At 66.2% G+C, this 55,346-nt stretch carries 53 protein-coding genes and 1 pseudogene (2 of these 54 running past the window's edge); 30 read left to right on the top strand and 24 right to left on the bottom strand.

Translation table 11 applies throughout. From position 1 onward, the window contains the following. From ACW5IY_RS14825 to ACW5IY_RS14815, 3 genes are all read left to right on the top strand, one after another. Nucleotides 1-625: the 3' portion of a pyridoxal phosphate-dependent aminotransferase gene (locus ACW5IY_RS14825; protein WP_043401496.1), read on the top strand. It extends 524 nt beyond the left edge of the window; only the last 625 of its 1,149 coding nucleotides appear in the window; the start codon falls outside the window, past its left edge; it ends in the stop codon at nucleotides 623-625. Nucleotides 626-639: 14 nt separating this feature from the next. Continuing rightward, nucleotides 640-1,446 (top strand): amidohydrolase, encoded by an 807-nt coding sequence (locus ACW5IY_RS14820; RefSeq protein ID WP_049433682.1) that lies wholly within the window; start codon nucleotides 640-642, stop codon nucleotides 1,444-1,446. A gap of 103 nt (nucleotides 1,447-1,549) precedes the next feature. Next, nucleotides 1,550-1,984 (top strand): hypothetical protein, encoded by a 435-nt coding sequence (locus tag ACW5IY_RS14815; RefSeq protein WP_032129781.1) that lies wholly within the window; start codon nucleotides 1,550-1,552, stop codon nucleotides 1,982-1,984. On the opposite strand, the gene ACW5IY_RS14810 is transcribed toward ACW5IY_RS14815, so the two are convergent. Continuing rightward, entirely contained in the window at nucleotides 1,971-2,264 is a 294-nt protein-coding gene (locus ACW5IY_RS14810) for a hypothetical protein (protein ID WP_049433683.1), read from the bottom strand. The genes ACW5IY_RS14815 and ACW5IY_RS14810 overlap by 14 nt on opposite strands. Nucleotides 2,265-2,620: 356 nt before the next feature. Here ACW5IY_RS14810 and ACW5IY_RS14805 point away from each other — a divergent pair, with 356 nt between their 5' ends. After that, a complete protein-coding gene (locus tag ACW5IY_RS14805) occupies nucleotides 2,621-3,028 on the top strand; it encodes a hypothetical protein (protein ID WP_010486702.1) in 408 nt (135 codons plus the stop codon). A gap of 111 nt (nucleotides 3,029-3,139) precedes the next feature. Here the strand turns inward: ACW5IY_RS14805 and ACW5IY_RS14800 are convergent, their stop codons facing one another. Then, nucleotides 3,140-4,267, bottom strand: a complete 1,128-nt coding sequence (locus tag ACW5IY_RS14800; RefSeq protein WP_049433684.1) for an MFS transporter — start codon at nucleotides 4,265-4,267, stop codon at nucleotides 3,140-3,142. Between the two features lie 90 nt (nucleotides 4,268-4,357). Here ACW5IY_RS14800 and ACW5IY_RS14795 point away from each other — a divergent pair, with 90 nt between their 5' ends. After that, the gene (locus ACW5IY_RS14795) at nucleotides 4,358-5,146 is read left to right on the top strand and encodes an AraC family transcriptional regulator (RefSeq protein WP_457326784.1); all 789 of its coding nucleotides are present in this window, start codon (nucleotides 4,358-4,360) and stop codon (nucleotides 5,144-5,146) included. Between the two features lie 116 nt (nucleotides 5,147-5,262). Here the strand turns inward: ACW5IY_RS14795 and ACW5IY_RS14790 are convergent, their stop codons facing one another. Genes ACW5IY_RS14790 through ACW5IY_RS14780 form a run of 3 tightly spaced genes read right to left on the bottom strand, consistent with a single transcriptional unit; the run spans nucleotide 5,263 to nucleotide 8,693 of the window. Next, complete coding sequence (locus tag ACW5IY_RS14790) at nucleotides 5,263-6,897, bottom strand: pseudouridine synthase (protein WP_049433686.1); 1,635 nt, start codon at nucleotides 6,895-6,897, stop codon at nucleotides 5,263-5,265. Next, nucleotides 6,890-7,765: an SMC-Scp complex subunit ScpB gene (scpB, locus tag ACW5IY_RS14785; RefSeq protein ID WP_049433687.1), complete on the bottom strand. Its 876-nt coding sequence runs from the start codon at nucleotides 7,763-7,765 to the stop codon at nucleotides 6,890-6,892. Before scpB ends, ACW5IY_RS14790 begins: the two co-directional genes overlap by 8 nt. 13 nt (nucleotides 7,766-7,778) lie before the next feature. After that, entirely contained in the window at nucleotides 7,779-8,693 is a 915-nt protein-coding gene (locus tag ACW5IY_RS14780) for a segregation and condensation protein A (RefSeq protein ID WP_049433688.1), read from the bottom strand. 375 nt (nucleotides 8,694-9,068) lie between these two features. On the opposite strand from ACW5IY_RS14780, the gene ACW5IY_RS14775 reads away from it, so the two are divergent. From ACW5IY_RS14775 to ACW5IY_RS14730, 10 genes are all read left to right on the top strand, one after another. After that, entirely contained in the window at nucleotides 9,069-9,368 is a 300-nt protein-coding gene (locus ACW5IY_RS14775; protein ID WP_049433697.1) for a YciI family protein, read from the top strand. Then, nucleotides 9,365-9,640: a BolA family protein gene (locus tag ACW5IY_RS14770; RefSeq protein ID WP_434060509.1), complete on the top strand. Its 276-nt coding sequence runs from the start codon at nucleotides 9,365-9,367 to the stop codon at nucleotides 9,638-9,640. Before ACW5IY_RS14775 ends, ACW5IY_RS14770 begins: the two co-directional genes overlap by 4 nt. 149 nt (nucleotides 9,641-9,789) lie before the next feature. Further along, nucleotides 9,790-10,827, top strand: coding sequence for a LacI family DNA-binding transcriptional regulator (locus ACW5IY_RS14765; protein WP_032129774.1), 1,038 nt, complete (start codon nucleotides 9,790-9,792; stop codon nucleotides 10,825-10,827). A gap of 76 nt (nucleotides 10,828-10,903) precedes the next feature. After that, a complete protein-coding gene (locus ACW5IY_RS14760; protein WP_049433689.1) occupies nucleotides 10,904-13,984 on the top strand; it encodes a TonB-dependent receptor in 3,081 nt (1,026 codons plus the stop codon). 250 nt (nucleotides 13,985-14,234) lie between these two features. Beyond that, a complete protein-coding gene (locus tag ACW5IY_RS14755; RefSeq protein WP_049433690.1) occupies nucleotides 14,235-15,839 on the top strand; it encodes a glucoamylase family protein in 1,605 nt (534 codons plus the stop codon). Between the two features lie 4 nt (nucleotides 15,840-15,843). Next, the gene (locus ACW5IY_RS14750) at nucleotides 15,844-17,184 is read left to right on the top strand and encodes a sugar ABC transporter substrate-binding protein (protein ID WP_049433691.1); all 1,341 of its coding nucleotides are present in this window, start codon (nucleotides 15,844-15,846) and stop codon (nucleotides 17,182-17,184) included. Further along, on the top strand, nucleotides 17,181-18,062 hold the full coding sequence (locus tag ACW5IY_RS14745) for a carbohydrate ABC transporter permease (RefSeq protein ID WP_049433692.1): 882 nt from the start codon (nucleotides 17,181-17,183) through the stop codon (nucleotides 18,060-18,062). Before ACW5IY_RS14750 ends, ACW5IY_RS14745 begins: the two co-directional genes overlap by 4 nt. Next, entirely contained in the window at nucleotides 18,059-18,895 is an 837-nt protein-coding gene (locus ACW5IY_RS14740) for a carbohydrate ABC transporter permease (RefSeq protein WP_006378064.1), read from the top strand. Before ACW5IY_RS14745 ends, ACW5IY_RS14740 begins: the two co-directional genes overlap by 4 nt. Further along, nucleotides 18,892-22,059, top strand: a complete 3,168-nt coding sequence (locus tag ACW5IY_RS14735) for a discoidin domain-containing protein (protein ID WP_049433693.1) — start codon at nucleotides 18,892-18,894, stop codon at nucleotides 22,057-22,059. The genes ACW5IY_RS14740 and ACW5IY_RS14735 overlap by 4 nt, the downstream gene beginning before the upstream one ends. 2 nt (nucleotides 22,060-22,061) lie before the next feature. Further along, complete coding sequence (locus tag ACW5IY_RS14730) at nucleotides 22,062-22,949, top strand: endonuclease/exonuclease/phosphatase family protein (RefSeq protein ID WP_049433694.1); 888 nt, start codon at nucleotides 22,062-22,064, stop codon at nucleotides 22,947-22,949. Nucleotides 22,950-23,215: 266 nt separating this feature from the next. Here the strand turns inward: ACW5IY_RS14730 and rne are convergent, their stop codons facing one another. Next, a complete protein-coding gene (gene rne / locus ACW5IY_RS14725) occupies nucleotides 23,216-26,488 on the bottom strand; it encodes a ribonuclease E (RefSeq protein WP_049433695.1) in 3,273 nt (1,090 codons plus the stop codon). A gap of 407 nt (nucleotides 26,489-26,895) precedes the next feature. Between rne and ACW5IY_RS14720 the strand changes: the two genes are divergently transcribed. Beyond that, nucleotides 26,896-27,870, top strand: coding sequence for an RluA family pseudouridine synthase (locus tag ACW5IY_RS14720; RefSeq protein ID WP_049433696.1), 975 nt, complete (start codon nucleotides 26,896-26,898; stop codon nucleotides 27,868-27,870). A gap of 406 nt (nucleotides 27,871-28,276) precedes the next feature. On the opposite strand, the gene zupT is transcribed toward ACW5IY_RS14720, so the two are convergent. The 3 genes from zupT to ACW5IY_RS14705 all read right to left on the bottom strand — a co-directional run bounded on the left by zupT (nucleotide 28,277) and on the right by ACW5IY_RS14705 (nucleotide 29,948). Continuing rightward, nucleotides 28,277-29,086, bottom strand: a complete 810-nt coding sequence (gene zupT, locus ACW5IY_RS14715; RefSeq protein WP_010486740.1) for a zinc transporter ZupT — start codon at nucleotides 29,084-29,086, stop codon at nucleotides 28,277-28,279. A 98-nt stretch (nucleotides 29,087-29,184) separates the two neighbouring features. Further along, nucleotides 29,185-29,601 (bottom strand): energy transducer TonB, encoded by a 417-nt coding sequence (locus ACW5IY_RS14710; RefSeq protein ID WP_049434827.1) that lies wholly within the window; start codon nucleotides 29,599-29,601, stop codon nucleotides 29,185-29,187. Beyond that, nucleotides 29,598-29,948, bottom strand: coding sequence for a 4a-hydroxytetrahydrobiopterin dehydratase (locus tag ACW5IY_RS14705; RefSeq protein ID WP_005417612.1), 351 nt, complete (start codon nucleotides 29,946-29,948; stop codon nucleotides 29,598-29,600). Before ACW5IY_RS14705 ends, ACW5IY_RS14710 begins: the two co-directional genes overlap by 4 nt. A gap of 90 nt (nucleotides 29,949-30,038) precedes the next feature. Here ACW5IY_RS14705 and ACW5IY_RS14700 point away from each other — a divergent pair, with 90 nt between their 5' ends. Next, complete coding sequence (locus ACW5IY_RS14700) at nucleotides 30,039-30,638, top strand: NfuA family Fe-S biogenesis protein (RefSeq protein WP_010486746.1); 600 nt, start codon at nucleotides 30,039-30,041, stop codon at nucleotides 30,636-30,638. A 10-nt stretch (nucleotides 30,639-30,648) separates the two neighbouring features. Next, entirely contained in the window at nucleotides 30,649-32,415 is a 1,767-nt protein-coding gene (locus ACW5IY_RS14695; RefSeq protein WP_049486930.1) for a hypothetical protein, read from the top strand. 105 nt (nucleotides 32,416-32,520) lie between these two features. On the opposite strand, the gene ACW5IY_RS14690 is transcribed toward ACW5IY_RS14695, so the two are convergent. Then, nucleotides 32,521-32,934 carry a barstar family protein gene (locus ACW5IY_RS14690; protein ID WP_049434829.1) on the bottom strand — a complete coding sequence of 138 codons (414 nt, stop codon included), beginning with the start codon at nucleotides 32,932-32,934 and terminating at the stop codon, nucleotides 32,521-32,523. Further along, nucleotides 32,934-33,386, bottom strand: coding sequence for a guanyl-specific ribonuclease (locus tag ACW5IY_RS14685; RefSeq protein WP_043401539.1), 453 nt, complete (start codon nucleotides 33,384-33,386; stop codon nucleotides 32,934-32,936). Before ACW5IY_RS14685 ends, ACW5IY_RS14690 begins: the two co-directional genes overlap by 1 nt. Before the next feature lie 220 nt (nucleotides 33,387-33,606). On the opposite strand from ACW5IY_RS14685, the gene ACW5IY_RS14680 reads away from it, so the two are divergent. Continuing rightward, nucleotides 33,607-34,218, top strand: a complete 612-nt coding sequence (locus ACW5IY_RS14680) for a superoxide dismutase (RefSeq protein ID WP_005410310.1) — start codon at nucleotides 33,607-33,609, stop codon at nucleotides 34,216-34,218. A 101-nt stretch (nucleotides 34,219-34,319) separates the two neighbouring features. Here the strand turns inward: ACW5IY_RS14680 and ACW5IY_RS14675 are convergent, their stop codons facing one another. Continuing rightward, nucleotides 34,320-35,168 carry an endonuclease/exonuclease/phosphatase family protein gene (locus ACW5IY_RS14675; RefSeq protein WP_019336734.1) on the bottom strand — a complete coding sequence of 283 codons (849 nt, stop codon included), beginning with the start codon at nucleotides 35,166-35,168 and terminating at the stop codon, nucleotides 34,320-34,322. 162 nt (nucleotides 35,169-35,330) lie between these two features. On the opposite strand from ACW5IY_RS14675, the gene ACW5IY_RS14670 reads away from it, so the two are divergent. Together ACW5IY_RS14670 and ACW5IY_RS14665 are read left to right on the top strand one after the other, a co-directional pair. Further along, nucleotides 35,331-36,896, top strand: coding sequence for a POT-type proton-dependent oligopeptide transporter (locus ACW5IY_RS14670; RefSeq protein ID WP_049434831.1), 1,566 nt, complete (start codon nucleotides 35,331-35,333; stop codon nucleotides 36,894-36,896). A 7-nt stretch (nucleotides 36,897-36,903) separates the two neighbouring features. Further along, nucleotides 36,904-37,530: a rhomboid family intramembrane serine protease gene (locus ACW5IY_RS14665; RefSeq protein WP_010486760.1), complete on the top strand. Its 627-nt coding sequence runs from the start codon at nucleotides 36,904-36,906 to the stop codon at nucleotides 37,528-37,530. A 42-nt stretch (nucleotides 37,531-37,572) separates the two neighbouring features. Here the strand turns inward: ACW5IY_RS14665 and ACW5IY_RS14660 are convergent, their stop codons facing one another. Then, nucleotides 37,573-37,758 carry a hypothetical protein gene (locus tag ACW5IY_RS14660; protein WP_032952776.1) on the bottom strand — a complete coding sequence of 62 codons (186 nt, stop codon included), beginning with the start codon at nucleotides 37,756-37,758 and terminating at the stop codon, nucleotides 37,573-37,575. Between the two features lie 185 nt (nucleotides 37,759-37,943). On the opposite strand from ACW5IY_RS14660, the gene ACW5IY_RS14655 reads away from it, so the two are divergent. From ACW5IY_RS14655 to cfa, 3 genes are read left to right on the top strand one after another with little or no spacing between them, the layout of a single operon-like run. Beyond that, nucleotides 37,944-38,246, top strand: coding sequence for a GNAT family N-acetyltransferase (locus tag ACW5IY_RS14655; protein ID WP_049434834.1), 303 nt, complete (start codon nucleotides 37,944-37,946; stop codon nucleotides 38,244-38,246). 37 nt (nucleotides 38,247-38,283) lie between these two features. Beyond that, on the top strand, nucleotides 38,284-39,165 hold the full coding sequence (locus tag ACW5IY_RS14650; RefSeq protein ID WP_049434893.1) for a DUF3298 and DUF4163 domain-containing protein: 882 nt from the start codon (nucleotides 38,284-38,286) through the stop codon (nucleotides 39,163-39,165). Between the two features lie 19 nt (nucleotides 39,166-39,184). Continuing rightward, nucleotides 39,185-40,300: a cyclopropane fatty acyl phospholipid synthase gene (gene cfa, locus ACW5IY_RS14645; RefSeq protein WP_049434835.1), complete on the top strand. Its 1,116-nt coding sequence runs from the start codon at nucleotides 39,185-39,187 to the stop codon at nucleotides 40,298-40,300. Between the two features lie 92 nt (nucleotides 40,301-40,392). On the opposite strand, the gene ACW5IY_RS14640 is transcribed toward cfa, so the two are convergent. Then, nucleotides 40,393-42,561 carry a M3 family metallopeptidase gene (locus tag ACW5IY_RS14640; RefSeq protein WP_049434838.1) on the bottom strand — a complete coding sequence of 723 codons (2,169 nt, stop codon included), beginning with the start codon at nucleotides 42,559-42,561 and terminating at the stop codon, nucleotides 40,393-40,395. A gap of 130 nt (nucleotides 42,562-42,691) precedes the next feature. Here ACW5IY_RS14640 and ACW5IY_RS14635 point away from each other — a divergent pair, with 130 nt between their 5' ends. Next, nucleotides 42,692-43,171 (top strand): glutathione peroxidase, encoded by a 480-nt coding sequence (locus ACW5IY_RS14635; RefSeq protein ID WP_049434839.1) that lies wholly within the window; start codon nucleotides 42,692-42,694, stop codon nucleotides 43,169-43,171. A 35-nt stretch (nucleotides 43,172-43,206) separates the two neighbouring features. On the opposite strand, the gene ACW5IY_RS14630 is transcribed toward ACW5IY_RS14635, so the two are convergent. From ACW5IY_RS14630 to ACW5IY_RS14610, 5 genes and pseudogenes are all read right to left on the bottom strand, one after another. Further along, nucleotides 43,207-43,764, bottom strand: coding sequence for a TlpA disulfide reductase family protein (locus ACW5IY_RS14630; RefSeq protein ID WP_230080607.1), 558 nt, complete (start codon nucleotides 43,762-43,764; stop codon nucleotides 43,207-43,209). A gap of 110 nt (nucleotides 43,765-43,874) precedes the next feature. Next, the gene (locus ACW5IY_RS14625; RefSeq protein ID WP_049434844.1) at nucleotides 43,875-44,654 is read right to left on the bottom strand and encodes a ferredoxin--NADP reductase; all 780 of its coding nucleotides are present in this window, start codon (nucleotides 44,652-44,654) and stop codon (nucleotides 43,875-43,877) included. 80 nt (nucleotides 44,655-44,734) lie between these two features. After that, nucleotides 44,735-46,606: pseudogene (locus ACW5IY_RS14620) on the bottom strand (ABC transporter ATP-binding protein). A 368-nt stretch (nucleotides 46,607-46,974) separates the two neighbouring features. After that, complete coding sequence (locus ACW5IY_RS14615; RefSeq protein ID WP_049434847.1) at nucleotides 46,975-47,424, bottom strand: carboxymuconolactone decarboxylase family protein; 450 nt, start codon at nucleotides 47,422-47,424, stop codon at nucleotides 46,975-46,977. Between the two features lie 36 nt (nucleotides 47,425-47,460). Next, nucleotides 47,461-48,357 carry an RNA polymerase sigma-70 factor gene (locus ACW5IY_RS14610; RefSeq protein WP_049434849.1) on the bottom strand — a complete coding sequence of 299 codons (897 nt, stop codon included), beginning with the start codon at nucleotides 48,355-48,357 and terminating at the stop codon, nucleotides 47,461-47,463. Nucleotides 48,358-48,504: 147 nt separating this feature from the next. Here ACW5IY_RS14610 and ACW5IY_RS14605 point away from each other — a divergent pair, with 147 nt between their 5' ends. From ACW5IY_RS14605 to ACW5IY_RS14590, 4 genes are all read left to right on the top strand, one after another. Next, complete coding sequence (locus ACW5IY_RS14605; RefSeq protein ID WP_049434851.1) at nucleotides 48,505-50,022, top strand: fumarate hydratase; 1,518 nt, start codon at nucleotides 48,505-48,507, stop codon at nucleotides 50,020-50,022. 117 nt (nucleotides 50,023-50,139) lie between these two features. Next, nucleotides 50,140-50,535, top strand: a complete 396-nt coding sequence (locus ACW5IY_RS14600) for a hypothetical protein (protein WP_010486790.1) — start codon at nucleotides 50,140-50,142, stop codon at nucleotides 50,533-50,535. A gap of 75 nt (nucleotides 50,536-50,610) precedes the next feature. After that, nucleotides 50,611-50,946 carry a hypothetical protein gene (locus tag ACW5IY_RS14595; protein ID WP_049434852.1) on the top strand — a complete coding sequence of 112 codons (336 nt, stop codon included), beginning with the start codon at nucleotides 50,611-50,613 and terminating at the stop codon, nucleotides 50,944-50,946. Between the two features lie 58 nt (nucleotides 50,947-51,004). Next, the gene (locus ACW5IY_RS14590; RefSeq protein ID WP_049434853.1) at nucleotides 51,005-51,640 is read left to right on the top strand and encodes a glutathione S-transferase family protein; all 636 of its coding nucleotides are present in this window, start codon (nucleotides 51,005-51,007) and stop codon (nucleotides 51,638-51,640) included. Between the two features lie 73 nt (nucleotides 51,641-51,713). Here ACW5IY_RS14590 and arsC read toward each other — a convergent pair whose 3' ends face one another. The 3 genes from arsC to ACW5IY_RS14575 all read right to left on the bottom strand — a co-directional run bounded on the left by arsC (nucleotide 51,714) and on the right by ACW5IY_RS14575 (nucleotide 53,814). Next, the gene (arsC, locus tag ACW5IY_RS14585; RefSeq protein ID WP_043401582.1) at nucleotides 51,714-52,055 is read right to left on the bottom strand and encodes an arsenate reductase (glutaredoxin); all 342 of its coding nucleotides are present in this window, start codon (nucleotides 52,053-52,055) and stop codon (nucleotides 51,714-51,716) included. After that, nucleotides 52,055-53,209 carry a phospholipase A gene (locus tag ACW5IY_RS14580; protein ID WP_049434855.1) on the bottom strand — a complete coding sequence of 385 codons (1,155 nt, stop codon included), beginning with the start codon at nucleotides 53,207-53,209 and terminating at the stop codon, nucleotides 52,055-52,057. Before ACW5IY_RS14580 ends, arsC begins: the two co-directional genes overlap by 1 nt. 119 nt (nucleotides 53,210-53,328) lie before the next feature. Continuing rightward, the gene (locus ACW5IY_RS14575; RefSeq protein WP_010486801.1) at nucleotides 53,329-53,814 is read right to left on the bottom strand and encodes a DUF456 domain-containing protein; all 486 of its coding nucleotides are present in this window, start codon (nucleotides 53,812-53,814) and stop codon (nucleotides 53,329-53,331) included. Nucleotides 53,815-54,049: 235 nt separating this feature from the next. On the opposite strand from ACW5IY_RS14575, the gene ACW5IY_RS14570 reads away from it, so the two are divergent. After that, nucleotides 54,050-54,259, top strand: coding sequence for a cold-shock protein (locus tag ACW5IY_RS14570; RefSeq protein WP_010486802.1), 210 nt, complete (start codon nucleotides 54,050-54,052; stop codon nucleotides 54,257-54,259). A gap of 72 nt (nucleotides 54,260-54,331) precedes the next feature. On the opposite strand, the gene ACW5IY_RS14565 is transcribed toward ACW5IY_RS14570, so the two are convergent. Next, a complete protein-coding gene (locus tag ACW5IY_RS14565) occupies nucleotides 54,332-54,826 on the bottom strand; it encodes a glycine zipper 2TM domain-containing protein (RefSeq protein ID WP_049434857.1) in 495 nt (164 codons plus the stop codon). A gap of 136 nt (nucleotides 54,827-54,962) precedes the next feature. Next, nucleotides 54,963-55,346, bottom strand: the 3' portion of a protein-coding gene (locus tag ACW5IY_RS14560; protein WP_049434859.1) for a cytochrome c. It continues 51 nt past the right edge of the window; only the last 384 of its 435 coding nucleotides appear in the window; its start codon lies off the right edge, out of view; its stop codon occupies nucleotides 54,963-54,965.

Raw genomic sequence — 55,346 nt, 5'->3', positions numbered from 1 at the left:
GTCGGCGCAGGACATGCAGGCGCTGGCCGAGCTGCTGCGCGGCACGCAGATCTACCTGATCTCCGATGAGGTGTATGAGCACATCATCTATGACGGCCGTCGCCATGAATCGGCGCTGCGCTACCCGGAGCTGCGCGAGCGCGCGTTCGTCATCTCCAGCTTCGGCAAGACCTACCACTGCACCGGCTGGAAGATCGGATACGCAATCGCGCCGCCGGCGCTGACCGCCGAGTTCCGCAAGGTGCACCAGTACAACACTTTCACCAGCTTCGGCCCGGCACAGTACGGCTTCGCTGCGATGATCCGCGATGAGCCCGAACACCACCTCGAGCTGGGCGCGTTCTACCAGGCCAAGCGCGACCGTTTCCGCGAGCAGCTGGCCAGCACCCGCCTGAAGGCGCTGCCGGTCCCGGGTGGCTACTTCCAGCTGGTCGATTACTCGGCCATCAGCGACCTGCCGGACCACGAGTTCGTGAAGTGGCTGACCATCGAGAAGGGCGTCACTGCCATCCCGCTGTCGCCGTTCTACGAGAACCCGCCGGCTGGCCAGCGCCTGGTGCGCCTGTGCTTCGCCAAGAATGAAGCGACCATGGACGCGGCGATCGAACGCCTGCGCCTGCTCTGAGCGGAGGCGTGGACATGCAGGACCTGCGTATTTCCCTCATCCAGGGCGACACCCGCTGGCATGACCCGGCGGGCAACCGTGAATACTACGGCGGGCTGCTGGCACCGCTGGCCGGCACCACCGATCTGGTGATCCTGCCGGAGACCTTCACCAGTGGCTTCTCCAACGAAGCCATTGCCCAGGCCGAAGGCATGGACGGGCCGACCGTGGCCTGGGTGCGCGAACAGGCCAGGGCCTTGAACGCGGCGGTGATCGGCAGCGTGCAGTTGCGTGATGGCGAAGGCGTCTACAACCGCCTGCTGTTCGCCACGCCCGATGGCAACCTGGAGTACTACGACAAGCGGCACCTGTTCCGCTACGGCGGCGAGCACGAGCGCTATGCCGCCGGTCGCGAGCGCCTGAGCGTGGAATGGAAGGGCTGGCGGATCAATCCGCAGGTCTGCTACGACCTGCGTTTCCCGGTGTTCTGCCGCAACCGCTACAACGTGGAGCGTCCGCAGCAGCTGGATTTCGACCTGCAGATCTTCGTCGCCAACTGGCCGTCGGCACGCGCCTATGCGTGGAAGACACTGCTGCGTGCACGTGCGATCGAGAACCTGTGCTTCGTGGCTGCAGTGAATCGTGTCGGCGTCGATGGCAACCAGCTGCACTACGCCGGCGACAGCGCGGTGCTGGATTTCCTCGGCCAGCCGCAGGTGGAAATCCGTGAGCGCGAACAGGTGGTCACCACCACTATTTCGGCCGAGGCGCTGGCCGCGCATCGCGCGCGCTTCCCGGCCATGCTTGATGCCGATGCCTTCCACCTGGACGAGCAGGCCTGAGCGACGGCCTGAACACTGCCGCACCAGCGCGCGCGCCTGCATTCAACGTGCACGCGCGCGCTGTTAGATTCGCCGCCAGTCCGACCGAACTGGAAGTCCCGCCATGAACACGTCCTTCGCCCTGCTACTGGCGCTGTCCGCCGCATCGTTGGCCCCGGCCGCGCACGCCGCTGGCAACCTCGATTGCGAGCTGCGCTACAACCTCTCCGGCTGGTCGCTGATCTACAAGACCGCATCCGGCAATGGCACGGTCACCTGCAGCAACGGCGCCAGCATGCCGGTGCGCATCCAGATGAAGGGTGGCGGCCTGACCGTCGGCAAGTCGAAAATCACCAACGGGCGTGGCAGTTTCACCGGCGCTGTCAGCGTCAATGAACTGCTGGGTACGTACGCCTCGGTCGGCGCGCATGCCGGTGCGGTGAAGTCCAGCAACGCGCAGGTGATGACCAAGGGCGACATCTCGCTGGCCCTGTCCGGTACCGGCAAGGGCTGGGATCTGGGCGTGGACGGCACCGCGTTCACCCTCAGCCGGCGCTGAGGCGCGACGGCGCGGCAGTTCCCCAGCTGATGCGGATGTAGTGCTGTTCGGAATCGCTCAACAACCGTTCGACACCGAAACCATTCTTCAGCAGCTGTGCGACCACGTCTTCGACGAGCTGCTCGCTGGCCATCACCTGGCTGAAGCCGAACACGATGTAGCGGCGGCCATTTTCCGAGCCGATCTGGATGGCATTGTCGAGGTCGCGGTAGAACAGTTCGATCGGGCGCTTGGCGGCATCGGCGTTGGCGCGGGCCTGTTCGGCGGTGATGGTGATCATGGGCATCATCTGCCTTGTGTGGGAGAGCGCGCACGATAGCCAGCGCCCTGATGTGAATTCCGGGCGTGGCGCACAATGCTCCGTGTTTGCAGCAATTCCTAACATGAGCTGTGAACGTCGAGACGCAACGGAAAAGTGCCGCGCGCCGGTGAGCATCCTGCATCGACATGAAGTCATCGGGAAGGGATGGGAGCCAACCGCACTGGAGGCGTGCAACGCACCGCCCAGAGCGGGTCCTGCAGCTATCCGATGCTGTGGGCGCGCAGTGCATTTACGTTTCCTTGACCCTGCAGTAACCCCGCAATGCCTAACAGGGACGTCCCAGCGATTCTGCTGGGATCATTGGAGACGCTGGAATGGAGTTCAGAACGTCCGTGCTGCTCGTGGCCCTCATCGCCACGCCCGCCATCGCCCACGCCGAGGTCTGCCTGTCTGACAGTGGACTCGTTGTGCCGTGTCCTAGCCTGTTGCCGCATCCGGTAACAGCCAGATTCGAGATCGGCACCCTGCCACGTGTGGCTGGCTCGCCGTCGGAAATCTACATCACAGGCGGCGGCCAGGTGGATGGAACGAGTAATTTCTCGGTCTATGCCAATGGTCAGTTCCTGTGCCGTACCAATGACAATTACGACGGTGGCAACACCACGCCCATCCGCCATTGCACCGCGACCATCGCAACACCCGGGACCTATGTGATCTCGGCGTCGCGTAACAGTCCTGGCAACTTCCTCGCGCCGATGGACGAAGTGATCAACGTCCAGTAACCGGCTGTTCGCTGATCCAGGCCCCGGGGCAGGGACCCCGGGGCCCCGCTGACCACATGGCAGCAGGAAGGGGGCCTTCTTCGCCGTGATCCATGACCCGGTCTTCCCTCTTCAGCTGACCGGGTCCCGCTGCCGCTGCAGCCACAAGGCCAGCAGGCCACACGCGATGAGGGTCGGTGCCAGCAGCTGCACTGCACCGACCAGCGCCATTGCCGCACCGATCAACAGGTAGTAGAGCAGGCCGAACAGCGCGCCTGCGCTGCCGAGGCAGTGTGGGTAGCCGCGCAGGGCCTGGCCGAGCACATTGGGGATGGCAAGACCGAAGCCCATCACCACCGGTACCATCGCCGCGACCAGGGCAGGGTGATCATGCAGCAGCGCGGCCAGCAGGCCTCCCGTCAGAACCAGTCCTGCGGCGATGCGGATGCGCGTGGTTGAGGCAACGCCTGCACGCAGCAGGCGGCCATTGCCCCACGCGCCCAGTGCCGAGCCCAGTGCCAGCACCGCGCCGCTGGCGCCGAACCAGGTGGCTGGCCAGTGCAGGCGCGCAAACACGAAGGGGCCGAGCACATACCAGCTGTACATCGCCACGTTGAAGGCCATCACCAGCAACGCGTGTGACCAGATCCAGCGATCGCGCAGCAGTTCCCGCAGCAGCGGCAGCATGGGCGTGTGCGGGATCTGTGCAGGACGGCTTTCGCGCAGGCCAGCCAGGCATGCGACCGCCAGCAGGGCAGTTATCAGCAGCAGGCCGGACTGTACGCCGGCATAGCCATTGGCGGCGACCAGCAGCGTGCCCAGTGCAAGACCGATGGCCGGGCTCAGGGCCAGGGCCATGCCGATCCAGGAGAATGCCTGCGCCAACGCTGGCCCCTGCAGATGGTCGCGCAGCACGGTCTGGGTCACCACCGAAGCGGCGGCGGCGCCGACTGCGGCCAACGCCTGGGCCAGCAGCACCTGGCCGAAGCTGCCAGCCATCAGCCCGCCCAGTGCAGCCACTGCGAAGACGGCGAGGCCACAGAGAAGGGCGGGGCGACGACCGATACGATCGGCCAGGTGCCCCCACAGCAGCACGCCTGCAGCGAAGCCGAACAGGTACAGGCTCATGGCCTGGCTGGCGGCACTCGGCGGCAGGGCGAAGCGTTCGGCCAGATCGGCCAGGGCCGGGCTGTACAGGGTCTGTGCCAGCTGCGGAAACATCAGCAGTGCAATGGCGAGCAACAACAGGCGGCGCGACATGCGGGCGCTCCAGGAACAGGGCCGCGCATTGTGGTCGCGCCCGCAATGGCGCACTCTGTCTATCCTGTCATCAGATATATGAAATCAGACATGGCCTGGTTGCAGCCGGATGCGCACTTCGACGCCGATGCCTGGGGCGCTCCGGTGTTGGGGATCGCGGCCTCACTGGCGGATCACGACTCGGGTTGGCACCAACATGCACGCGCGCAGCTGCTGTACACCCGGCAGGGCTGTACGCGCCTGACCTACGGTGACCGCTTCAGCCTGCTGCCGCCCGCGCGCGCGGCGTGGATTCCGGGTGGGCTGCGCCATCGTGCGCAGATGCGCCAGGCAGTCGACTACCGTTCGTTGTACTTCGACGCCACCCTGTCGGCCCAGCTGCCCCGGCAGCCGGCGATCATCGGCGTCGGTCCGCTGCTGCAGGCCTTGCTGGAGCCGATCGCGCAGGCGCCGTTCGACCATGACTGGCAGTCGCCGCGCGCGCACCATCAACTGGCGTTGTGCGTGCTGGAAATCGCCGCTGCACCGGTGGCGCCGATGGACCTGCCTTTACCGCGTGATCCGCGGATCGCACGTTGCCTGCCGCTGGCCGAGCAGCTGCCGCCCGAACTGGGGGATCTGGCCGCGCGCACGGGCCTGAGCGCGCGTACCGTCGGCCGGTTGATGCAGCGTGATACCGGCATGAGCTATCAGGCCTGGCGCCAGCAATGGCGCCTGATGCGGGCCATGGAGTTGCTGCTGCTGGGTCATCGCGTCGCGCATGTGGCGCAGGACACCGGCTTCTCCGCCGAGAGCCCGTTCATCGCCTTCTTCCGCAGCATGACCGGCACCACTCCCGCCGCTTTCCAGCGCCACGCAAAAGGGGACGGAGGGGATTAAGTCGCTTTCGCCCCTTCGACACACACCGTGGCAAAAACGACTTAATCCCCTCCGTCCCCTTTTCAACGAAAAACCCCGGCCTGCGCCGGGGTTTCTCATTTCATGCGTGTCAGCGATCAGCCGCCGCGCGGGCCGCTGCGGCGCGGGCCGCCCGGACCGCGGTTGCCGCCGGGGCCACCCGGGCCACGGTTGCCACCCGGACCACCCGGGCCGCGATTACCGCCTGGACCGCGGTTGCCGCCGCCCGGACCGCGACTGCCCGGACGGGCGCCCTGTGCCGGCTTCGGGCTGCCATAAGGGTTGAAGCCCGGGGTGGCGTGGTCGGACGGGAAGCTCGGGGCATTGCCCGGATGGCCGTACGGGTGCTTGTTGCCCTGGCCCTGCGAGCGGTTGCCCGCACCGGCCGAACGACCCTGGCCGCCTGCGCCGCCACGGCCTTCACCGCCGAAACCGCCACGGCCCTGGCCGCCACCGGCGCCTGCGCCCGGACCCTTCGGCTTGCCGTACGGACGGCCCTGGCCGCCCGCACCCGGACCACGGGCACCGGGGCCACGTGCGCCAGGACCGGCATTGCGATGGCCGCTCGGGCCGGTGCTCACGCCATCCGGCACGTACCAGGTGCGGAACGCGGCCGGGTTGCCTTCCGGCAGCGAGCGGTCGTTCTTCTGGGCACGCTGCTTGAACGGCTTCTGCGACTGCTTGGCCGCCGCTTCACCGCTGACCGTCAGGCCACCCTTGAAGCCGCCGCCCTTGCCACCGCGGCCACGGCCGCGGTCTTCGCGGACGTTGTCGAAACGACGCAGCTCGCGGCCTTCGTCGGCGGTGTTATGGCCGTTGACGTAGGCATTGCCGCGGCCACCTTCGCGCACGCGCACGGTGGTCTTGGCGGCACGGCGCTGGCCGATCACCGGCTGCAGGGTCAGCGCCGACGGCGCGCCTTCTTCCAGCTTCAGCTGCGCACGCAGGGCTTCCACCTGGGTGGTGCCCAGTTCCACCGAATGGCCACGGGCCAGTTCGCGCGGCAGGCTCACCTTGCCGTAGCGGGTGCGCTTCAGGCGGCTGACCTGGCAGCCCTGCGATTCCCACAGGCGGCGCACTTCGCGGTTGCGGCCTTCCTTCACCACGACGCGGAACCAGTCGTGCGAATCGGTACCGCCGATGCGTTCGATCTCGTCGAATTTGGCCGGGCCGTCTTCCAGTGCCACGCCACGGGTGAGGCGGTCGACGATGGCGTCGGAGACCTTTTCCTCGCCTTCCGGCGCACGCACGCGGACCACGTATTCGCGCTCGACCTCGAACGACGGGTGCATCATGGCGTTGGCCAGTTCACCGTCGGTGGTGGCCAGCAGCAGGCCGGTGGTGTTGATGTCCAGGCGGCCGATCGCGATCCAGCGCGCGCCCTTCAGCGGCGGCAGCGATTCGAACACGGTCGGGCGGCCTTCCGGATCATCGCGGGTGGTCACTTCGCCTTCCGGCTTGTTGTAGACCAGCACGCGCGACGGCTCGGCCAGGGCGGTGGCGACGAAGCCACGGCCATCCAGCTCGATCTTGTCGCCACTCTTGACCGACATGCCGGTCTGCGCGACTTCACCGTTGACCTTGACCAGGCCTTCGGCGATGCGCTGTTCCAGCGCGCGGCGCGAGCCGAGGCCGGCCTGGGCCAGCACCTTGTGCAGGCGCTCTTCCAGCTTGAACTGTTCGGAGGTGGCTTCGCGCTTCAGCGAGAGCTTGTTACGGGGGGTGTCACTCATCAGTTTTGCTCCGGCCGACGGTTTCGAGGTCGGCCTCTGGTTCGGAATCGGCTTGGTCAACAGCCACGGTCGTCATCGCGACGGCGTTGTCTTCGCGTTCGTTCACTGGCACCGCGCGCTCGCCCGGCGCGGAATCGGGGTGCCCATCATCGAGGGGCGAAGGTGCTTGCTCATCGGTAGCCGCTGCAGGAGCTGCGTCGGCGGAATCGGGGGTGTCACTACCGGCCAGGCCGGCATCATCGTTCGCGGCAGCGCCTTCGTCGCCGGCCGAGATGTCAGGACCGTCGGCGCTTGCTGCTGCGGGCACATCGCGGTCCAGGGACAGCTGGGGTTCCAGCTCGCCCAGGTCCTTCAGTTCCGACAGGGGCGGCAGCTCATCCAATCGCTTCAGGCCGAAATAATCCAGAAAGCCCTTGGTGGTGCCGAACAGCGCCGGCTTGCCGGGCACATCGCGGTGGCCGACCACGCGGATCCACTCGCGTTCTTCCAGCGCCTGGATGATGTTGCTGCTGACCGCCACGCCTCGCACCTGCTCGATCTCGCCGCGGGTGATCGGTTGCCGGTAGGCGATCAGCGCCAGGGTTTCCAGGGTGGCACGGGTGTAACGGGTCTTGCGTTCGGTCCACAGCCGGCTGATCCAGCCATGCACTTCGCCGGTCACCTGGTAGCGGAAGCCGGAGGCGACCTCGACCAGTTCCACGCCGCGGCCTTCGCAGGCCTCGCGCAGGCGTTCCAGCGCGCGTTCGATGCTGCCCGGCGGTGCCGGTTCCTCTTCCGGGAACAGGTCCTTCAGCTGGGCCAGGGTGAGCGGCTGGCTGGAGGCCAGCAGGGCACCCTCGACAATGCGGTTGATCAGCGATTGATCCATCGGCAGTCAGCGCTCACTCGTCTGCATTGGCATTGGCGTCGTCGTCGTTGTCGTCGAACTCGCTGCTGAACTGCAGCGGGGCGTTGGTGTTGCCGGCGGCCAGCGATTTCACGTAGATCGGCGCCAGAGGTTCTTCCTGGACGATGTCCAGCAGCTGTTCCTTGGCCAGTTCCAGCACCGCTAGGAACGTGACCAGCACGCCCAGCTTGCCTTCTTCAGCCGTGAACAACCCTTCAAAACGATAGAACTTGCCATCTTCCAGGCGTCCCAGCACTTCGCCCATGCGTTGCCGGACGCTCAGTGCCTCACGCTTGATGGCGTGACCGCTGAACAGCTCGGCGCGCTTGAGCACGTCGTGCAGGGCCAGCAGCATTTCCTTCAGGTCCACCGGCGGCGGCAGCTTCACCGTGGCGCGTTCGGGCATGAAGGCGTGTGCCAGGCTGGTATCGCGGTCCTGGCGGGGCAGGGCGTCGATGTCCTCGGCGGCCTGCTTGAAGCGTTCGTACTCCTGCAGCCGGCGCACCAGCTCGGCGCGCGGGTCGGCCTCATCGCCTTCCTCGCTGACCGGGCGCGGCAGCAGCATCCGCGACTTCACTTCGGCCAGAATCGCCGCCATCACCAGGTACTCGGCGGCCAGCTCGAAGCGCAGCTCGCGCATCACGGTGATGTATTCCACATACTGCCGGGTGATCTCGGCCACGGGAATGTCCAGCACGTCCAGGTTCTGCCGGCGGATCAGGTACAGCAGCAGGTCCAGCGGGCCTTCGAAGGCATCCAGGATGACTTCCAGCGCGTCCGGCGGAATGTACAGGTCCTGCGGAATCTGCAGGACCGGTTGCCCATGCACCACGGCCAGCGGCATTTCCTGCTGCTGTGGGGCGGGCGGCCGGGTTGGCGGGTTCGCGTCGAGCGCGAGTTCGGAAGTCATCTAATGGACATCAGGATTGCAACGGACCAGTCGCGGCACCGGGTTCGCCGGGCCAACGCCACGGAGCCCCAGGGCACCAGACACGCCGGGATCGGCGCGATTCCACACATATCAAACAGCAGGACGCGCCGCAGGAAACGGCGGCGACGGAACTACGGGGAGGTCGTCTACGTGGCCCGGCCAGGTGGACCGGTTTGAAGCAGCGGGACGGTCGTCGGGGGCTGCGTTGGCCGCAAAAACCGACGGGCTGCTGCATCCAGCCACGTGCAATGGAGTCTAGGGTAAGCCTTTGTCGCGCCAGTGTCCAGCCGGGCCGGGGCAGGGGCGGCATTGGCTAGAATCTGCGGACCCGACAACGCAAGCGAGGAAATGCCGGTGTGGTATGTGATCGAAGGGTATGACGGCCAGGATGTGCTGGCGCAGCGGCTGCAGGCGCGGCCGGAACACCTGGCGCGGTTGCACGCGCTGCGCGACGAGGGACGCCTGCTGCTGGCCGGCCCGTGCCCGGCGGTGGACAGTGAAGACCCGGGCCCGGCCGGTTTCAGCGGCTCGGTGGTGATCGCGCAGTTCGAGTCGCTGCTGCAGGCCCAGTCCTGGGCCGACGCCGACCCGTACGTGGCGGCCGGCGTCTACACCCGCGTGCAGGTGCGACCGTTCCGCAAGGTGTTGCCGTGAACGCGGAACGGATCTCGCGAATGCGTGATGCGCTGCAGCATGCACTGGCGCCGAGCGTGCTCGAGATCGAAGACGACAGCCATCGCCACGCCGGCCATGCCGGTGCGCGCGATGGTCGCGGCCATTTCAACGTGCATGTGGTCAGTGAACGCTTCGCCGGACTGGGCCCGCTGGCCCGGCATCGCGCGGTGTACGCCGCGCTGGGGACGATGATGGAGACCGATATCCACGCGTTGTCCATCCGCGCGCAGACCCCGTCAGAACAGGGCTGAGCCCTTGTCCCACGCTGTCCTGGCGGGTCCCTGCGGGGGCTCGCTGCAGACAGATTTCCATGTCCATTTCGGGACATTCGCCTAACGGACTGTTTACAAGCCCAGATGGAAACGCTTACATTCCGCGCCAATGCTGGTAGGTCCAAGCCGTGGAGGGCGGCTTCGTGAACAAGGCAGCTATCACAATCAAAGACGTCGCACGCGAAGCCCGGGTCTCCGTGGCCACGGTTTCCCGCGCGCTCAACGGGCATGAAAATGTCGCCGAACCGGTCCGCCAGCTTGTGCTGGAGGTGGCCGCACGGCTGCGTTACACCCCGCACGCCGCCGCCCGCAGCCTGAGCAGCCGCCGCACCAATACGGTGGGCGTGGTGCTGCCGGACCTGTACGGCGAATTCTTCTCCGAACTGATGCGTGGCATCGACAATGTCGCCCGTAGCCGCCGCCAGCACCTGCTGGTGTCCAGCTATCACGGTGACCAGGAGCAGCAGGGTGCGGCCCTGCGCGCCATGCGCGGCCGCGTCGATGGCCTGCTGGTGCTCTCGCCCTATGCCGAGAGCCCCGGTTTCCTGACCGACAACCTGCCGCAGTCGTTGCCGACGGTGTTGATCAACACCTATCTGCCCGGGCAGGACCACCCGGTGCTGAGCATTGACGACCATGCCGGTGCGATGGCGATGACCCGCCATCTGCTCGACGCTGGCCACCGTCGCATCGCTTTCATTTCTGGCCCGGATCTCAACTTCGACGCGCGCGAGCGCCTGCGCGGCTTCCGTGACGCGCTGGCGGCTTTTGGCGGTGGCGCCGAGGGCATCGAGCTGCCCGGTGATTTCGACGAAGCTTCCGGCCATCGCGCCGGTCAGGAGTTGCTGGCAGCCGGAGCGCTGCCTGATGCCGTGTTCGCCGCCAACGACATGATGGCCCTGGGATGCCTGTACGCGTTCACGCAGGCCGGTGTCCGTGTTCCGACCGATGTTGCCCTGGCGGGCTTCGATGACATTCCACTGGCGCGTTTCGTCCACCCGTCGCTGACCACCATGCAGGTCAGCATCGCCGAGCTCGGCGACCGGGCCATGACGCGCCTGCTGCAGTTGATGGACGGCACCTCCACGGATGGGACAGGGGACAAGCAGACCCTGGTTCCCCGCTTGATAGTTCGCGATTCCACCACTCCGCCATCGGGCCATTGAAGCCAGAGGCGTTCCTTCTTTTTTGATTGATCGCAGGGACCGCGCGAGCGGTTACCGCCACCCGGAGATTGAGTTGATGATGCACACCACCTTCCGCACGCCGGCGCGCCGGCTGCTGAGCACCGCACTGGTCAGCTGCCTGATGCTGGCCGCCGCCCCGAACGTCATGGCGCAGTCGGCCAATGCCAGCCTGCGCGGCCAGGTGTCCGGCGCCCAGGCCGGCGCCGAAGTCACCGCCACCAACGTCGCCACCGGTACCGTCCGTCGCGGCACCGTCCGTGCCGATGGCAGCTACACGCTGATGGGCCTGGACCCGGGCACCTACGACGTGGTCGCCAACGGCCAGTCGCAGAAGGTCACCGTCACCGTGGCCTCGACCGCTACGCTGAACTTTGCCGGCGCTGCCAGCAGCACCCCGGGTTCGACCGCGGCCACCAACCTGGACACCGTCAACGTCGTCGCGCCGACCCTGCTGCAGGAAGTGCGCACGTCCGAAGTCGGCAAGACCGTCAGCCTGCAGCAGATCCAGACCACCCCGCAGGTCTCGCGCAATTTCCTGGAGTTCGCCGACGCGGTGCCGGGCATGATCTTCACCCGCGATGCCAAGGGCAACACCTCGCTGCGTGGCGGTGCCACCAACTCCGATGGCACCAACGTCTACATCGACGGCGTGGGCCAGAAGAGCTACGTCAAGGGTGGCGGCATTTCCGGCCAGTCCGGCAGCGCGGGTAATCCGTTCCCGCAGCTGGCCATCGGTGAGTACAAGGTCATCACCGGCAACTACAAGGCCGAGTACGGCCAGGTGTCCAGCGCCGCGATCACCGCCGCGACCAAGTCCGGTACCAACGAGTTCAAGGGTGAGACCTTCTACCGTTATACCAACGAAAGCATGCGTGCGATGACCCCGGCCGAACGCCAGCCGGGCAAGAGCAAGGAAGACTCGGCCGAGAAGGAGTACGGCTTCGCGCTGGGTGGCCCGATCATCAAGGACAAGGCCCACTTCTTCGTCACCTATGAAGCCAAGCGCTTCGACCTGCCAGTGACCATCGCGCCGGACGGTGCAGTGAGCTCGGCGGCCGCCAAACTGCCTGCCGATGGTCTCGCGGGTCTCGGCCCGGCCAGCCAGCCGTTCCAGCAGGACCTGATCTTCGCCAAGATCGACTTCGAGCCGACCGACAACGATCGTATCGAACTGACCTTCCAGGACCGCGACGAAACCCAGCAGCAGTTCAGTGACCAGACCGCCAAGGTGCACGGCAAGGTGGTGGACAACACCGACCGCCGCTACGCCCTGCGCTGGAACCACAGCGGCGAGCGGTTCTACAACGAGCTGATGGTCACCCATGAGGAGGCGTTCAACAATCCGCTGCCGCTGACCTACGGCAACGGTATCGTCTACACCGCGCCGGACTTTGGTGACAAGAACCGGAACACCCCGCAGGAAAAGACCCTCGTCCAGATCGGCGCAGCCGATGCGTTCGCCTCGCAGGTGAAGGGCCAGAAGGGCTGGGCGATCGAGGACAACCTGACCCTGGACGGCCTGCAGTGGGCCGGCGACCACACCATCAAGATGGGTGCCAAGTACAAGCAGATTGATCTGTACGCCTCGGATGCGGCGCAGATCAATCCGCAGTTCTTCTACACCATCGACAACCCTGCCTTCTCCTCCGGCACCCCCTACAAGGCTCAGTTCACCAAGGCCAGTACTGGTGTCACCGGCGTGCAGTCCGAGGTGCGCGCCAAGGTCAAGCAGATTGGTCTGTTCATCCAGGATGACTGGCAGGTCAACGATCATCTGCAGCTGAACATCGGCCTGCGCTGGGATTACGAAAAGAACCCGGTCTATACCGATTTCGTGACCCCGCCAGAGGTTGTGAACGCATTGTTCTCGCAGGACAGGCATGCGCCTCCGGGCCAGACCTATGCGCAGACGCTGGCGCTCAGTGGTTTGAACGTCAACGACTACATCAGCACCGGCCACAATCGCAAGAATTTCAAGAATGCCTGGCAGCCGCGCCTGGGCTTCTCGTATGACGTAAACGCCGATGAGCAGCACGTGTTCCATGGTGGTGCCGGCCGGTCCTATGATCGCGACCTGTTCGACAACCTGGCACTGGAAACCACGAAGCTGGCACTGCCGCAGCCGACCGTGTTCTTCCGCAACCCGGCCACCGGCAGCTGCATGTACGGGCAGACCCCGTGCTTTGACTGGAATCCGAACCTGATGAACGGCATCGAGAACGTGCAGGCACTGCTGGGTTCCACCAGCAATGAAGGCATGGAAGTCGATCTGCTGAATAACAACATGAAGGTGCCGTACTCCGACCAGTTCAGCCTCGGCATGAGCAACCAGATCGGCGAGTGGCTGACCGATGCCACGATTTCACGCACGCTGACCTACGATGGCTTCGCCTACACGTTGGGCAACCGTTTCAACAACGGCAATTTCTTCGATAACCAGATGCTGTGCGGCGCTGACGAGCCGACCTACGGGCAGCCGTGGGGCTGCAGCATTCCGGGCTTCGGCAGCCTGATCATCGGCCAGCAGGGCATCAAGACCCGCTCCACCCAGATCCTGCTGTCGGCGCAGAAGCCGTACAGCAAGGAGAGCGGCTGGGGCACCTCGATCGCCTATACCTGGACCAATGCACGCCACAACCGCAATATCAACGAGCACTATTCGTTCGATCGCGGCACCATCGGTGAGTATCCGACCATCAAGTCCAACGGCGCGCCGCGTCACCGCTTGGTGGTCACCGGCTCGTATGACGGTTTCTGGGGCATCACTTTCGGTGGCAAGCTGACCCTGGCCACGCCGACCCCGGGTAACGACTGGTCCTGCATCGCGCAGGCCGGCAACTCGAACTGCATGCCGACCCCGGCTGCCGGTACACCGTCGGGCAATGGCCACTTCCTGCTCGGCGGCAAGATCTTCGGCTACCGCTCGTTGGATCTGCAGGCGACCAAGACCTTCAAGCTGGCCGGCGATACCGAGCTGTATGCTCGCATCGACATCATCAACGTGCTCAACTTCGACAACTTCTCCAAGCTGAACTACGTGAAGAGCGACGGCAAGCTGCTGGTCAGCTACAACGAGACCGGCGACATCATTGGTACTCCGCGCCAGATCAAGGCCGAAGTGGGCTTCCGCTTCTAAGCGGAACCGCCTGATGCAGCACCCCGATGCCGCCGTTCCGCCGGCGGCATCGGCTGCTTGAAAGCGGCAATGGCCGGCCCCGTGCCGGTCCATTGCCCATGCCGCTGCCGGCCAGGGGGCAGCGGCATGGGCAATGATCGCGGTGTCAAACCACGTTTTTCGTGGTTTTTTCAGAACGCATCTTGTAAACGATTTCAGATCATTGGACGGTATGCTTTCCCATCGATCAGACCACCGGAGAAATCGCGCCATGCAGGCACGCCATCTGTTGTCCGCCGCAGCGTTGAGCCTGGCCGTGGCCGCCTGCCAGCCGGCCCAGCAGGAACCTGCCAAGCCGCGGCCGCCGGTGATCCTGATCGAGGCCGATGCACCGCCGCGGCCGATGAAGCCGGTGCTGCCGCCGCTGTTCGATGACATCGAGCGTCGTACCTTCCAGTTCTTCTGGGATACCACCAACGAGATCAACGGCCTGACCCCGGACCGCTATCCGTCGCGGCCGTTCGCCAGCATCGCCTCGGTCGGCTTCGCGCTGACCGCCTATCCGATCGGCATCGAGAACGGCTGGGTCAGCCGCAACCAGGCGATCGACCGCACCCTGACCACGCTGAAGTTCTTCCGCGACGTGCCGATGGGCCCGCAGCGCACCGGCAAGGCCGGCTACAAGGGCTTCTACTACCACTTCCTGGACATGCAGGAAGGGCGTCGCTACGACAGCTGGGTTGAACTGTCCTCGGTGGATACCGCGCTGCTGATGATGGGCGTGCTGTTCGCGCAGTCGTACTACGACGGCGACGATCCGCGGGAGAAGGAGATCCGCCAGATCGCCGACACGTTGTACAAGAAGGTCGACTGGCCCTGGCTGCAGCAGCGTACACCGCTGATCTCGATGGGCTGGTTCCCCGAGAGCGGCTTCATCGACCACGACTGGATGGGCTACAACGAGGCGATGATGGTCTACATCCTTGCCCTGGGCTCGCCGACGCACCCGGTCAGCCCGGATGCGTGGACGGTGTGGACGCGTACCTATGACAACGACTGGGGCGTCTACCAGGGCCAGGAATACCTGTCCTTCGGCCCGTTGTTCGGCCACCAGTACAGCCACGTCTGGATCGACTTCCGCGACATCCAGGACGCGTACATGCGCGAGCGCGGCAGCACCTACTTCCTCAACAGCCGCTCGGCCGCACTGGCCCAGCGCGAGTACGCCATCGCCAACCCGATGCAGTGGAAGGAGTATGGCGAGAATGTGTGGGGTTTGACCGCCAGCGACGGACCACAGAACACCACCCAGGACTATCGCGGCGAGCAGCGCCAGTTCCGCCATTACTCCTCGCGCGGCGCCGGCCTGCGCGAGAACTTCGATGACGGCACCATCGCTCCCACCGCTGCGATCGCGTCGGTGGTGTTCGCCCCCGAGCAGGTGATCCCGGCCACGCTGGAGATGCACAAGCGCTTTGGCGATTACATCTATTCCAGCTACGGCTTCCTGGATTCGTTCAACCCCAGCTTCAACTACGACATCCCGATCAAGACCGGCCGCCTGGTGCCGGATCGCGGTTGGGTCGCCAGCGACTACATCGCCATCGACCAGGGCCCGATCCTGACCATGATCGCCAACTACCGCGATGACTTCGTCTGGGAAGTGATGAAGAAGAACCCGTACATCCGCAAGGGCCTGGAACGGGCCGGGTTCAGTGGTGGCTGGCTGGCACCGGAAGGTTCGTTCCAGCCGCTGGAACTGCAGAAAGACGAAAAGGCCGCGGCGGCACGCGCGGTGGGTATCGCCGAATCACGCGCGGCTGCCGCGCAGGAACAGAAGAACAATGCCAACCGCACCACAGGCCAGGGCAAGTAACCCGATGCCGAACTGGATCGACCGCCTGCGCCGCTGGGCGCTGCCTGCCCTGGCCGCATTGGCCGTGGCCGGCTGCGCCCGTACCGATCCGGGCACCACCACCGTACGTTTCTGGGCGATGGGCCGCGAGGCGGAGGTGGTCAGCGAGCTGATCCATGAGTTCGAGGCCGAGAATCCGGGCATCAAGGTGGATGTGCAGAACATCCCGTGGACTGCCGCGCACGAGAAGCTGCTGACCGCGTTCGCCGCCGACGGTCTGCCAGACGTGTGCCAGCTGGGCAACACCTGGGTGCCGGAGTTCGCCGAACTCGACGCGCTGACGCCGCTGCAGCCGTTCGTGCAGCGTTCGGCCGTGGTCGACCCGAAGGACTACTTCCAGGGTATCTGGGATACCAACGTGATCCACGGCGAGCTGGTGGGCGTGCCGTGGTACGTCGATACCCGCCTGATCTACTACCGCAAGGACCTGCTGGCCAAGGCCGGTTACGACCACCCGCCGCGCACGTGGCAGGAGTGGGACGAACAGATGGCGGCGATCAAGCGCATGCAGGGCCCGAACCGCTATGCGGTGCTGATGCCGATCAACGAGTTCGAGCAGCAGCTGTCGCTGGCGCTGCAGCAGCCCGATCCGCTGCTGCGTGACGATGACACCCGCGGCAATTTCGCCAGCCCGGGGTTCCGCCGCACGCTGGCCTTCTACGCCAACATGTTCGAGCAGGGCTGGGCGCCGAAGATGTCCGAGACGCAGATCTCCAACGTCTGGGACGAGTTTTTCCGTGGCTTCAATGTGTTCTACATCTCCGGCCCCTGGAACATCCGCGAGTTCAAGAAGCTGCAGCCCAAGGAGCTGGAAGGGCAGTGGGGCACCGCCGCGCTGCCGGGGCCGGACGGTCCGGGCGCGGGCATCGCCGGTGGCACCAGCCTGGTGATCTTCCGCAAGTCGCAGCAGAAGGAGGCGTCCTGGAAGCTGATTGAATTCCTGTCGCGCCCGGAAATCCAGGCCCGCTTCCATTCGATCATCGGCGACCTGCCGCCGCGCCGCAGTACCTGGAACGCGCCGTCGTTGGCCAACGATCCGCTGGCCGCTGCGTTCCGTGACCAGCTGGAGCGGGTCAAGCCGACGCCGAAGGTGCTTGAGTGGGAGCGTATCGTGCAGGAAATGCGCATCGTCACCGAGAAGGTGGTGCGTGGTGGCCTGGCGCAGGACAAGGCCGTGGAAGAGCTGGACCAGCGCGTGGACAAGGTGCTGGCCAAGCGCCGCTGGATGCATGAACAACAACGCCTGCAGCAGCGCGTGCCGTCGCCGCAATCGAGCAGTGCCGTGGCCGCCGGGAGCGCGCAATGAAACGTACTTCACTTGCCGGCTGGATCTTTGCCGGTCCCTCGCTGATCGTGCTGGGCATGTTCTTCGGCCTACCGGTCGCCTCGGCGCTGGCGCTGAGCGTGACCGACTTCGACCTGTATGCCCTGGCTGACGGCGGCAACCTGCGCTTCGTCGGCCTCGGCAACTACATCGACCTGCTGCAGACGCCGATGTTCTGGAAGTCGCTGTGGAACACCACCTACTTCGTGTTGATCGGCGTGCCGTTGTCGATTGGCGTGTCGCTGGGTGCGGCGATGCTGCTGAATGCACCGGCCGCACGCTTCAAGGCGCTGTTCCGCACCGCGCTGTTCGCGCCGGTGGTGACCACGCTGGTGGCGGTGGCGGTGATCTGGCGCTACCTGTTCCACACCAGCTACGGCCTGGTGAACTACGGCCTGGGCCATCTGGGCATCAGCCCGATCGACTGGCTGGGCGATCCCAACTGGGCGATGCCGACCATCATGCTGTTCGCGGTGTGGAAGAACTTCGGCTACAACATGGTGATCTTCCTGGCCGGCCTGCAGGCCATCCCGCATGACCTGTACGAGGCTGCCCGTATCGACGGTGCCTCGCGCTGGAAGCAGTTCCTGCACATCACCCTGCCGATGCTCGGCCCGGTGCTGCTGGTGGTCGGCGTGATCACCGTGTCGGGCTACTTCCAGCTGTTCGCCGAACCGTACGTGATGACCCGCGGCGACCCACTGCAGAGCACCGTCAGCGTGCTGTATTTCATGTTCGAGGAAGGCTTCAAGTGGTGGAACCTGGGGCGCGCCTCCGCGGTGGCGTTCCTGCTGTTCCTGATCATCCTGGCGGTGACCACCGTGATGCTGCGTTTTGGCCGCAAGAGGCAGTTGGTATGAGTCGTGAAATCGGCCAGTCGCGCTGGTACCCGTGGTTGATCAATGGTGCGTTGCTGGTGCTGGCCCTGGTCAGCCTGGCACCGCTGCTGTGGATGCTCTCGGTCTCGTTCATGCCGCAGGGCGAGGCGACCCACTTCCCGCCGCCGCTGCTGCCATCGAGCATCACCACGCGCAACTACCATGAGTTGTTCGCGCGCACCGGCATGGGCGGCAACTTCGCCAACAGCCTGCTGGTGTCGGTCGGCATCACCCTGGGTTCGCTGCTGCTCAACACGATGGCCGGCTATGCCTTCGCCAAGCTGAATTTCGTCGGCCGCGAGCGCCTGTTCCAGGTGCTGATGGCGGCGCTGGTGATTCCGGCGCAGGTGGCGATGCTGCCGCTGTTCCTGCTGATGAAGCAGCTGGGCCTGGTCAACAGCTTCGGTGGCGTGATCGTGCCGGCGCTGGCCAGCGTGTTCGGCATTTTCCTGGTGCGCCAGTACGCGCGTTCGATTCCGGACGAACTGCTGGAAGCGGCCCGCATCGACGGGGCAGGGGAGCTGCGCATCTTCTTCCAGATCGTGCTGCCGATGCTCAAGCCGGTGCTGGTGACCCTGGCGATCTTCACCTTCATGGGTGCATGGAACGATTTCATGTGGCCGTTGATCGTGTTGACCGATCAGGAGCACTACACTTTGCCGGTGGCGCTGGCCACCCTCTCGCGCGAGCACATCATGGACGTGGAAATGATGATGGCCGGCGCGGTGGTCACCGTGGTTCCGGTGCTGGCGCTGTTCCTGGTGCTGCAGCGGTACTACATCCAAGGTCTGTTGCTGGGGAGCGTCAAGGGATGAAGCGAGCGATCGCCGTTGGACTGGGCCTGTTGTGGACCTCCCTGGCGATCGCCGCGCCACCGGCGCTGCCGGCACCGAAGGTGCTGGACGACTTCGACGACATCGCCGCCTGGAAGCTGGTGCTGTCCGACCAGGTCAGCGGTTCGCTGCGGCCGGTCAGCGGCGCCGGAGGTGGCCGCGCGTTGTGCCTGGACTATGACTTCCACGATGTCTCCGGCTACGTCGGCATCCGCCGCGCGCTGGATATCGAATACCCGGTCAATTACCGCTTCGGTTTCCAGCTGCGCGGCGAATCGCCGGGCAACGACCTGCAGTTCAAGCTGATCGATGCCAGCGGCGACAACGTCTGGTGGGTCAACCGGCCCGGCTACAGCTTCCCCAAGGCGTGGACGCCGGTCGAGTACCGCCGCCGCCAGATCGACAAGGCGTGGGGTCCCTCGCCCGAGAAGGAAATGGCACGCAGTGCTGCGGTCGAGTTCACGATCTACAGCAAGGTCGGCGGCCGCGGCACGGTGTGCTTCGACAAGCTGACCCTTCAGGGCCTGCCAGCACAGGATGACTCGGCGCTGGTGCCGTCGGTGATTGCCGATACCGCCACCGCGCTGCAGGACCGCATGATCGACGGCAAGAGCGATACGTTCTGGATCAGTGGTGGCATCAAGCAGCAGACCATCAGCCTGGACCTGCACAAGAGCCGCGAGATCGGCGGTGCGGTGATCGACTGGCTGCCGAATCTGGAAGCCCGCCGCTATACCGTACGCACCTCCGAGGATGGCCGTGACTGGCGCACCGTGCGTGAAGTGACCAGCGGTGCCGGTGGTCGCGACTGGCTGGCGCTGCCGGACACCGATGCGCGCTACCTGCGCTTCGATCTGCAGGACGGCCCGAACTGGCGCTATGGCATCCGTGACATCACGCTCAAGCCACTGGCCTTTGCCGCCACCCCGAACGCTTTCCTGTCCTCGGTCGCCGCCGACCTGCCACGCGGCTCGCTGCCACGTGCCTACGTGGGCGAGCAGCCGTACTGGACCCTGCTCGGCCTCGATGGCGGCCAGGAACAGGCGCTGATCAGCGAGGACGGCGCACTGGAGCCGGCCAAGGGCAGCTTCAGCATCGAACCGTTCATCCGCCTCGATGGCAAGCTGCTGGACTGGTCGAAGGTGGCCATCACCCAGTCGCTGCAGGATCATTACCTGCCGATCGCCAACGTCGATTGGGTGCATGAAAAAGTCGGCCTGGCGGTGACCGGCTTCGTGCAGGGCACGCCGGAGCGTGCGCAGCTGATCGGCCGCTACCGGCTGAGCAATCCGGACAAGGTCGCACACGAATACACCCTGGCACTGGCGATCCGTCCGTGGCAGGTCAATCCGCCCACGCAGTTCCTCAACACCGTCGGTGGCTTCAGCCGCATCGATGCACTGGATGTGGGCGAGCAGCTGGTGCGGGTCAACGGTGAGCCGCGCATCTACCCGCTGCAGGTGCCGGACGCGCGCTTTGCCAGTACGTTCGATGGCAAGCTCGATGCGATGCATCTGGAAAGCGGCACGTATCCGGCGACCACGGCGGTGAAGGACAGCACCGGCATGGCGTCGGGTGCGCTGATGTACACGATCAAGCTGGAGCCCGGCCAGAGCCGTGAAGTGGCGGTGGTGCTGCCGCAGACCGGTGGCTGGGCGCCGCAGGCGCTGGACGTGGCCAAGGCGCAGGCGCAGGTGGCCGAACAATGGCGCAAGAAGCTGGGCGTGGTCTCGCTGCAGGTGCCCGCTGCAGGCCAACCGCTGGTCGACACCCTGCGCACGGCGGTCGCGCACATGCTGATCTCGCGGGTCGGGCCGCGGCTGCAGCCGGGCACGCGTTCGTATGCGCGCAGCTGGATCCGCGATGGCGCGATGATTTCCGAAGGCCTGCTGCGCATGGGCCGCAGCGATGCGGTGCGCGATTACATCAACTGGTATGCGCCGTACCAGTTCGAGAACGGCAAGGTGCCGTGCTGCGTCGATGCGCGCGGCAGTGATCCGGTGCCGGAGAACGACAGCCATGGCGAGCTGATCTACAGCATCGCCGAGTACGGGCGTTACACCGGCGACAGCACCTTCACCGAGCTGATGTGGCCGCACGTGCAGGGTGCTTACACCTACATGGAGCAGTTGCGCGCCAGCGAGCGCACCGAAGAGAACCGCGCGCGCAACCCGGCGTTCTACGGGATGATGCCGGCCTCGATCAGCCACGAAGGCTATTCGGCCAAGCCGATGCACTCGTACTGGGACAACTTCTGGGCGTTGCGCGGCTACAAGGACGCAGCGCTGCTGGCGACCCAGCTGGGCAAGGTCGAGGCGATGCAGATTGCCGAATCGCGCGACCAGTTCCGGGATGACCTGCAGGCCTCGTTGCAGTCGGCGATGCAGCAGCACCGCATTGACTACCTGCCGGGCTCGGCCGAGCTGGGTGACTTCGACGCGACGTCGACCACCATCGCACTGGCCCCGGGCGGCGAGCAGGGCAGGCTGCCGCAGCAGGCACTGGAGGCGACCTTCGAACGCTACTGGAACGAGTTCGTCGCGCGGCGCGATGGCAAGCGCGAGTGGAAGGACTACACCCCGTACGAATGGCGCAACGTGGCCGCGTTCGTGCGCCTGGGCTGGCGCGACCGCGCCTGGCAGGCCACCGAGTTCTTCTTCAAGGACCGCGCACCGCAGGCCTGGAACCAGTGGGCCGAAGTGGTCTCGCGCACGCCGCGCAAGCCGTTCTTCGTCGGTGACCTGCCGCATGCCTGGGTGGCCTCGGACTTCGTGCGCTCGGCCTTGGACATGTTCGCCTACAACCGTGACATGGACGATGCGCTGGTGCTGGCCGCCGGCGTACCGAGCGCGTGGCTGCAGGGTGAGGGTGTCGCGGTGCAGGGCCTGCGTACGCCACAGGGCCAGCTCAATTACCGCCTGCAGCGCAGCGACAAGCAGCTGGTGCTGGAGGTGCAGCCGGGCCTGGTGCCGCCGGTGGGGGGCGTGGTGCTGCCATGGCCGTACGCGGGTGATCCGGGCGAGGTGACGGTCAACGGCGAAGCCGCCGAGTGGATCAACAAGGAACTGCACGTGCACCAGCTGCCGGCGCGGATCGAGATCGAAGTGCCGAGCGCGGTGCGCCGCGCCGAGCGCAAGGGACAGTAACGATGAAGCAGCAGGGGGCGAGGGTGCGCACATCGGTGCGTGCCCTGGGGCTGGCCATTGCATTGGCATTGCCGGGCGTGTTGATGGCGGCCGAACCGGCTGCCACGACCGCGGCGCCCGACGTTGCCAGCGCGCCGGGCATGAGCATGGTCACCTTCAACCTGCATCATGACCGCGAAGACTGGCCGAGCCGGCGCCGCACCATCCTGGCCGAGCTCAAGCGCCTGCAGCCGGATGCGGTTGCCCTGCAGGAGGTGATCCAGCGCCGCAACGTGCGCAACCAGGCGCAATGGCTGGCCAGCCAACTCGGCTACAAGTACGTGTTCGTGTCCACCGATCCGGTTGGGGCGCCCAAGCGCTACGGCAATGCACTGCTGACCCGGCGGCCGATCCTCGCCCAGGGGGATCATCTGCTTCAGCCGTTGGACGACTACCGCACGGTTGCTCACCTGCGCATCGACGTGGACGGGCAGGCGGTGAACGTCTACGCCACGCATCTGAACGAGCGCAGTGACGAGAGCGGGCAACGCATCCGCCGCAGCCAGGTCGAGGACCTGCTGCGCTTCATCACTGCAACGTCGGCCGGTGCTCCGGTGGTGATCGCCGGCGACTTCAATGCGCTGGTGGATGCTGGTGACCTGAGCGAGCTGCGCAGCCACTACGGCGACAGCTACGGCAGCGTGCACGTCAACACTGACCTGGCCGGGGTCAGCACGCTCAACCGCCACTATTACCAGGCGCCGTCGCGGATCGACCACATCTTCTTCCAGCAGGACGAGATGGTCGCGCGCGAGGCGAAGCTGCTGTTCGATCAGCCCGATGACAGCGGTCGCTGGGCATCCGACCACTACGGCGTGTGGGCCCGCCTGCAGTTCGCGCCGAAACCCTGACGGAGCACGCTCCTGGTAGGTGCCAACCTTGGTTGGCACGAACAACGGCACCGACCAAGGTCGGCAACCGCCACTGCGGTGCCCGTGCTGTCGGCGGCGTCCGTGTCCCTGCTTTGGTAGGTGCCAACCTTGGTCGGCACGGACGTATCCGCGTGCGTTGAATCAATGCCGCCGACCAAGGTCGGCAACCACCACGGCACGGCACAAACAAAAACGGCGGGGATCATTGATCCCCGCCGTTTCGATTTCATGCGATCAAAGAGCGATCAGTTCGCCGGCGGCGTGCGCTTGGCGGCCTCTTCGTCTTCTTCATCGGCCTTGGCTTCTGCAGCCTGGGCTGCGGCGTCGGCATGGCCATCGGCGACCGGGTCGATCGACGGCGTCACCACCGCTTCGGCGACCGGTGCAGCGGCTTCGATCGGCGCGGTTTCCACCGCCACCGGAGCAACCGGCTGTTCGGCGGCCACGACGGGCTCGACGACCGGCTTGGCTTCAACCACCGGCGCAGCCTCAACGGCCTCCGGATTGGCTTCGACCACCGGCGCGGCTACAACGATCTCCGGCTTCGCTTCAGCCACCGGAGCAGCCTCGACCGCCGCCGGCTTCGCTTCGATCACCGGAGCGGCTTCAACCATCGGAGCTGCTTCAACCGCGACCGGCTGTGCTTCGGTCACCGGCGCAATGGCTTCGATCACCGGCGCGGCAGTGGCTACCGGCTGGGCCGGGGTCGCAGCGTCGATGGCATCGAGCATGCTGGTCTGCACCGGCGAGGACACCGCTTCGGTCTTCGCAGCAGCTTCGACCGGGGCCTGCACTTCAGCCACGCCCGGGGCGGCGGCTTCGACCACGGCGCTGCTCACCACGGCAACCGGTGCGGCGGCAACGGCGGCGGCAGCACGGACCGGCTTCGCGGCGTCGGCAACGACCGGCTCGGCTTCGTCATCGAAGTCGAACTCCGGCTGCGAACGGGCCGGCTGCGCAACAGCGACCGGCGCAGTGCCAGCAGTACTGTCGACGTTCGGCTCGGCGCCGTCGGCGTCATCACCGTCATCACCCTCGTCCTGGTCATCACCCAGAGCGTCGCTGCCGGCGGCGTTCTCGGCGCCACCGCGACGACGACGACGGCCACCACGACGGCCACGACGACGGCGGGTCGCGCCTTCGCCTGCCTGCTCGCCATTGGCGTCGGTTGCGGCCTCTTCACCGGCAACGGCAACCACCTCGGCCTCGCTGGCAGCGTTGGCAGTGGTCTCGACCGGTACTGCGGCGTCCACAGGAGCGGCGGCCACCGGGGCAACCGGTGCAGTGGCTTCCTGCGCGGTCACCCCATTGGCGGCGACGGCGGTGGCGGCCACGGCTGCTGCGGCGGTCACGGCTTCGGCCGGTGCATCGGCGGCACCGCGCTGCGGCTTCTCGGCCGGCTTGTCACCGTCCTGCTGCTGCGGACGCGGCTGCTTGGGCTGCTTCAGCTTCGGCTGCTGCTGGTTCTGGTTCTGGCCCTGCTGCTCGTTGCGCGGCTTGTTCTGCTGCTGCGGCTGCTGCTGGCCATCCTTCTGCTGCGGTTCCTTCTGCTTGCCCTGCTGCGGCTGCTGCTGGGCATTGCCGTTGTTGCCGTTGCGGCCGTCCTTGCGCTGCTCACCGCGGTCCTTGCGGTTGCCGCCGTCCTTCTGCTGCTGCGCGTTGCCGTTGCCGCCGTTGCCACGATTGTCGTCGCGACGGTCCTTGCGGTCCTTGTTGCGATCCTTGTTGCGGTCCTTGCGGCCACCATCCTGCGACTGCCGCGCTGCCGGAGCAACCGGCGCCGGCGCGGGCGCCGGTTCGCCACCGAATACGCGCTTGAGCCAACCGATCACGCCGCCGCTCGGGGCCGGCGCCACCGGCGCTGCCACGACCGGGGCCGGAGCAGCTGCGGCCGGCTCCACTTCCTCGCGCACCGGGGCGGGGGAGGTGTGCTTGACCTGGGTCACCGCCGGCGGCGGGATGTTCAGCTGGCCCTTGGTCAGGGCGTGCACCGGCAGCTTGCGCGGGGTGCCGCGCTGGTAGCTGGGCTTGTTGCTCTCTTCACCCAGCTCGTTCTCGCGCAGGCGGGTGACGGTGTAGTGCGGGGTGTGCAGCTGCTCGTCGGCGACGATCACGATCGGCGCCTCGTGGCGCTGCTCGATCTCGCGCAGGGCGCTGCGCTTTTCGTTCAACAGGTAATTGGCGATCTCCACCGGGGCCTGCACCAGCACCTGCCCGGTGTTCTCCTTCATCGCATGCTCTTCGGCGACGCGGATGATCGACAGCGACAGCGACTCGACGCTGCGCATGCGGCCGTGGCCGTCGCAACGCGGGCAGACGATCTGACTGGACTCGCCCAGGCTCGGGCGCAGGCGCTGGCGGCTCATTTCAAGCAGGCCGAAGCGCGAGATGCGGCCGACCTGGACGCGGGCGCGGTCGTACTTCAGCGCGTTGGCCAGACGGTTCTCGACCTCGCGCTGGTGCTTGTTGGAGGCCATGTCGATGAAGTCGATCACCACCAGGCCACCCAGGTCGCGCAGGCGCAGCTGGCGGGCCACTTCCTCGGCCGCTTCCAGGTTGGTCTGGAACGCGGTGTCCTCGATGTCGCTGCCCTTGGTGGCGCGCGAGGAGTTCACGTCGACGGCGGTCAACGCTTCGGTCTGGTCGACCACGATCGAGCCGCCCGACGGCAGGCGCACGTTGCGCTCGTAGGCGCCTTCGATCTGCGATTCGATCTGGAAGCGGTTGAACAGCGGGATGTCGTCCTTGTAGTGCTTGAGCTTGCGCAGGGTCTGCGGCATCACCTGCTGCATGAACTCGCGGGCGTGTTCGTACATCTCCTCGGTGTCCACCAGGATCTCGCCGATATCGGCGCGCAGGTAGTCACGCAGGGCGCGCACGATCAGGCGAGATTCCTGGTAGATCAGGAACGGGGCCGGCTTGCTCAGCGCGGCTTCGGCGATGGCACGCCAGACGTTGAGCAGGTAGTCCAGATCCCACTGCAGCTCTTCCGCATCGCGGCCGACGCCGGCGGTACGGATGATCACGCCCATTTCATCGGGGATGTTCAGCTTGTCCAGGGCGTCCTTCAGGGCGGCACGGTCTTCGCCCTCGATGCGACGGGAGACACCGCCGGCGCTGGGCGAATTCGGCATCAGCACCATGTAGCGGCCGGCCAGCGAGATGAACGTGGTCAGGGCGGCGCCCTTGTTGCCACGCTCTTCCTTGTCGACCTGGACAACGATCTCCTGGCCTTCCTTCAGCAGTTCGCGGATGCCGGCCTTGTTGTGGTCGACACCGGCCTGGAAGTAGTCGCGGGAGATTTCCTTCAGCGGCAGGAAGCCATGGCGGCCACCACCGTATTCGACGAAGGCCGCTTCCAGCGAGGGCTCGATGCGGAAGATCCGGCCCTTGTAGATGTTGGACTTCTTCTGTTCCTTCGACGGCTGTTCGATGTCGATGTCATACAACGACTGGCCATCCACGATGGCAACACGCAGCTCTTCGGCCTGCGTGGCGTTGATCAGCATTCGCTTCATTGTTGCGTTCCTCGCAAGCGGCTACCGCGCGGAACGCCATGGGGTTTCGCCTCTGGACACGGTTCGCCGCCCATTCGCGCAAGCGCGGGGAGGGCGGCTTGGGTTTCCAGCGCTACGACACCACGGCAGGCCGCGGGAGCGCTTCACTCTTATGGGTTTTGGGGTGTTACAGGCCGCAGGCAGCTGTCAGCCAGGCTGGAGCGCCACGCGGGACATGTTCAGCACGGTTGCGTGTCAGGCATCCGGCGATGGCCGGGAAGGCCGGTGAGCCGCTAACATGGCCGCCCCGCGGGCGGTGGTCGCGCACTGTGCCGGATTCGTCGGAAGCTGGGCTTCTGGCCCTGAGTAACTTCCAACGAAATCAATCCCTTATCTCGCCCCCCGAGTGTAACAGAATAAACAGCCTGATGACCGCCCAAGACCCGACCAAACCCGCTGGCGACAAGCCTTCCGTGCGCATGATCACCGTTCCCGCCGACCGCGCCGGCCAGCGCCTGGACAACTTCCTGCTCGGTCAGTTGAAGGGCGCCCCGCGCAGCCTGGTCTACAAGCTGGTGCGCAGCGGCCAGGTACGGGTGAATGGCGGCCGTGCCAAGGCCGAACGCAAGCTGGAGGCGGGTGACGAGGTGCGTGTGCCGCCGGTCCGTCTCAGTGAAGAGGGAGACAAGGCCGGCCCGCCGGAGGCGTTCATGCGTCGCCTGGAGCAGGCCATCGTCTTCGAGGACGCCCGCCTGCTGGCCCTGAACAAGCCCACCGGCGTGGCCAGCCACGGCGGCAGCGGCATCAGCTTCGGCGCCATCGAGACCCTGCGCGCGTTGCGCCCGGGCCAGACCCTCGAGCTGGTCCACCGGTTGGATCGCGACACCTCGGGCCTGCTGATCGTGGCCAAGAAGCGCTCGGCACTGAGCGAACTGCAGGCGCTGCTGCGTGAAGACCATGGCGCCGGCATCCGCAAGCGCTACCTGACCCTGCTGGCCGGGCGCATGCCCGACGGCGTGATGACGGTCGACGCGCCGCTGCATGTGGGCCTGCGCCAGGGCGGCGAGCGCCATGTGCAGGTGAACGCGATCGGCAAGGAATCGATCAGCCACTTCCGGGTGCTGGAGCGCCGCGGCGGCCATTCGTACTGTGAGGTGCGCATCGAGACCGGCCGTACCCACCAGATCCGCGTGCATGCCCAGCATCTGGGGCATCCAGTGGCCGGTGACGACAAATACGGCGATCCGGCGGTCAACAAGCGGCTTCGTGAGCAGATCGGGTTGAAGCGCCTGTTCCTGCACGCGGCGTCGCTGGAGTTCGCGCTGGACGACGGCAAGAGCCCGTATGTGCTGAACGCGCCGCTGGCCGATGAGCTGGTTGAGGCGCTGGACCGGCTGCGCTGACGGCGGTTCGGCGGCGCCGGGTGCTTGGTCGGCGCCGTGGCTTCCCTGCGATGAGTGGGCTTGTCACTTTCTTTGCTCGTGCACCGCGCTGCAGGAGCAACGCGGAACGGCGCAGCCGGCCCGCAGGGTGGCGCACATGGATGTGTGCCATCAAGAAAGTAACCAAAGAAACACGCCGCCATCCGCGAGCCGGCGCTGCGCGCCGGTACCCTGCGCTCCTCGGTCCGCCGAGGGGCGGCGCGGAACTCGCTGCGCTCAGACACCCGCGCCTCTTCGCCCTCGCCGGACCTGCGGTGCTCGGCTCGCTACAAGGCGGACCCGGACATCCGCAGCGTAGGCCCGTGACCGCTCGATACTGTGGCATGCGCCAGCCGCGAGGGGGCTCAGCCCGTTGGCTGCAAACCCCTCACCACTTGAACAACACCAGGCTGATCGCCAGGGTGCCCATGCCGGCCACCAGGCCATACACGGTTTCGTGGCCCTTGGCATAACGCTTGGCCGCCGGCAGCAGCTCATCCAGCGCAAGGAACACCATCACGCCGGCGATCAGTCCGAACACCCAGCCAAACGTGGCGTGCGACAGCGATCCTGACAGCAGCCAGTAGCCCAGCGCCGCGCCCACCGGCTCGGCCAGGCCGGACAGCAGGCTGGCACTGAACGCATAGAACTTGTTCTGGGTGGCGAAGTACACCGGCACCGCGATCGCGATGCCCTCGGGAATGTTGTGGATGGCGATGGCGAAGGCCAGTGGCATGCCCACCGATGGGCTTTCCAGCGTCGCGAAGAAGGTCGCCAGCCCTTCCGGGAAATTGTGCGCGGTGATCGCGACCGAGGTCAGCAGCGCGACCCGCTTCAGGTACTCGCGGCTGTTCTCGCGGAACGCGGGGTCCTGCTTGTCCAGGCTGTCGTGCGGGTTGGGGATGAAGTGGTCGATCAGCACGATCACGATCACGCCCAGCAGGAAGGCCAGGGTGCCGTAGGTGAAGCCGGTGCGCTCGCCATAGGCCAGTGCGAACGAAGCAATGGACTTGTTGAGGATCTCCGACAGCGACACATAGACCATCGCGCCGCCAGCGAAGGCCAGGCCGAACGCCAGCAGGCGCGGGTTGGGGCGCCGTGAGAACAGCACCAGCAGGCTGCCGATGGCGGTGGCGAGGCCGGCCGCAAGAGTGACCGCCAGTGCGATCCAGATGTTTTCGGGAGGAATCTGCAACATGTACCGACGCGGTCCTGGTCAATAGACAACCGCCCCGGGCAAGGCCGGGGCGGCGAGGGCGAGGCGGGCGTCGGCTGGCCTCGTCGGGGCGCGGGCGATCAGCCGCCGCGGCGCAGGCGTTCTTCGATGGCGAAGCACTGGTCCGGCTTCGGCTGCGGCGGGTTGAAGCTGACCGGTACCTGGATGGTGGCCGGCACTGCAGCGCCGTTGCGGGTGGCAGCCTTGAACTGCCAGCCCTGCACGGCGGTCCTGGCCAGTTCGTCCAGCTGCGGGTTGCCGGCCCCGGTCAACAGCGTGACCTCGCTCGGCTTGCCGTCGGCGCCGATGTTAACCTTGAAGGTGCTGGTGCCGCCCACGCCCATGCAGGCCAGCTCAAGCGGGTACTGCGGCGGCGGCGTCTTCACCGCGGCCACTTCGGTCGGCGGCGGCGGTGGCGGTGCCGGTGGTTCGGACGGGCCACAGCCGGCCAGGCCGGTCGCAGCGATCAGGGACAGGCTCAGCAAACGTACGTTCATGGCAGTTGCTCCGTCAGGGCCGAAGTCTTTGCCGCGCAGATGAAGTCGTTCTCGCTCAGGCCGCCCACATCGTGGGTGGAGAAGCGCACGACCGCGCGGTCGTAGTGCACGCCAAGGTCCGGATGGTGGTCCTCGTGATGGGCGATCCAGGCCAGCGCGTTCACGAAGGCCATGGTGGCGTAGTAATCCTTGAAGCGGAAGGTGCGCGTCAGGGCCTGCCCGCCCTCGCTCAGCTCCCAGCCGGGAACCTGCGGCAGCAGTTCGGCCAGGCGGGCCTCGCCAAGCTTGTGGTCGCTGCCTTTGCGCGGCACGCAACGGGCCTGGGCCAGTGGAATCAGGTCGGCCATGGGAATCTCCACCTCGTGTTGACTGAACAATGCGCCGGACGGTGTATAAACCGAATGAGCGGCTGACGCTTACTTGGCTAGAATAGCCTGATGATCCAGATCTCCGACACTGCCCAGACCCATTTCCGCAAGCTGATCGAACGCGAGGGCGTGCCCGGCATGGGCGTGCGCCTGAGCGCGGTCGACCCCGGTACCCCGCGCGCCGATGCCCGGCTGGAATTCGCCGAACCGACCGACCTGCTCGGTGACGAGTGGGCGGTGGACTGCGATGGCTTCACCCTCTACGTCGATGCGAGCAGCGTCGGCTGGCTCGACGGCGCCGAGATCGACATCGTCGCCGGCACCGCCGGTACCCAGCAGCTGACCATCAAGGCACCGCGCATCAAGGGCGAGGCCCCCGGTGATGCCGCGTCGCTGGTCGAGCGCGTGCACTGGGTGGTGGAGAACGAAGTCAATCCGCAGCTGGCCTCGCACGGCGGCAAGGTGGCCGTGCAGGAAGTTTCGGCCGACGGCGTGGTGCTGCTGCGCTTCGGTGGTGGCTGCCAGGGCTGTGGCATGGCCGACGTGACGCTCAAGCAGGGTATCGAGAAGACCCTGATGGGCCGCGTGCCGGGCGTGACCGCCGTGCGCGACGCGACCGACCACGACAGCGGCCACGCGCCGTACATCCCGCGCGGCAACGTCGCCTGACCGCTGACGCGTGCCTCTGACCCGGGCCGAGCAACTCATCGAACTGCTGCTGGCCCGCCAGCAGCCACGCGCCGTCCTCGAGAAGTCCACGCGCCTGCCCTATGGCTGGGCGCTGTGGCTGCGCTCGCTGGGCCCGCTGCCGCGGCCCTTCCACGCCCGCGAAGTGATTGCAGTATTGCTGCCGCGCCCGCTGCCTGGACCGCCGGGTCAATCGCCCCGGCTGTCACTGTGGCAGTCGCTGCGCCGGTTGTTCTGGCAGGACTGGGACGCTGCGCCGCGCGATCAGCGCTGGATGCGCTGGACCTCGGCGTTTGCCAGCGCGCTGCTGCACCTGCTGTTCTTCATGCTGCTGCTATGGGTGGCAGTGATCCGCACCACGGCACCGGAAGAAGAAGGCGCCGAGGGCGAGCGCGTGCAGGTGGAATTCGTCGGTCGCGCCAGCCAGGAAGGTGGTGGCGATCAGCCGGGTGCCGAAGCGGCTGCGGCTGCACCGGCGGGTCAGGTTGCCGCCGGCCAGGAAGCAGGGGCAGCGACGGCACCTGAGCCACGTCCTGCGGCCGCGTCGGCGCCTGCACCCGCGCCGGCTCCAGCACCGACAGCCAGCGTGCCGTCGCCGCCGGCCGAAGCCGAGCCGGCCCCGCTTGCGGCCCCGCCACCCTCGCCGGTGCAGGCCACCGAAGTAGCGCAGGCCAGTACGGATTTCGTGGTGCCACCGGTGAGCGTGCCGCGCACCGAGGTCAGCATCGTGCCGCGTGACACCACGCCCACAGTGCGCGAGCGCAGCGTGCAGCCGGTGCAGGCGCCGCCAACCCCAACCGCACTGCGTGCGCCGGAGATCGCGGTGCGGACGCCGCAGCTGCGTGACATCCAGGTGCAGGAGCGCGAGGTCAGTACGGTCGATGCACCGGCGGTGTCGCAGCCGCTGCGCACGGCCGATGTGCAGGTGCGCGTGCCGCAGCGCGACGTGCAGGTGCGCGAGCGTGAAGTGCAGGCGGTGGTCGATCCGCAGGTGCGGATGGCAACCGTTGCCGGTCGTGATCCGGCGGTGCGTGCGCCGGCGGGTCGTGACGTACAGGTGCGCGAGCGCGAAGTAGCCTCGGCACCGGCCGCAGCCCCTTCGTCTTCCAGTGGGAATGCACCCGCGGCAACACCCGCGCCGGCAGCCAATGGCAGCGCGACGCAGGCGAGCAGCAGCACTACGCGGCCTGCTGCATCCAGCACGACCCCGGCTCAGGCAGGAGCGCGCCCGGCCCCCAATCCGGGCAACTGGGCCACGCCCGCCAAGGGTGATGACTGGGGTGCATCGAGCCGCAACCATGACGGCGCCGACAAGGGTGCCCGCCAGGCCAGCACCACCGGCGAGGGCAGTGGCCTGTTCAATGCCGATGGCAGCGTGCGTGTGCCGGGCCAGGAAGGCGAGGGTCGTGCCGAGCGCGGTGCGCCCGGTGGTGCCAACGATGGCTGGAGCAAGGAACGCATCGCGCAATCGGGCACCTGGTTGAAGCGACCGCCTTACGACTACACGCCCACTTCGTTCGACAAGTACTGGGTCCCGCAGGAATCGCTGCTGGCCGAGTGGGTGCGCAAGGGAGTCAAGGCAATGGAGATTCCATTGCCGGGAACCAGTACGAAGATCTCCTGCGTGATCTCGATCCTGCAGGCCGGTGGTGGCTGCGGCCTGACCAATCCGAACATGCAGGACCAGCCGGCCGTGGCGCGACCGCCGCCGGACATTCCGTTCAAGAAGGAGCTGCAGGAAGACAACGGGAGCCGCTAGGCAAGGCAGGCGCGCCACACAGTGGCCGGCTCGCGCTTGGGTAGGTGCCAACCTTGGTTGGCACAGAGGCGCCGACCAAGGTCGGCCTCTACCAGGGCACTGACTTTACGCGCTCTGCGACAGGAACACCCAGAACGGCACGTCGCGGCCGACCCAGTCGCGGCTGGCTTCGTCCATCACGTCCAGCAGGGTGTTGAAATCCTTCTGCGTGGAGGCGCGCAACGTGTCCACGTCGGCCAGGAACAGCGCGTAGCCGTTGGCGGGCAGCCACTGCAGGTCGCGCAGGTTGTCCGACAGCGCATCCCAGTTGCCGCCGAAGCCGGCCGGGAAATCCAGTTGCGCGGCCAGCCGGGCGAGCAGGGTGCGCTTGTCGCCCACGCCTTCCAGATCGATGCGGATCACCTTCAGCCCGGCATCGCGCATCGCTGCGGCCAGTGCGCCGATGTCGTCGCTGTCGATGGCGTAGACGCCAGCATTGTTGATGTCATGCAGGCCGAGGCCGAAATCATCGTGGCTCATCACTGCGCTCCCTGGGCCGGTACGGTGAAGCTGCGGAACGATTCGTAGTGGTCGTCGGTGTAGTACCACGCCTCCGGCGGATCGCCGCCGGTGACGATGCGGCGCGTGCCACGGGTGCGCGCGCCGGGGGTATCGACGGTGTATTCGCGGTAGTAGCCGCGCGGGCGCTGCGGCAGCTGCTGCTCGCGGTTGCCGAACGTGCTGCCGTCCTGGCGGTGGGGGAACGGGCCACCACGCTGGATCAGTGCGATGGTCTGCCGGGCTTCAGCGGGCAGGAACGCGGGAAGTCCGCTGTCCTTGCCGGGCGAGGCGGTGGCCGGCGCGCGCGCGGCAGGCGCACCCTGCAGGTCCGGCGCGAACTGCGGCGCCGGCGGGCGCTGCATGAAATGGTTGACGACCAGGCCGAGCAGCAGCAGGGCGATGGCGGTGATCAGCAGCCGGGGGTTGCGCATGGGCAAGGAGCGGGCGAGGGCGGTGCAGGCACTGTAGCGCCTGTGCGCTGCACGGTGCATGAGGATGGCATCGCGTCACTGCTGCGTAACAATTGCCGTCGTGCTCACTGGCAGGACGCAATTTCCTTTACATCCCCCTTGGTAATCTGGCGGTCTGTCCCCATCATTCACCGCGCAACGCCCGACACCGTCGGGTGCCCTCGCAATCAGGAGATGCATCATGGCCTATACCCTGCCCAAGCTGTCCTACGCCTACGACGCGCTGGAACCGCATATCGATGCGGCGACGATGGAAATCCATCACACCAAGCATCACCAGACCTACATCAACAACGTCAACGCGGCGCTGGAAGGCACCGAGTACGCTGACCTGCCGGTCGAAGAACTGGTGAAGAAGCTCAAGTCGCTGCCGGAGAACCTGCAGGGTCCGGTGCGCAACAACGGTGGCGGCCATGCCAACCACTCGCTGTTCTGGACCGTGATGGCTCCGAATGCTGGCGGCAACCCGGTGGGCGACGTGGCCAAGGCCATCGACAAGGACCTGGGCGGCTTCGACAAGTTCAAGGACGCCTTCACCAAGGCTGCGCTGACCCGTTTCGGCAGCGGCTGGGCGTGGCTGAGCGTGACCCCGGACAAGAAGGTCGTGGTCGAGAGCACCGGCAACCAGGACAGCCCGCTGATGGAAGGCAACACCCCCATCCTCGGCCTGGACGTGTGGGAACATGCGTACTACCTGAAGTACCAGAACCGCCGTCCGGAATACATCGGCGCGTTCTTCAACGTCATCGACTGGAACGAGGTCGAGCGCCGTTACCAGGAAGCGATCGCCTGACTGCGTGACGGAATGAAATGAGAAGGCCGGGGGAGACCCCGGCCTTTTTGTTTGCCAGCTTCTGGACGTCGGGCAGGACCTGGTGGGGGCCGAAGGCGGGGCTATTCGGCGGTGGCCATATCATCCTGCAGGCGCAGGGTGGCCATCACGCCCAGGCGCAGGCCGGGCAGGTCGCCGTCGGCCGGCAGCAGGATCGGCTGCTGGCGGATGCCGCCGAAGTGCTTGACCTGGAACAGCACATCCAGGCCATGACCGCTGCTGCCGCCACCACTGGCCGCAGGCGCCTCGACGCGACCGCCGGGATTGCGCCGGGCGGGCTGGAACCCCGGGGTGCTGCGCACGAGCTCGACGGTGGTTGCCGAGAAATCGCCGGCGATCAGGCTGGGCATGCCCTCGGCGGTGGCGCCGATCCAGGTCATCAGGTCGCTGGTCTGATGCTGGCGGGCGGTGGCCTCGTCCGGGTCCGGGCGCAGCCGTGCCACATAGATGTTGACCAGTGCCTCACCCAGCTTCAGCCGCATCATGCCGGCGGCGCTGAAAGTGCCGGGTGGGTGCAGCAGGGTCACGCCATCCTCGCTGACCGGCAGCCGGGTCAGCATCGCGTTGCCATGCCGCAACGGCTGGCTGGGTGGATCGGCGGTAACGAAGTCGCAGCTGTAGCGCAGCCGGCTGGCCAGCCAGCAGGCCGGGTTGCGGCCCTGTTGCTGCAGCACCTGCTGCACCGAGATCACGTCCGGCTGCAGGTCGGTCAGCAGCTGCGCGACCTGCTCGCGGCGCTGTTTCCATTGCGTGTCATCGCGGCTGGGCAGTTCCAGTGCGGCCACGGTCAGCTGGCGGGGCTCGCTTTCGCTGGCCGTTGTGGCCGGTGCCTGCGGCCGCGCCTGCGCCTGCAACGCCATCAGCAGCACCAGGCAACTGAGCAGGAGACGGGCGGGGACGAGGGGGCGCATAACGATAAGTTTACGCTTTTGTCGTGCAGGTGCCGTGACTTCCGGCATGGCATGCGGTGTCTGCCATGGATTGGCACCGTTGTCATGCAGCCCTGCAGCGTGCTTCGCAAGCCCTGCTTCCGGTAATCTTGCGCCTTTCGCTTTGCAGGATTGCCTTACAGGATGAGCCACGACGCAGTTGCCCCCATCGCCGGCCAGGGAAAGATGCCGCGCCAGATCCCGTACATCATCGGCAATGAGGCCTGCGAGCGGTTCAGTTTCTACGGGATGCGCAACATCCTGGTGCAGTTCCTGATCACCTCGCTGCTGCTGCAGGAAATCACTGCGGAAGGCCGTGCCGGTGAAGCCAAGGACATCATGCACAGCTTCATGATCGGCGTGTATTTCTTCCCGCTGCTCGGAGGCTGGCTGGCCGACAGGTTCTTCGGCAAGTACCACACCATTCTCTGGTTCAGCCTGGTCTACTGCGCCGGCCACCTGTGCCTGGCGTTGTTCGAGAACAGCCGCGAGGGCTTCTTCCTCGGCCTGGGACTGATCGCGCTCGGTGCCGGCGGCATCAAGCCGCTGGTGGCCTCGTTCATGGGTGATCAGTTCGACCAGAGCAACAAGCACCTGGCCAAGATCGTCTTCGACGCCTTCTACTGGATCATCAACTTCGGCTCGCTGTTCGCCTCGCTGCTGATCCCGCTGGTGCTGAAGAACTGGGGCCCGCAGTGGGCGTTCGGTATCCCGGGCATCCTGATGTTCATCGCCACCTTCGTGTTCTGGCTGGGCCGCAAGCGCTACGTGCTGGTGCCGCTGCCGCCGAAGGATCCGCATTCGTTCGCCAACGTGGTGCGCACCGCGCTGACCGCGCGCGTGGCAGGCCAGGGCCGTCCGGGCCTGGTGATCGCGGTGCTCGGCCTGGTGCTGGCAGTGGCCTCGTTCGGCCTGGTCGGCTCGCTTGGCATTGTCATCTGCCTGTGCCTGGCGCTGGTGTCGATCCTGGCGGGCATCGGCGGCGGCACCTGGCTGCAGCTGGAGCGCGCCCGTGGCCAGCATCCGGCCGAAGCCGTGGAAGGCGTGCGCTCGGTGCTGCGCGTGCTGGTGATCTTCGCGCTGACCACGCCGTTCTTCTCGCTGTTCGACCAGAAGGCCTCGACCTGGGTCCTGCAGGGCCAGCAGATGCAGATGCCGAGCTGGTTCACCGCCTCGCAGATGCAGGCGCTGAACCCGCTGCTGGTGATGATCCTGATCCCGTTCAACAACCTGGTGCTGTACCCGGCCCTGCGCCGCTTCGGCTTCGAGCCGACCGCACTGCGCCGCATGACCGCCGGTATCGCCTTCAGCGGCCTGGCCTGGATCGTGGTCGGCGGCATCCAGGTGGTGATGGATGGGGGCAACGCCATGTCGATCTTCTGGCAGATGCTGCCGTACGCGCTGCTGACCTTCGGTGAGGTGCTGGTCTCGGCCACTGGCCTGGAGTTCGCCTACAGCCAGGCGCCGCAGGCGATGAAGGGCGTGGTGATGAGCTTCTGGAACCTGACCACCACCATCGGCAACCTGTGGGTGCTGCTGTCCAACGCCGCCGTGCGCAACGATGCCGTGACCCACAGGATCGCCAGTACCGGCTTGAGCGAAGCGGCATTCCTGATGTTCTTCTTCGCCGGCTTCGCCTTCGTCGCGGCGTTGGCCTTCGGTTGGTACGCAAAACGCTATCGTATGGTCGACAACTACCGTAGCGCCTGAGCCTGACATGACCCCCGTCAATCTGCTGTTGATCGCCATCACCGCCATCCTGTCGTGGATGGCGTTCAACAACCGCAAGCTGGCCGACCGCCTGATCCTGTGGCCGCCGGCCATCGACCGTCACCGCCAGTACGACCGGCTGGTGACCTATGGCTTCATCCATGCCGACTGGTCGCACCTGATCTTCAACATGATCACCCTGTTCTTCTTCGGGGGATTCATCGAGAGCGTGATGGTGCAGCTGACCGGCAGCTACCTGACCTACCCGGCGTTCTACATCGGTGCGCTGCTGGTCTCGATCCTGCCCAGCTACCTGAAGAACCAGAAGAACCCGAACTACCTCAGCCTGGGTGCGTCCGGGGCGGTGTCGGCGGTGCTGTTCGCCTTCATCCTGATCAAGCCGTGGTCGATCATCCTGGTGTTCTTCATCCCGGCGCCGGCCATCGTCTACGCCGCGTTCTACGTCGGCTACAGCATCTGGATGGACAAGCGCGGCGGTGACCGCATCAACCACAGCGCCCACCTGGCGGGCGCTGCGTTCGGCGTGATCTTCATGCTGGCCATGCAGCCGAGCATCTTCACCCACTTCCTGCGCGAGCTTTCCAACCCGACCTTCCGCCTCGGCGGCGGTTGATGGCGGGAGCGGGGCGGATCGGCAGCGATCCGCCCGGCAGGCTCAGACCGCGGTCTGCTGGCCGTAGGTGTCCAGCAGGCGGGCGAATACTTCCTCCCCGATGCGCTGGAAATCCTGGTCTTCGGTCTGTCCTTCCACCGCCAGTTGCAGCAGGCCCTCCAGCAGGGCGCGGTCGGTATCGGAATGGGGATCGCTGGGGTGCATCGGTGCCTCCGCGGTGGTGCGCATGATCAACGGTCGCAAGGGCCGTGCCAGCCTGGCCGGACCCCTCCACAGGCGATAGCGGCCGCCGGCCCTCCAGCTTGAGGGTCGAAAACTGACGTGAACGGACTGGACTTGCCCCTGTTCAGGCTTCACGCGATCATGGCGCCCGGCTGCGCACCATCCACGCAGTCGCCGCAGGAGACAGTTCCATGGCTTCGGTCACGCCCCCCGGTCTGGCCTACGAGGTCGAACACGACCAGGCCAACCATCGCTTCACCGCCCGTGTGCGCGGACAGCTGGCGGTGCTGGATTACCAGATCAAACGCAGGCGCATGGTCATCACGCATACCGAGGTGCCCGAGCCGATCGCCGGCCGGGGCATCGCCGGTGAGCTGACCCGCGTGGCGCTGCGTTTTGCCCGTGAGCAGAAGTACAAGGTGGTGCCGGCGTGTTCCTACGCCGAGGCCTTCCTGCAGCGGCACGAGGAGTACCACGACCTGCTCGTTGGCTGAATGCCAGCGGGCCACGCTTCAGCCATGGCAGGCGATGATGTACAAACATGAACAGGGGATCCCGATGAAGATTGGAAACAACCGGCCACTGCGCGGCAGCGTGCTGGCCGGCGTGGTGGGCGTGCTGTTGCTGGCCGGTTGCCAGCGTGAAAGCGAACCGGCACCGGCGGCCGACGGGGCACCTGCCGCCGAGACCACCGCCGCAGGCGAAACGCCGGCCACGGAAGCGCCGCTGGACCTGCGCGACGTGATCGAGAACAACGAACGCGAAGTGGTGGGCATCAGCTACCCGGCCGGCATCGACCGCTACCCGGGCCTGGCCCGCGCGCTGCAGGACTATGCCACCAGCGCTCGCAGCGACCTGCAGCAGGCACTGGACGGGCTGGGCAATGACAAGCCGACCATGCCCTACGAGCTCTCGCTGAGCTTCGAGAAGCTGCTGGAAACGCCACAGCTGGTGGTGGTCAGTGCCGATGGCAGCCGCTATACCGGTGGCGCCCACGGCGAGCCGCTGGTGGCGCGTTTCGTATGGCTGCCGGCGCAGCAGCAGATGCTCAGCGCCGACAAGCTGGTGGCCGATGCCAAGGGTTGGAAGGCGATCAGTGATTTCGTTGCCGACCAGCTGCGCGAACGCGTGGCCACCCGCCTGAGCGGCGAGGACATGGACCCGGCCCATCTGCAGGAATCGCTGCGCAACGCATCGCGCATGATCGCCGACGGTACCGGCCCGCAGGCCGACAATTTCAGCCAGTTCCAGCCGCTGACCGACGACAAGGGGCATATCACGGCGCTGCGCTTTGTTTTCCCGCCCTACCAGGTGGGTCCATACTCGGACGGCACCCAGACCGCCGATGTCCCGGCGGCGGTGCTGTTGCCGCACGTGGCCAAGGACTACGTGGAGCTGTTCGCACGCGGTTGACCGCAGTCGAGGAGGTGGCGTGGATACAGGGTTGCAGGAGCGGGTCGCCGGCCTGCTGCAGGAAGCCGGGGTCCGCATCGGCGGTACCCAGCCACAGGATATCCAGGTGCATGACCCGCGCTTCTTCGCGCGGGTCATGGCGCACGGCTCGCTCGGCCTCGGCGAGAGCTACATGGACGGTTGGTGGGACGCCAACGTCCTGGATGAATTCCTCGTCCACCTGATGCAGGCGCACCTGGACGAACGGGTGCACGGTTGGCGCGAAGTGGCCGATGCGCTGAAGGCGCGCCTGTTCAACCTGCAGGTGGGGCAGGGCAGCTACGAAGTCGGCCGCCGCCACTATGACCTCGGCAACGATCTCTACCAGGCCATGCTCGGCCAGCGCCTGGTCTACAGCTGTGGCTACTGGCGCAATGCCGACGATCTCGACACCGCGCAGGAAGCCAAGCTCGACCTGGTGTGCCGCAAGCTGGGGCTGCACCCGGGCCAGCGTGTGCTGGACATCGGCTGTGGCTGGGGCGAAGCCCTGAAGTTCGCTGCCGAGCGCTACGGCGTCAGCGGCGTCGGCGTGACCATTTCGCAGGAACAGGCCGAGTTTGCCCGCGAGCTGTGCGCGGGGCTGCCGATTGAAATCCGCCTGCAGGACTACCGGGAACTGGACGAACCGTTCGATGCGATTTTCTCGATCGGCATGTTCGAGCACGTCGGCGACAAGAACTACGCCAGCTTCTTCGAAGTGGCCAAACGCTGCCTGTCGCCGCGTGGCCTGCTGCTGCTGCATACCATCGGCACCAACATCTCGCGGCATCGCACCGATCCGTGGATCGCGCGCTACATCTTCCCCAACTCGATGCTGCCGTCGGCAGTGCAGATCACCCGGGCGTTCGAAGGCCGTTTCGTGCTGGAGGACTGGCACAACTTCGGCACCGATTACGACCTGACCCTGCAAGCCTGGCGGCGCAACGTGGAAGCGGCATGGCCACGGCTGGATGCGCGTTACGACGAGCATTTCCGCCGCATGTGGCGGTTCTACCTGGCCGGATCGATGGCCACCTTCCGCTGCCGGCATGCGCAGTTGTGGCAGCTGGTGCTGTCGCCGGAAGGCGTGCCGGGCGGGTACGTGGCGCCACGCTGATCTGCAAGAGCATCCACGCCATGCGTGGATGACCCAACAAAAAACCGCCCGGTTTCCCGGGCGGTTTTCGTTTCAGGCTGCCGCAGCGGCGATCAGTTGCCGGCGCCGGTCAGGCCACGCTTTTCCAGCAGCGGTTCGATCTGCGGCTCGTGGCCGGCGAAATCGCGGAACAGCTGCATGGCATCCACGCTGCCACCCTTGGACAGCAGCGTGGCGCGGAAGTGGTCGCCGTTCTTGCGGCTCAGGCCGCCGTTGTCCTTGAACCACTTCTGGGTGTTGGCGTCGAGCACTTCCGACCAGATGTAGGCGTAGTAGCCGGCCGAGTAGCCACCCATGATGTGGCTGAAGTACGGGGTCTTGTAGCGCGGCGGAACCGGCGCGTAGTAGATGCCGTCCTTCTCCAGCGCGGCGCGCTCGAAGGCCATCACGTCCTTGGCGGCCGGCACCTGGTCGGCGCCGATCTGGTGCCAGCGCTGATCAAGCATGGCTGCACCCAGGTACTCGGTGGTGGCAAAGCCCTGGTTGAACTTGGCCGCCGCCAGCACCTTGTCCAGCAGCGCCTGCGGCATCGCCGAACCGTTCTGGTAGTGCTTGGCGTAGTTCTTCAGGATGACCGGGTTGTCGGCCCACATCTCGTTCACCTGCGAGGGGAACTCGACGAAGTCACGCGGCACCGAGGTGCCCGAGAAGTACGGGTACTTCACGTTGGAGAACATGCCGTGCAGGGCGTGGCCGAACTCGTGGAAGGTGGTGTTCACCTCGTCCCAGGTCAGCAGGGTCGGCTGGCCGGCCGGCGGCTTCGGGATGTTCAGGTGGTTGGCGACCACCGGCTTGAAGCCGGTCAGCTTGGACTGCGAGACGTAGGAGTTCATCCACGCACCACCGCGCTTGGAGGCGCGTGCATACGGGTCGAAGATGAAGATCGCCAGCTGGCTGCCGTCGGCGTCGAACACGTCATAGACGGTGACGTCATCGTGGTAGACCGGCAGGTCGGTGCGCTGCTTGAAGGTCAGGCCGAATTCCTGGCCCGCGGCGTAGAACACGCCGTTCTCCAGCACGTTCTTCATTTCGAAGTACGGCTTCAGCTGCGACTCGTCGAAGTTGTACTTGGCCTGGCGCACCTTCTCGCTGTAGAAGGCCCAGTCCCACGGTTCCAGCTGGAAGGTCGGCTTGCGCGCGGCCTTCTGTTCCTTGTCGATCATCGCCTGCAGGTCGGCGGCTTCGCGCTTGGCGTTGGCCACGGCGGCCGGGGCCAGCTTGCCCAGCATCGCATTGACCGCTTCCGGGGTCTTGGCGGTCTGGTTGGTCAGGTTGTAGGCGGCGAAGTTCGGGAAGCCCATCAGCTTGGCCTTGTCGGCACGCAGCTGCATGATGCGCGAGACCAGCGCGGTGTTGTCGAACTCACCGCCGCGGCTGCCGCGGGTGGTCGAGGCTTCGTAGATCTTCTGGCGCAGGGCGCGGTTGGCCAGGTTGGTCAGCGGCGGCTGGCCGGTGGTGTTGAGCAGGGTGATCACGTACTTGCCGTCCAGGCCACGGGCCTTGGCGGCTTCGGCGGCGGCGGCGATCTGCTCCTTGGACAGGCCGTCCAGCTCCTTGACGTCGTCGACGGTGATCGCCGAAGCGTTCACTTCCGACTGCACGTTCTGGCTGAACTTGGTGCCCAGGTTGGCCAGCTCGGCGTTCATTTCCTTCAGCTTGGCCTTGTCGGCGTCGGACAGCTTGGCGCCGGCGCGCACGTAGTTGTCGTAGTACTTCTCGACCAGGCGCACGCCTTCGGCGTCCAGGCCCAGCTGGCTGCGGGTGTCGTACAGCGCCTGGATGCGGGCGAACAGCTTGCCGTTCAGCGCGATCGCATCGCTGTGCGCGGCGAACTTGGCCGAGTAGTCGGCCTGCAGCTTCTTGCGGGTGTCGTTGGTGTCGGCGCCGACCAGGCTGAAGAACACGGTAGTCGCGCGGTCGAGGACATCACCGCTCTTTTCCAGGGCGATGATGGTGTTGTCAAAGGTCGGCTTGGCCTTGTTGTTGGCGATCGCTTCCACTTCCTTCAGCTGCTGCGCCATGCCGGCGTCGAAGGCCGGGGCGAAGTCGCTGTCCTTGATCTTGTCGAACTGCGGGAAATGCAGCGGCAGCGGGCTTTCGGCGAAGAACGGGTTGGCCTGCTGCGCGGCGGTGCTGGCAGCCGGGGTGGCGGCACCGGCCGAGTAGGCGGGCAGGGCAAGGCCGAGGGTCATGGCCACGGCAAGGGCAAGGCGAGTGGTCAAGGTAGTAGCTCCGGTAAGGCAAACAAGGGCCCGAGGGTAACCCGGTCCGGCGCGGCTGCACTTGTGTCAAAAGGCATGTTGCCGGGGCCGGGCGCGGGTACCATGCATCCACCGCCCACGGCCCGCTGCCATGACCACTGCCTACGATTTCAGCTTCCGCGACCTCGACGGCCAGCCGCAGGCCCTGGCCCGTTATCAGGGCCACCCGTTGCTGCTGGTGAACGTCGCCAGCCGCTGTGGCTTCACCCCGCAGTACACCGGGCTGGAACAGTTGTGGCAGGACTACCGTGAGCGTGGCCTGGTGGTGATCGGCTTCCCGTGCAACCAGTTCGGCGCGCAGGAGCCCGGCGACGCCGCGCAGATCCGCCAGTTCTGTTCGCTGGATTATCCGGTCAGCTTCCCGCTGTCGGAGAAGATCGAGGTCAACGGCGAGGGGGCTGATCCGTTGTGGGCCTGGCTGTCACGCGAGAAGCGCGGCCTGCTGGGCAGTGCCCGTATCAAGTGGAATTTCAGCAAGTTCCTGGTCGATCGCCAGGGGCGGGTGGTGTCGCGTCATGCGCCCACCACCAAGCCGGAGCAGCTGCGCGACGAGATCGAAGCGGTGTTGTAACACGCCCTTGTTCGCGCTGGAGGCGATGTACGGCGTCAGTGCCCCAGCGGCGCCGCCCCTGCCTCGCGGTTGCGCACCTCTTCGGGCAGTGCATCGATCACCTGTTGCATGATCTGCGGCAGGCTGGCCTCGCTGTAGCCGCGGTGGGCATGGGCGATGGTGCCGTCGCGGCCGACGATGAACATGTGGGGTACTGCGACGATGCCGAATTGCTCGGCCAGCGCGCCGCTGGGATCATGCAGGTACTCCAGCTTCGGCCAGTCGCGCTGACGGATCAGACGGCTGACTTCCAGTCGGGGTTCGCCCCAGTTGACCGCGTAGACCTTCAACGCGTCCTCGCCGACCACCTGTTGCAGATGGGCCAGGATCGGAAGTTCCTTGCGGCAGGGGCCGCACCAGGAGGCCCAGAAGGTCACGATCACGACCTTGCCGCGCTGCTCGGCCAGATTGACCGGATTGCCCTTGCGGTCGCTGCCCAGTGCCTGCGGCGGCACGTCGCCACGGGCGGGCGGCGCAGCCCACGCCGGAGCCGCCGCCAGCAGAAGACCGGCAATCGCCCACGCCCGCATCCGGTGCGGGATCCATGTGTCCATCATCCGTGTATTCCCCAGGAGGGCCATCGGCCCGTGTGTGGCGGACCATGCCGGCAATGCGCAGGGCATGCAACAGGTCGGGTGCAGAGGCGGGGGCGGTGCCCCGCGCTTTACTTCTCGACGAACGCGCGCTCGAACACGTAGTGGCCCGGCTGGCCGATGCGCGGCGAGACCTGGAAGCCACGCGCGTCGAGCACGGTGCGCAGGTCGGCCAGCATCTGCGGGCTGCCGCAGATCATCGCGCGGTCGTTTTCCGGGCTCAGCTCCGGCAGGCCAAGGGTGCGCTGCATCTCGCCGCTCTCCATCAGCTGGGTCAGGCGGCCCTGGTTGGCGAACGGTTCACGGGTGACGGCCGGGTAGTACAGCAGCTTGTCGCCGATCATCTCGCCCAGGAACTCATGCTCACGCAGTTCCTTCTCGAAGTAATCGCGGTAGGCCAGGTCCTTTTCGTAGCGCACGCCGTGGCAGAGGATCACCTTCTCGAAGCGCTCGTAGGTTTCCGGGTCCTTGATCACCGACAGCCACGGTGCCATGCCGGTGCCGGTGCCCAGCAGATACAGGTTCTTGCCCGGGTGCAGATCGCTGATCAGCAGGGTGCCGGTGGGTTTCTTGCCAACCAGCACCTTGTCGCCCGGCTTGATGTGCTGCAGGCGCGAGGTCAGCGGGCCGTCCTGCACCTTGATGCTGAAGAACTCCAGATGCTCTTCCCAGTTGGCGCTGGCGATGGAATAGGCGCGCAGCAACGGCCGCGCCTCGGTTTCCAGGCCGATCATCACAAACTGGCCGTTCTCGAAGCGGAAGCCGCTGTCGCGGGTGAGGGTGAAGCTGAAGTAGGCGTCGGTCCAGTGACGGACCTCAAGCACCGTTTCGGCGCCGAAAGCGGAGGACATGGGCGTATCTATCGAAAGTCGTCGGGGGTGATTCTATCTCAAATGAGACAAGTTCTCATTGGGCGGAACGAGAGGCGTTCTCAGCGGTAACCCGCCGCCTGCAGCTCGAACAGCTCGGCATAGCGGCCGCCCTGCGCCATCAGCTGCGCATGGGTGCCGCTGGCCTCGATCCGGCCATCGGCCAGCACCAGGATGCGATCGGCCATGCGTACCGAGGAAAAACGGTGGGAAATCAATACTGCGGTGCGATTATCCGCCAGTTCCCTGAACCGCTGGAACACTTCAAACTCACTTCGGGCATCCAGCGCTGCGGTTGGCTCATCCAGGATCATCACCTGCGCATTGCGCATCCACGCGCGGGCAATGGCGATCTTCTGCCATTGGCCACCAGACAGGTCCACGCCCTGCTAGAAGCGGCGGCCGATCAGCTGGTCGTAGCCGCCGGGCAGGTCGTCGATCACTTCCTCGGCCATGCCGCGCCGCGCGGCGTCGGCGATGCGTGCCTGGTCGTCCATTGCCTCGACCTGGCCGACGCCGATGTTCTCGCCGGCGCTGAGGTTGTAGCGCACGAAGTCCTGGAAGATCACCCCGAGGTTGGCGCGCAGGTCGTCCAGGTCGTAGTCGCGCAGGTCACGGCCATCGAGCAGGATGCGGCCCTCGTCCGGCTCGTACAGCCGCGCCAGCAGCTTCACCAGCGTGGTCTTGCCCGCGCCATTCTCGCCGACCAGGGCCAGCACTTCGCCGGCGTGCAGCTGGAAATCCAGATGGCGCACCGCCCATTGCTCGGCATCGGGATAGCGGAAGCCGACGTTCTCGAACACGAAGCCCTGGCGGATCGGCTGCGGCACGCGCGCCGCGCCTTCCCGCGAGTGGATTTCCGGCTCGATCTGGAAGAACGAGAACAGGTCATCCAGGTACAGCGCCTGGCTGGCCACCTGCGAGAAGCCGATCAGCAGGCCTTCCAGCAGCTGGCGCAGGCGCAGGAAGCTGCCGGCGAGGAAGGTCAGGTCGCCGATCGAAAAGTCGCCGCGCACCGTGCGCCACGCAATGTAGGCGTAGGCGGTGTAATACCCCAGCGTGCCCAGCGCAGCCAGCAGCGTGCCCCAGAACGCGCGGCGCCGTGCAAGCGCCCGGTTGGCCTGGAACAGCGCCACCGACAGGCGCCGGTAGCGCTCCACCAGGAAGCGGTGCAGGTTGTAGATCTTCACTTCCTTGGCCGTTTCCACGCTGGCGCCGAGCTGGCGCAGGTAGTCGAGCTGGCGGCGCTCAGGCGTCCACTGGAAGTTGAGGCTGTACCCGGCCGCGTTGAAGTGCGATTCACCGATGAAGGCCGGCACCAGCGCCAGCGCCAGCAGCAGAATCAACCATGGCGCATACACCAGCAGGCCAACGGCGAGGCTGGCCACGGTGATCGCGTCCTGCACTTGGCCGAACAGCTGGCTCATCAGGTTCATCCGGCCCATGGTCTGGCGCCGTGCACGGTCCAGCTTGTCCTGCAGGTCCGGGTCCTCGAAGTCCTCCAGATCCAGCGTTGCCGCGTGTTCCATCAGCCGGATGCTGGTGACGTTGGCGAACAGTTCCGAGAGCAGCGCGTCGGCATAGCTGACCAACCGGCCGAGCAGGTCCGAGGCGATGGCCAGGCCGAACTCCAGCGCCAGCAGGCCCAGCAGTGGATTGAGCACGCCGCTGGACAGCGCCTCCCCCAGCGGCGGGAAACCGGCATCGTGCTGGCTCAGGTGCAGGGCACTGTCGATGATCAGCTTGCCGACGTACAGCATCGCCACCGGCAGCAGCGCGCGGATCAGGCGCAGCCCCAGGCTGGCCAGGGTGAGCACAGGACTGGTCTGCCAGACCATGCGCAGGAACGGCGGCAGGTTGCGCATCGCCTTGAAGCGCTGGCGCAGGCTGGGTTTCTTCGCGGCGGCAGCGCCAGCGGTTGGGGTAGCAGGCATGCGCGTATTGTGCGCGCCTGATACGTGCAGATGGGGTCAGTGCAGCCGTGTGGCCGGCACCGGGGTCAGAGCCCTTCGCGAAGCGAAGGGATCCGACCCTTCCGCATCCACGCATGGCGTGGATCTACCGTGTCGACCAAGGTCGACACCTACCAACAGCAGTAGAAGTCTGTCGAGGGCGGGGTGGGTCCGGTTGCGGGAGTGTCAGCCGCATGGATGCGGCTGCCAAGCCCCCAAGGACGGGTTTACGGCGTCTCCCGTAACCGGATCCACCTCGCCATCCCTCAGGAAACCAGCTTCTGACGTTGCTGTTGTTTCGGCTGTTGCCTCTGCGGGTGCCGGGCGGCAGCCCGGCCAACAAAAGCCTCTTACGGCAGCGGCGGCAGCAGGCCCGCACCCAGTCGGTTCCAGGCGTTGATCACCGCAATGCCCATGCTCAGGTCACTGATGCCCTTCTCATCGAAGTGCGGTGCCAGTGCATCGAACGCCACCTGCGACGGCGCACCGTCGGTCAGCCGGGTCAGTGCCTCGGCCCAGCCCAGCGCCGCGCGTTCGCGTGCATCGAAGAAGCGGCTTTCGTGCCACGCAGGCAGGGTGTCCAGTTTGCGCGGCTCGATGCCACCCTTGCGCAGCGCGGTGCCGTGCATGTCCATGCAGTAGCCGCAGCCGTTGAGCTGCGACACGCGCAGGAACAGCAGTTCCATCAGGGGCGGATCGATCGAACTGTCATGCACTGCCTGGCTGGTGGCCAGCAGGCCCTTGAAGGCCTCGGCGGCCAGGCGGGTGTAGGGGAGGCGGGGAGAGGTGTGGTCGGACATTTTCGGCTCCACGGCGGCCACGATGGCCGCCTTTCATTACAAGGACGCCGTGCCGTCACCGCGCGTGACAACGATCGGCAACTTTTCCGGATTCAGCACGCTGTACACATTGGCGATGCGGCCATCGACCACTTCGATGGTGGTGACCGAGTGCAGCCGATCGCCATGGAAGCGCAGGATCGCCGGTTCGCCGTTGACGTAACCCAGCTGCGCCGGGTGCGCGGCACCACGGCGGGCGATCGCCCAGAACAGGCGGCCGATGCGCTCGGCGCCAAGCAGCGGGCGGATTGCTGCGGTAACCACGCCGCCACCGTCGGAGACCAGCTGCGCGTTGGCGTGCAGCAGGGCCTGGATCGCCTCGCTGTCGCCGCGCTGCGAGGCATCCATGAAGCGCGCCAGCAGCTGCCGGTGCTGGCTGGCATCGGCGTTGAAGCGCGGTCGTCCGGCCTGCAACCGCTGCCGGGCGCGATGCACCAGTTGCCGGCAGTTGGCCTCGCTGTGGCCGATCAGGTCGGCGATTTCGCGGTAGTCGTGGTCGAACGCCTCCTTCAGCAGAAAGGCGGCGCGTTCCTCGGGGCCGAGCCGTTCGAGCAGGGTCAGGAAGGCCACCGAGACATCGTCGGTCAGCGCATGCAGCTGCGCCGGGCCGGGCGCCGGGTCGGGCTCCAGGGTGACCGCCAGCGGCTCGGCCAGCCAGGGGCCGACGTAGTGCACGCGCTCGCGCTTGGCCGCGCGCAGCCGGTCCAGGCCGAGCCGGGTGGTGGTGGTGACCAGCCAGGCTTCGGGGTCGCGGACGGCCGCCGGATCGGCGCCGGACCAGCGCAGCCAGGCATCCTGGACCAGGTCTTCGGCGTCGGCGCGGCTGCCGAGCAGGCGGTAGGCCAGGGCCATCAGGCGCGGGCGGTGGGTCTGGAAAGCGGTTTCGGCGTTCATGTGGGCAAGGACGCCGCAGCGGTGCGTGGCGTGACAGAGGGCTTGCGCGGATATTGCCGGCCGGCAGCCGGCACTACCACCCCGCGGCCGGGGGAGGGGGTAAAATGGGCGGATTACCCCCGCCAGCCTCGAGCAAGCGAGCAAGACGTGACATCGATCAAGCAGGAAGACCTCATCCAGTCCATCGCCGACGCGCTGCAGTACATCTCGTACTACCACCCGGTCGACTACATCAAGAACCTTGCCGCCGCCTACGAGCGCGAGGAGTCGCCGGCCGCGAAGGAAGCGATGGCGCAGATCCTGATCAATTCGCGCATGTGCGCCGAAGGCCACCGTCCGATCTGCCAGGACACCGGCATCGTCACCGTGTTCCTGGAAATCGGCATGGACGTGCGTTGGGATGACGCCACCATGGGTGTGGAAGACATGGCCAATGAGGGCGTGCGCCGTGCCTACATGCACCCGGACAACAAGCTGCGCGCCTCGGTGCTGGCTGATCCGGCCGGCAAGCGCATCAACACCAGGGACAACACCCCGGGCGTGGTCAACGTCAAGGTGGTGCCGGGCAACACCGTCGACGTGATCGTCGCCGCCAAGGGCGGTGGCTCGGAAGCCAAGACCAAATTCGCCATGCTCAACCCGTCCGACTCGATCGTCGACTGGGTGCTGAAGACCGTGCCGACCATGGGCGCCGGCTGGTGCCCGCCGGGCATGCTCGGCATCGGCATCGGCGGTACCGCCGAGAAGGCGATGCTGCTGGCCAAGGAAGCGCTGATGGAACCGATCGACATCACCGAGCTGCAGGCCCGCGGTGCGTCCAACCGCATCGAAGAGCTGCGTCTGGAGCTGTACGAGAAGGTCAACGCGCTGGGCATCGGTGCGCAGGGCCTGGGCGGCCTGACCACCGTGCTCGACATCAAGATCAACGATTACCCGACCCACGCGGCCAACCTGCCGGTGGCGATGATCCCGAACTGCGCGGCCACCCGCCACGCGCACTTCACCCTCGATGGCAGCGGCCCGGTGATGCTGGACCCGCCGTCGCTGGAAGACTGGCCGAAGCTGACCTACGATTCGTCCAAGGGCACCCGCGTGGACCTGGACACGATCACGCCGGAAGACGTGGCCAGCTGGAAGCCGGGCCAGACCCTGTTGCTCAATGGCAAGCTGCTGACCGGCCGCGATGCTGCGCACAAGCGCATGGTCGACATGCTCAACAAGGGCGAAGAACTGCCGGTCGATCTGAAGGGCCGCTTCATCTACTACGTCGGCCCGGTCGATCCGGTGCGCGACGAAGTGGTGGGCCCGGCCGGCCCGACCACGGCGACCCGCATGGACAAGTTCACCCGTCAGGTTCTGGAGCAGACCGGCCTGCTGGGCATGGTCGGCAAGGCCGAGCGCGGCCCGGCGGCGATCGAGGCGATCCGTGACAACAAGTCGGCCTACCTGATGGCCGTCGGTGGTTCGGCGTACCTGGTGTCCAAGGCGATCAAGGCGGCCAAGGTGGTCGGCTTCGCCGACCTGGGCATGGAAGCGATCTACGAGTTCACCGTGCAGGACATGCCGGTGACCGTGGCAGTGGATTCCACCGGCGAATCGGTACACAAGACCGGCCCGCGCGAATGGCAGGCCCGCATCGGCAAGATTCCGGTGGTGGTGGAGTAATCCTTCCACCCAGTGTCCAGACAGCGGCGCCCGTGTGGCGCCGTTGTTGTGTGCAGCCTGCCCGCGCGCGGCCTGCTCTGCTAACGTACTGGCCGGCGTACTGGAAGGGAGTCCATCGTGCTGCAGTGGTCGCGTGTTTTCGTGTTGCTGGTCGCTACGCTGGCGTGCAGCGCCTGCGGGCCACGTTATTTCGTCGAGCCACCCACCCACGAAGCGGGGAAGATCTGCGCGTCGGTCTGCGAGAGCCAGAAGGCGACGTGCGACTTCCACAACCGCGCCCGTGCCGAATCGGATCAGCGGAGCTGCGAAAGCGAGAAGAGCCGGATCATCAGCCGTTGCAGTGGTATCGCCGACGACAAGCAGCGGCACAACTGCGAAGGGGGCAACGGTGCCGGCAACTACTGCGGCCCCCCGGCGCTTCCTTCATGCAGTGCCCCGTACGCCCAGTGCCTGCTCTCCTGCGGCGGTACCGTGAATGACGTCCGCACCGACACTGGTATTCCCGTGTACTGATCGCGGCACGCGTAGGTGCCTGCACGGGTAACCGTAGTCTGCTAGGGTCGGCACTCCCCTGCACTGGATGTGCCCATGCGCCTGCATCGATCCGTCGCGGCTGTGTTCCTGCTGGTCCTGGCCGGCTGCAGCACAACGTCATCCTATGAAGGTGCGGATTTCTCCGCCTCCTCGCAGTGCCGCATGCAGTGCCAGGCCGACTATCGCAGCTGCATGGCGCGGGGCAGTATCGGCAGCAGCGACTTCAGCTGCGAGCAGCAGGCGGTGCCCGCGCCGGACAAGCGCTGCAAGGATGTCGCCAACCCCGAGCTGCGCCGTGCCTGCGAGCTGAAGGCGCATGACTGCACGATGCGCGCGCCGATGATGTCCTGTGGCGAACGCCGGGATTCCTGCATGAGCAGCTGCGGCTGAGCAACGATCGCGCGCGCGGGCGCATAATCGGCGGATCCACCTGCACAGGATCTTCCGCATGAGCACCACGCTGTATGGTTCGACCAGCACCGCCGCCCTCGTGGTGCATTGGCTGTTGATCGAGCTGGGCATCGAGCACGAGTTGGTGCTGCTGGATTTCGACGCGCGCGAGCACAAGTCGGCGGAGTACCTGGCGCTGAATCCGGCCGGTGTGGTGCCGACGCTGCTGATCGATGGCTTGGTACTGACCGAAGCGGCGGCCATTGCGTTGTACCTGGCTGATCGCCATCCGGACGCCAACCTGCTGCCCCCGGTGGGTACGCCACAGCGTGCCGATGCCTACCGGTGGATGTTCTGGTGTGCCAATACGCTGCAGCCCGCCTATCGCGCCTGGTTCTACCCGCATGAAATGGCGGGGGAGGCGAATATCGAGGCGAGCCGCGAGATGGCCCGTCAGCGCCTTGAAGCCGCCTGGCAGCATGTCGCCACGCACCTGCAGGTGCATGGTCCCTACCTGCTGGGCGCCACGCCCTGCGTGGTCGATTACATGCTGGTGATGCTGATGCGCTGGTCGCGCAACATGCCAAAGCCCAGCGACACCTGGCCGGTGCTGAAGGCGCATGCCACGTCGATGAAGGCGCGCCCGGCGTTTGCCGAGGTGTATCGCCGCGAGGGCATCACCGACTGGCGATAACCGAAAAAGGGGACGGAGGGAATTAAGTCGTTTGTGCACAAACGACTTAATTCCCTCCGTCCCCTTTTTCGGGCTAGAGGATCTCCAGCACCGTTTCCGGTGGGCGGCACAGCCGGGTGCCCTTGGGCGTGCGCACCACGGGGCGGTTGATCAGGCGCGGGTGTTCGGCCATCGAGGCCAGCAACGTGGCCTCGTCCGCATCTTCCAGGCCCAGTTCGGCGAACTGCGCTTCCTTGCTGCGCACCAGATCACGCGCGTCCAGCCCGGATTCGGCCAGCACCTGGCGCAGCGCGGCCACGTCCGGCGGGTTGCCCAGATACTCGATCACCACTGGATCGAAGCCCGCATCGCGGATCAGCTTCAGTGCGCCGCGCGAGTTGCTGCAGGCCGGGTTGTGCCAGATCGTCACGTCCATCAGAACCACTCCAGCAGCGACACGCCCACACCCACGTAGGTGGCTTTGTGGTTGTAGTCGATCAGGCTTTCGCCATAGCCATCGAAGACCTGCACATGGCCGCGCAGCAGGTTGCTGATCGGGAAGCCGTAATCCAGCTGCAGGGCGCCGTGCGAGCGGCTGCCGGTACGCAGCGAATGACGTGCCATCAGCGAGACTTCATGGCCGTTGCGGTTCCAGGTCAGGGTCGCGTCACCGCGGCCCATGTAGTCCTCGATGTCCGGATTGTTGTCGTCGCTGCGGGTCTCGGGAATGCGGTACCAGGGGCGCAGCACCAGCGCCCAGTTCTCACGGTCCAGGCCGATGTTGAGCATCACCCGGTTCCAGCTGCGCGACAGCGGATCAGCGCGGCCGTTGGACTGATGGTTCAGTGCGATGCCGGTCATGCGCCCGCGCCAGCCACCGATCGAGTAGCCGTTGCGGAATACCATCATCACTTCCGGCTCGTAATTGGTTTCGCGGAACGGGCGCGAATCCTCGCCATTGTAGGCCTGCCAGCGCGAACTCTGGGTGTAGCCGGCCCAGATATCGCCGTTGTCGCCGAACAGGTTCTCGGCGATCTTGGTCTTGAAGCTGATCTGGAACTTCAGTTCGGCACTGTCGAGCACCTGCGGGGTGGTGACCGTGTTGGCCGGGTTCGGCGAATGCGGCGTGGTGTTGCGGTCGCTGGTCCAGAACGCCGGCAGCAGGTACACCGGCTTGTAGGCACGCAGCTGGAATGGGCCCAGCTTGGAGTCCTCGGCCAGTTCCCAGCGGCTGTCCAGCAGCGAACCGCGGCCGGCGTTGGCCAGCGCGCTGTCCGGTGCCGCCGGACGGAACAGGTCGCTGACCCGTTCGCGCAGTTTCTCTTCGCCCTGGCTCACGCGTGCGGTCTGGCGCTCTTCGCGACGGGCCTGCGCGGCTGCCTCGGCAGCGGCGTCGGCAGCGGCCGTGGCCTGCGGGGTGTGCGCGAACAGGCGGTCATAGCAGGCCAGGCGCGCGGCGTCGGTGGTGATGGCGGCACACGCCGCCGGCGAGGTGTCGGTGCTGGGCACGAACTCCTGCGCGGCCAGCGGCGCACTGGCCAGGGCCAGCGCCAGCGGCGCGAGGCGGGGAAGCAGCGGGGGGAGGGTCATTCCAGCAGGCCCTTCGGTGAATACGGGAATCGCACAGTGTGGCGGCTGTACCGGATCGCGGCCAGCCCCCACGGTTTATGCACGGCCACTGCGTGCGTGTAGCGTGAAGGCTGCGCCGGTCACAGGAACCAGGCGAAGGCGAACAGCCCCAGCATCGCGATCACCACCGCCAGCTTCAGCGCCAGGCCGAGCAGGATGCCGAGCCAGGTGGCCAGGCCGACCTTTGTCGAGCGGCCCAGCTCGCGGGTGTGCCAGTACTCGCCGAGCAGGGCGCCGATCAACGGGCCGGCGAACAGGCCGATCGGCATGAAGAACAGGCCGACGATGCTGCCGACGAACGTGCCCCATAGCGCCTTCCGGCTGGCGCCCACCCGTTGTGCGCCCACCACCGTGGCCAGCACGTCCGCCAACAGCGAGAGCACGGTCAGTACACCCAGTGCGACCAGGGTTGGCCAGCCCACATGGGCGAAGCCGTCGGCCCAGGCCGCCAGCAGCAGTCCGATGAATACCAGCGGGATGCCGGGAAGGGCTGGCAGGATGATTCCGGCGATGCCGACCAGGACAAAAATGACCGCTAGCAGATATAAGATGAATGAGAGTCCCATGCTGTCCCGTATGGTGGCCGTTTTGGGGTTGACAGTGAAAGATTTTGCCAGTTGCTTTTTCGTTTTGGGCGGGTTAAGTTGCAGTCGCTGAGCTTGGCAAGGTCACCGTGGATCGTGGCCTGATGAAGCAAGATCTTCCCGATCCGCTGCATCGATGCACCTCGCTTCCCCCTTGCTTGTCAGCCGCCCACCAGGCGTTTCCAACAACAAGAGAGAGTCAAAGGGAGTTAGTGAGATGGCTGATCGCGAGACCGGTACCGTAAAGTGGTTCAATGATGCGAAGGGCTTCGGCTTCATCAGCCGGCAGAATGGCGAGGACGTGTTCGTGCACTTCCGCGCCATCGAGACCCAGGGCTTCAAGAGCCTCAAGGAAGGCCAGACTGTGAGCTTCGAAGTCGTGCAGGGCCAGAAGGGTCTGCAGGCTGACAAGGTGCAGCCGGTGTAATACCCGCCGCCTGTCGGCATGAAAAAGGCCCGCGCAAGCGGGCCTTTTTCGTTGCGCTTGGCCCGGTGCGGATCAGCGCAGGATGACCTTGCCGTTGACCACGCGCACGTAGGTGTTCTCGCGGATGCCGCCGAGGTCACGCTGGTTGACCACGATGGTGCGGCCATCGTCCATGCGCACGCTGATGTCGTAGGTATCGCTGGTCACGTTCTTCTGGATCTGGTTGCCGGCGAGCGCGCCACCGACCGCGCCTGCAGCGGCGGCGATGTTCTTGTTGCCGCGGCTGCCGCCGGTGTGGTCGGAGATCTCATGGCCGGCCACGGCGCCGACGATGCCGCCGAGGATGGCACCGGTCGCGCTGGGCGCGGTACGGCCGGACTGCACGGTGTTGATGCGGGTGACGATGCCGCAGTCGGCGCAGCGGCCCTGGTTGTAGCCACCATTGTTGCCGTAGCCGCCATTGTTGTAGCCGTTGTTGTAACCACCACCGCCGTAGCCGGGCGAGGTGGCACAGCCTGCCAGGGCGAGGGTAACGATGGCGCTGGCGGCAATGAGCTGGATCTTCATGGGGCGTCTCCTGGCCGTGAAGGCGGGTGTCTGGGGTGGTACTGCGTCATGCAGCAGGGTGGACGAATCGTCCCCTTTTGAACGTGAACGACGCGCCAACCGTGCGTGCCTTGCCCGGCTGCAGGATGAATGCGGCTCAGCGGAAGTCCTGGTGGCAGGCGCGGCAGTCGGACTGCACGGTTTCCACCACTTGGGCCAGGGCCGTGCAGTCGCTGGGCGGCGCGGCCAGGGCGGCGTTGAGGTTGCCGCGCAGCTGGCTGGCGTGCTGCTGGAACTGCGCGTTGTCCTTCAGCCCGGGAAAGGCCAGATCGAGGTCGTTGGACAGCAGGCGCAGGGCCTGCAGGCGCGGCACGCTGTCGGCCAGGCTGCAGCGGTTCTGCTGCTGGGCCTGCTGCAGCAGCTGCGATTGCCGTTGCATCACCTGCATCAGGCTGTCCGGGAAGGGGTCGCGGCGCGCCTGCAGGGCGCGGCCCACCATCACCGTGGCGATCAGGCCGATCAACAGTCCCAGGCCGAGCAC

This window comes from Stenotrophomonas sp. C-A (assembly GCF_054030835.1).
The sequence above is the reverse complement of the archived record's forward strand: the minus strand, read 5'-3'. Positions and strand labels throughout refer to the sequence as shown.

Excerpts from the sequence above, each read along its gene's own strand:
- ACW5IY_RS14565 (WP_049434857.1), bottom strand. The coding sequence starts at position 54,826 with ATGAAGATCCAGCTCATTGCCGCCAGCGCCATCGTTACCCTCGCCCTG.
- arsC (WP_043401582.1), bottom strand. The coding sequence starts at position 52,055 with ATGGACGTGACGATCTGGCACAACCCGGCCTGCAGCAACTCGCGCGGC.
- ACW5IY_RS14630 (WP_230080607.1), bottom strand. The coding sequence starts at position 43,764 with ATGGACACATGGATCCCGCACCGGATGCGGGCGTGGGCGATTGCCGGT.
- ACW5IY_RS14815 (WP_032129781.1), top strand. The coding sequence starts at position 1,550 with ATGAACACGTCCTTCGCCCTGCTACTGGCGCTGTCCGCCGCATCGTTG.
- ACW5IY_RS14780 (WP_049433688.1), bottom strand. The coding sequence starts at position 8,693 with ATGACTTCCGAACTCGCGCTCGACGCGAACCCGCCAACCCGGCCGCCC.
- ACW5IY_RS14745 (WP_049433692.1), top strand. The coding sequence starts at position 17,181 with ATGAAACGTACTTCACTTGCCGGCTGGATCTTTGCCGGTCCCTCGCTG.
- ACW5IY_RS14580 (WP_049434855.1), bottom strand. The coding sequence starts at position 53,209 with ATGACCCTCCCCCCGCTGCTTCCCCGCCTCGCGCCGCTGGCGCTGGCC.
- ACW5IY_RS14750 (WP_049433691.1), top strand. The coding sequence starts at position 15,844 with ATGCCGAACTGGATCGACCGCCTGCGCCGCTGGGCGCTGCCTGCCCTG.
- ACW5IY_RS14660 (WP_032952776.1), bottom strand. The coding sequence starts at position 37,758 with ATGCGCACCACCGCGGAGGCACCGATGCACCCCAGCGATCCCCATTCC.
- ACW5IY_RS14805 (WP_010486702.1), top strand. The coding sequence starts at position 2,621 with ATGGAGTTCAGAACGTCCGTGCTGCTCGTGGCCCTCATCGCCACGCCC.
- ACW5IY_RS14690 (WP_049434829.1), bottom strand. The coding sequence starts at position 32,934 with ATGAGCCACGATGATTTCGGCCTCGGCCTGCATGACATCAACAATGCT.
- ACW5IY_RS14710 (WP_049434827.1), bottom strand. The coding sequence starts at position 29,601 with ATGAACGTACGTTTGCTGAGCCTGTCCCTGATCGCTGCGACCGGCCTG.
- ACW5IY_RS14610 (WP_049434849.1), bottom strand. The coding sequence starts at position 48,357 with ATGAACGCCGAAACCGCTTTCCAGACCCACCGCCCGCGCCTGATGGCC.
- ACW5IY_RS14635 (WP_049434839.1), top strand. The coding sequence starts at position 42,692 with ATGACCACTGCCTACGATTTCAGCTTCCGCGACCTCGACGGCCAGCCG.
- ACW5IY_RS14595 (WP_049434852.1), top strand. The coding sequence starts at position 50,611 with ATGCGCCTGCATCGATCCGTCGCGGCTGTGTTCCTGCTGGTCCTGGCC.
- ACW5IY_RS14575 (WP_010486801.1), bottom strand. The coding sequence starts at position 53,814 with ATGGGACTCTCATTCATCTTATATCTGCTAGCGGTCATTTTTGTCCTG.
- ACW5IY_RS14665 (WP_010486760.1), top strand. The coding sequence starts at position 36,904 with ATGACCCCCGTCAATCTGCTGTTGATCGCCATCACCGCCATCCTGTCG.
- ACW5IY_RS14730 (WP_049433694.1), top strand. The coding sequence starts at position 22,062 with ATGAAGCAGCAGGGGGCGAGGGTGCGCACATCGGTGCGTGCCCTGGGG.
- ACW5IY_RS14650 (WP_049434893.1), top strand. The coding sequence starts at position 38,284 with ATGTACAAACATGAACAGGGGATCCCGATGAAGATTGGAAACAACCGG.
- ACW5IY_RS14625 (WP_049434844.1), bottom strand. The coding sequence starts at position 44,654 with ATGTCCTCCGCTTTCGGCGCCGAAACGGTGCTTGAGGTCCGTCACTGG.
- ACW5IY_RS14740 (WP_006378064.1), top strand. The coding sequence starts at position 18,059 with ATGAGTCGTGAAATCGGCCAGTCGCGCTGGTACCCGTGGTTGATCAAT.
- ACW5IY_RS14590 (WP_049434853.1), top strand. The coding sequence starts at position 51,005 with ATGAGCACCACGCTGTATGGTTCGACCAGCACCGCCGCCCTCGTGGTG.
- ACW5IY_RS14655 (WP_049434834.1), top strand. The coding sequence starts at position 37,944 with ATGGCTTCGGTCACGCCCCCCGGTCTGGCCTACGAGGTCGAACACGAC.
- ACW5IY_RS14700 (WP_010486746.1), top strand. The coding sequence starts at position 30,039 with ATGATCCAGATCTCCGACACTGCCCAGACCCATTTCCGCAAGCTGATC.
- scpB (WP_049433687.1), bottom strand. The coding sequence starts at position 7,765 with ATGGATCAATCGCTGATCAACCGCATTGTCGAGGGTGCCCTGCTGGCC.
- ACW5IY_RS14680 (WP_005410310.1), top strand. The coding sequence starts at position 33,607 with ATGGCCTATACCCTGCCCAAGCTGTCCTACGCCTACGACGCGCTGGAA.
- ACW5IY_RS14705 (WP_005417612.1), bottom strand. The coding sequence starts at position 29,948 with ATGGCCGACCTGATTCCACTGGCCCAGGCCCGTTGCGTGCCGCGCAAA.
- ACW5IY_RS14735 (WP_049433693.1), top strand. The coding sequence starts at position 18,892 with ATGAAGCGAGCGATCGCCGTTGGACTGGGCCTGTTGTGGACCTCCCTG.
- ACW5IY_RS14615 (WP_049434847.1), bottom strand. The coding sequence starts at position 47,424 with ATGTCCGACCACACCTCTCCCCGCCTCCCCTACACCCGCCTGGCCGCC.
- ACW5IY_RS14820 (WP_049433682.1), top strand. The coding sequence starts at position 640 with ATGCAGGACCTGCGTATTTCCCTCATCCAGGGCGACACCCGCTGGCAT.
- ACW5IY_RS14810 (WP_049433683.1), bottom strand. The coding sequence starts at position 2,264 with ATGATCACCATCACCGCCGAACAGGCCCGCGCCAACGCCGATGCCGCC.
- ACW5IY_RS14670 (WP_049434831.1), top strand. The coding sequence starts at position 35,331 with ATGAGCCACGACGCAGTTGCCCCCATCGCCGGCCAGGGAAAGATGCCG.
- ACW5IY_RS14720 (WP_049433696.1), top strand. The coding sequence starts at position 26,896 with ATGACCGCCCAAGACCCGACCAAACCCGCTGGCGACAAGCCTTCCGTG.
- rne (WP_049433695.1), bottom strand. The coding sequence starts at position 26,488 with ATGAAGCGAATGCTGATCAACGCCACGCAGGCCGAAGAGCTGCGTGTT.
- ACW5IY_RS14675 (WP_019336734.1), bottom strand. The coding sequence starts at position 35,168 with ATGCGCCCCCTCGTCCCCGCCCGTCTCCTGCTCAGTTGCCTGGTGCTG.
- ACW5IY_RS14790 (WP_049433686.1), bottom strand. The coding sequence starts at position 6,897 with ATGAGTGACACCCCCCGTAACAAGCTCTCGCTGAAGCGCGAAGCCACC.
- ACW5IY_RS14755 (WP_049433690.1), top strand. The coding sequence starts at position 14,235 with ATGCAGGCACGCCATCTGTTGTCCGCCGCAGCGTTGAGCCTGGCCGTG.
- ACW5IY_RS14685 (WP_043401539.1), bottom strand. The coding sequence starts at position 33,386 with ATGCGCAACCCCCGGCTGCTGATCACCGCCATCGCCCTGCTGCTGCTC.
- ACW5IY_RS14800 (WP_049433684.1), bottom strand. The coding sequence starts at position 4,267 with ATGTCGCGCCGCCTGTTGTTGCTCGCCATTGCACTGCTGATGTTTCCG.
- ACW5IY_RS14760 (WP_049433689.1), top strand. The coding sequence starts at position 10,904 with ATGATGCACACCACCTTCCGCACGCCGGCGCGCCGGCTGCTGAGCACC.
- zupT (WP_010486740.1), bottom strand. The coding sequence starts at position 29,086 with ATGTTGCAGATTCCTCCCGAAAACATCTGGATCGCACTGGCGGTCACT.
- ACW5IY_RS14570 (WP_010486802.1), top strand. The coding sequence starts at position 54,050 with ATGGCTGATCGCGAGACCGGTACCGTAAAGTGGTTCAATGATGCGAAG.
- ACW5IY_RS14795 (WP_457326784.1), top strand. The coding sequence starts at position 4,358 with ATGGCCTGGTTGCAGCCGGATGCGCACTTCGACGCCGATGCCTGGGGC.